Consider the following 54,831-nt stretch of genomic DNA (forward strand, 5'->3'; position numbering starts at 1 on the left):
CTGGGGCGCCTCCGGTCCCATGACCGCGACGGCCAAGGGCCTGCGCTTCGATCTCGACCAGCCGCACACCGCGCACGCCGTGCTCGCCCAGTTCGGCAAGCAGCTCCATGCCGTCGCGGTGCAGTTCGGCCTGGCGAGTTCGCTCGCCGAACACTACCAGGCGCTCGGCGGCGACGCCTACGACGTGATCGTCGACAACCGCCTCGCGGCGGTGGTCGACATGCGCGGCGACGTCGCGCTGTCGCCGCGTGCCGATTGCACGCGCTTCGGCGACGCGACGTGGCAGCGCCGCGGGCCGGGCGGTCTGCCGGGCGGCTACCACCACACGACGGTGTCCGAACTGATGTGGCTCTACGCCACGCGCACGACCCGCGACCTGCTGCCGCCCCACTACCGCACGCGCACGCTGTTCTATCGCCGCCCGCCTCGCGTGCCGCAGCGCCTGCTGGGCGACTCGCACCTGAAAGTGCTGCGCGAACTCTCGCTCGCGCCGACGACCTTCGACGAGCTGTCGGTTCGCACGAAGATCCCCGCTTCGGCACTGGCGCGGGCACTTGCCGCGCTGCATTTCGTGGGAGGTGTCACGTCGAATCCGCGCCGGGCTTGCCCGCCGCCGATGCGTCCGGCCGAGGATAGCTGCGACGCCGTGCCGGTGTCGATGAACCACTCCATGCCGTTCACCCGCCCGCCGCTCGACGCCACCGCGCCGGCTACGCTGTCGCGTTGACCTTTCCGAGCGCGTCCAGCAGCTTCGCGTGGATGCCGCCGAAGCCGCCGTTGCTCATGCAGACGATGTGATCGCCGGGACGCGCCGCGCGGACCACCTGGCCGATCAGCTCGTCGATCGAGGCCGCGACCATGGCACGGTCCCCCGCTGGCGCGAGCGCCGACTTCGCATCCCAGTCGAGCGCGCCCGTGTGGCAGAACGAGAGGTCGGCCGGCTCCAGGCTCCACGGCAGCTGCGAGCGCATGGTGCCCAGCTTCATCGTGTTGCTGCGCGGCTCGAAGACCGCGAGGATGCGCGCGTCTCCCACGCGCCGGCGCAGGCCGTCGAGCGTGGTGCGGATCGCTGTGGGATGGTGGGCGAAGTCGTCGTACACCGTCGCGCCGCCGCTCGTGCCCAGAAGCTCCATGCGCCGCTTCACGTTGCGGAAGCGCGAGAGCGCCTCGCACGCGACGCCGGGCGCCACGCCGGCGTGCTGCGCGGCCGCGATGGCGGCGAGCGCATTGAGCTGGTTGTGGACGCCGGAGAGTTCCCAGCGCACGCGGCCCACCGGGCTGCCGCGCTCGAGAACCTCGAAATCGTGCGGCTCGCCCTGCGCGGTGAAGTCGCTCACCGCCGCGCCGAAGGTGCGCACCTCGCTCCAGCAGCCTTTGTGCAGCACGCGCGCGAGGCTTTCCTCCAGTCCATTGACCACCACCCGCCCGTTCGAGGGCACCGTGCGAACGAGATGGTGGAACTGCCGCTCGATCGCCGCGAGGTCGTCGAAGATGTCCGCATGATCGAATTCGAGGTTGTTCAGCACCGCCGTGCGGGGCCGGTAGTGGACGAACTTGCTGCGCTTGTCGAAAAAGGCGGTGTCGTATTCGTCGGCCTCGATCACGAAATAGCCCCCACGCTCCCCGTTTCGCGCGGCTGAGCCGGAAGACGGAGCGCCGAGCCGCGCCGAAACGCCGAAGTCGACCGGCACGCCGCCCACGAGAAAGCCGGGCTCCAGCCCCGCGGCTTCCAGCACCGACGCCAGCATCGACGTCGTCGTCGTCTTGCCGTGCGTGCCCGCGACCGCCAGCACATGGCGGCCCTGCAGCACGTGCTCGCACAGCCATTGGGGACCGCTGGTGTAGGGCAGGCCCTGGTCGAGGATCGCCTCCATGAGCGGATAGCGCGCCTCGCCGGTGGCCGTGCGCGCCCGCGACACGACGTTGCCGACCACCCAGAGATCGGGCTTCAGCGCGAGCTGGTCGGCGCCGAAGCCCTCGATCAGGTCGATGCCCAGCGCGCGCAGCTGATCGCTCATCGGCGGATACACGCCGCTGTCGCAGCCGGTGACCTTGTGTCCCGCCTCGCGCGCGAGCGCGGCGAGGCCGCCCATGAAGGTGCCGCAGATGCCGAGGATGTGGAGGTGCATGGCGGTCATTATCCCGGCCGTGCGCCGCCCCGCCGGCGCGCGGATGCAGAATGACACGCTTGATGAATACCGAACCGGAAATCGCCGCCACCGCCGCGCGGCTCGTGGTGGAAGAGGGGCTGGAATACGGGCCCGCGAAGAAGCGCGCCGTGAAGCAGCTCGGCCTGCCCGCGCGCGCGGCGCTGCCGGACAACGACGCGCTCGAAGACGCGGTGCGCGAGTACATCGAACTCTTCTGCGCGGACACGCAGCCGGCCGAGCTCGCCGCGCTGCGTCGGCTGGCCTTCGTGTGGATGGAGCGACTGGCCGAGTTCCGGCCCTATCTCTGCGGCGCGGTCTGGCACGGGACGGCGACGAGGCTGTCCGACATCTACCTGCAGCTCTTCTGCGACGACCCGAAATCGGCCGAGATCATGCTGATCGACAAGGGCGTCGACTACGAGGTCCGCACCGTCAACGGCTTCAACGGTCAGCCGGTGGACGCGCTCAGCGTGAGCAGCATGAGCGAGGCGCTCGGTGAACACATCGGCGTGCATCTGATGATCCATGACCTCGACGACGTGCGCGGCGCACTGAAGCCGGATGCGAAGGGGCGAGCGCCGCGCGGCGATGCCGCGGCGGTCCGGGCCTTGCTGGAGGCGAACGAATGAGCACGGATGGAAAGTCCTCGATTTCCACCTCCGCGGGAATGACGCGGCGCGGGGTGCTGCTTTCTGTGGCGGGCGTTGCAGGATTGGCCGGTGGGCTGGGGTTCGCGCTGTACCGTCATTCCCGCGAAGGCGGGAATCCGGGGCTCCCGAATCAATCCTCGGGTGCGCCCTCGGACCCGGCAACCGCAAACCTCTGGACCGCGAGTTTCGACACGCCCCAGGGCCCACCCCTTGCGATGAGCGCTTTGCGAGGCAAACCGCTGCTCGTGAATTTCTGGGCCACGTGGTGCCCGCCGTGCGTGGAAGAGTTGCCGCTCATCGATGCCTTCTACCGTCAACACGTGGCGAACGGCTGGCAAGTCATCGGCCTGGCCATCGATCAGCCGAGCTCGGTGCGTCGCTTCCTCGAAAAGACGCCCGTGTCCTTTCCCATCGGATTCGCGGGACTCGAAGGCACCGAGCTTGCCAAGGCGCTCGGCAACCTGGCCGGGGGTCTGCCCTTCACGGTGGTTCTCGGCGCCGATGGGGGCGTCCGCCAGCGTAGAATGGGCCGCGTCACGGAAGCGGACCTCAAGCAGTGGTCCGGCCTGCGCTGACCCACTTCATCCACTGCCGTTCGGCGAAATTAACGTAAAAATCGCGGCAAAAGCCGTAAATAGCCGATTTTTGCTGTAAATTCGCGCTCCCACAACAACGCTGGAGATGGCATGGATCTTCGAAAGCTCAAGACCCTGATCGATCTCGTTTCCGAGTCCAACGTGTCGGAACTCGAGATCACCGAGGCGGAGGGCAAGGTCCGCATCGTGAAGGGCGGCGTCGGGATGGCGCACATGAACATGATGCAGCCGCAGGCGATGATGCAGCAGCCGATGCAGGCCGTCGCCGCTCCGGCGCCGGCCGCCGTGGCCGCCGCGCCCGAAGTGCCGGCCGGGCATACCGTCAAGTCCCCCATGGTCGGCACGTTCTACCGCGCTTCCTCGCCCGGCGCCAAGCCGTTCGTCGAGGTCGGCCAGGCGGTCAAGGAGGGCGACACGATCTGCATCATCGAAGCCATGAAGATCCTCAACGAGATCGAGGCGGACAAGTCCGGCACGGTCACGCAGATCCTGTGCGAGAACGGTCAGGCGGTCGAATACGGCCAAGCGCTCTTCATGATCGAATAAGTCGAACACCGTCCATGTTCAAGAAAATCCTCGTCGCCAACCGCGGCGAAATCGCGTTGCGCATCCAGCGCGCCTGCCGCGAGCTGGGCGTGAAGGCGGTGATGGTCTACTCCGAGGCAGACCGCGAAGCGAAGTACGTGAAGCTCGCGGAGGAGGCCGTGTGCATCGGCCCCGCGCCTTCCGCCCTGAGCTACCTGAACATGCCCGCCATCATCTCGGCCGCCGAGGTGACGGACGCGGAGGCGATCCATCCCGGCTACGGCTTCCTCTCCGAGAACGCCGACTTCGCCGAGCGCGTGGAAAAGAGCGGCTTCCAGTTCATCGGTCCCACGCCCGAGTCGATCCGCATCATGGGCGACAAGGTGTCGGCCAAGCAGGCGATGATCAAGGCGGGCGTCCCCTGCGTGCCCGGCTCCGAGGGCGAGCTGCCCGACAACCCCGCCGAGATCCGCCGCATCGCGAAGTCGGTCGGCTATCCCGTCATCATCAAGGCAGCGGGCGGCGGCGGCGGTCGCGGCATGCGCGTCGTGCATACCGAAGCGGCGCTCGTCAATGCGGTGCAGATGACGAAGTCCGAGGCGCTGGCGGCGTTCGGCAACGGCGCGGTCTACATGGAGAAATTCCTGCAGAACCCGCGCCACGTCGAGATCCAGATCCTCGCGGACAAGCACAAGAACGCGGTGTACCTCGGCGAGCGCGACTGCTCCATGCAGCGGCGCCACCAGAAGATCATCGAGGAGGCGCCGGCCCCGGGCATCCCGCGCAAGCTGATCGAGAAGATCGGCGACCGCTGCGCGACCGCGTGCAAGAAGATCGGCTACCGCGGCGCGGGCACCTTCGAATTCCTCTACGAGAACAACGAGTTCTACTTCATCGAGATGAACACCCGCGTGCAGGTGGAGCATCCGGTGACCGAACTCATCACCGGCATCGACATCGTGAGGACGCAGATCATGGTGGCGGCCGGCGAGAAGCTGCCCTTCAAGCAGGGCGACATCGAACTGCGCGGCCACGCCATCGAATGCCGCGTGAACGCCGAGGACCCGTACAACTTCGTGCCCTCGCCGGGGCGCATCACGCTGTGGCACCAGCCGGGCGGCCCGGGCGTGCGCGTGGACTCGCACGTCTACAACAACTACTTCGTGCCGCCGAACTACGACTCCATGATCGGCAAGATCATCGTGCACGGCGACACGCGGGAGCAGGCGCTCGCGCGCATGCGCACGGCGCTCGCCGAGACGGTGGTGGAGGGGATCAAGACCAACATCCCGCTGCACCGCGAGCTGATGGTCGATGCGAAGTTCATGGATGGCGGCACGAACATCCACTACCTCGAAGAGTGGCTCGGCCACCACAAGCGCTGAAGCCGGCGCCGGACCCAGCCCGCCCGCCATGTTCGAGCTGCGCCTGATGTGCCCGGAAGACCGGGTGGAAGCCGTGAGCGACGCGCTCGATGCGCTCGACGCATTGAGCGTCTCGGTCGAGGACGCCGACGCTCAGACGCCCGCCGAGCAGGCGCTCTTCGGCGAGCCCGGCATGCCGCCGCCCAAGGACGGATGGCTGCGTTCGCGCGTCATCGCGCTCTTCGACACCGAGGCGCAGGCGGACGAAGCCGCGGCGTTGCTGCAGCCCCAGGACTTCTTCGCCGGCTGCCGCATCGTGGGCGTGCAGCCCGTGCCCGACGAGGACTGGGTGCGTCTCACGCAATCGCAGTTCGCGCCCGTGGAGATCACGCCCGAGTTCTGGATCGTGCCGACCTGGCATGAGCCGCCCCCCGGCGCCACGCGCGTGATCCGTCTCGACCCGGGCCTCGCCTTCGGCACCGGCACGCATCCCACCACACGCATGTGCCTGCGCTGGCTCGCGGCGCATCCGCCCGCGGGCCGGCGCGTGCTCGACTACGGCTGCGGCTCCGGCATCCTCGCGATCGGCGCGGCGAAGCACGGCGCGAGCACGATCGATGCCGTGGACATCGATACCGCCGCGGTGCGCGCCACCGAAGAGAACGCGCAGGCCAACGGCGTTGTGCTGAATGCCGGCCTGCCCGACCTGGCGCAGGGGGCCTACGACACCGTGCTGGCCAATATCCTGGCCACGCCGCTGAAGGTGCTCGCGCCGCTGCTGTGCGCGCACGTCGCGGAAGGCGGGCATCTCGTGCTCGCGGGCATCCTGGAGCGGCAGGCCGACGAACTGAAGGCGGCCTATGCGCCGTACCTCGCGCTCGACGTGGCCGACACGCAGGACGGCTGGATCCTGATGACGGCGCGGCGCTGAGCAGCCGGGGCGCCTGCCTACAATGCGAGGCTCATGAGCCTGATCACCTGCTGTCCCGCGTGCGGGACGATGTTCAAGGTCGTTCCGGACCAGCTCAAGATCTCCGACGGCTGGGTGCGCTGCGGGCACTGCTCGAACGTGTTCGATGCGAGTGCGCAGATGGTGCGGGAGGCGGCGGTGACCTCGGTGCCCGTCCAGGCGCCACCCCCTCCGCCTGTCCCTGAGCCTGCGCCGGTCCCCACGTCGCCGCCTGCGCCGCCATTGCCCGGCCCCGGACCCGTTCGCGAAGTACGGTCCGAGCCCGCCACTACCTGGCAAGCCACACCGAAGTGGCCGCCCGCCGACGCGACCGACGTCGACAGCGACTTCGCCGCGGACCGCGCGATCGCGGCGGCGACGGGGGCCGACCGCGATCCCTCCGAATTCAGTTTTCCCGCGCTGGCGCGGCGCGAGCCGCTGCCCGAGCCCGAGGACGATTTCAGCGAGCGCATCTCCGAGGCGGCCGCGATCGAGCGCGACGCCGAGCCGCCGCTCGAGGAAGTCACGTTCGTGCGGCAGGCGCGCCGCCGCGAATTCTGGCGGCGTCCGCTCGTGCGCACGGTGCTCGTGCTGCTGCTGTTCGTGTTCGCCGCCACGCTCGCGCTTCAGTACGCCGTGCAGGAACGCAACCGGCTCGCCGCGCAGCAGCCCGCGCTGCGGCCCGTGCTCGAAACGCTGTGCGCCGTCTTGCGCTGCACCGTCGGGCCGCCGCGGCAGATCGAATCGATCGCCATCGACAGCTCGTCGTTCAACAGGATCCGCAGCGACACCTATCGGCTGAACTTCACGCTGAAGAATGCTGCCGCGCTGCCCGTGGCATTGCCGGCGGTGGAGCTCACGCTCACCGATGCGCAGGACCAGGCGCTGCTGCGCCGCGTGCTCCTGCCCTCCGAGCTCGGCGCGAGCTCGAGCCTCATCGCGCCGGGCGGGGAGTGGGCGGGTACGATCTCGCTCGCCCTCGCGGGCACGGCGGCGGGCACACGCATCGCGGGCTACCGCCTGCTCGCCTTCTATCCCTGATTCATTCCAAGAAAGAAAAACTCCATGGCTGCCCTGATCTGTGGCTCCCTCGCCTTCGACACCATCATGCGGTTCGAAGGCCGCTTCGCGGAGCAGATCATGCCCGAGCAACTGCACATCCTGAACGTGTCGTTCCTCGTGCCGTCGCTGCGCCGCGACTTCGGCGGCTGCGCCGGCAACATCGCGTACAGCCTCAAATTGCTCGGCGGCGAGCCGTTGCCGATGGCCACGCTCGGCACCGACGGCGCGGACTACCTCGCGCGCCTGCGGTCGCTGGGCATCTCGGGCGAGTTCGTGCGGCAGGTGGACGACACCTACACCGCGCAGGCGATGATCATGACCGACAGCGACAACAACCAGATCACCGCGTTCCATCCCGGCGCGATGATGCAGGCGCACGTCACGCGCATCGAGGCGCGACCGGACATCAAGCTCGGCATCATTTCGCCCGATGGACGCGACGCGATGCTCCAGCATGCCGACCAGTTCAAGGCGGCGGGCATCCCCTTCGTGTTCGACCCGGGCCAGGGCCTGCCGATGTTCGACGGCGCGGACCTGCGCGGCTTCATCGACAAGGCCACCTGGGTCACGGTGAACGACTACGAGGGAAAGATGCTTTCCGACCGCACGGGCTGGTCGAGCGCGGAGATCTCGAAGCGCACGCAAGGCCTGGTCGTGACGCTCGGCGCGGAGGGCTGCGAGGTGTGGACCGCCGGCGAGAAGACGATCGTGCCGCCGGTCAAGGCGCGCGAAGTCGTCGACCCCACGGGTTGCGGTGATGCATGGCGCGGTGCGCTGCTGCACGGGCTGGAGCAGGGCTGGCCGCTTGCGCGCTGCGCGGAGCTGGGCAACAAGGTGGGCGCGCTGAAGATCGCCAGTCGGGGGCCGCAGAACTGGGTGATGTAACGCGTTGTCCGATGATGTTCTGTGGATGTCTTTCGAGTACCATTGATGTATGCAGCTCGCAACCGGAACGGTAATCAACGGCAAGGTGGTTGTCGAAGGCTTGGCGCTGCCTGAGGGGACGGTCGTGACCGTCCTCACTCGCGAAGACGAGCAGACGGTGCGGCTTTCGGCGACGGAAGAAGCCGCGCTTCTGGATGCGCTCGATGAGGCGGACCGCGAAGAGGGGATTTCCGCCGACGAGCTTTTTTCGCGGATTCAGCGCTTCGGCTGAGTGTGACGCTGATCGTTCGGATCAAGCCGCGGGCGCAGCGGCAGATTGAACGTGCCGCACTGTGGTGGTCGGAGAACCGGATTGCGGCGCCCGGTGCGATTCGCAAGGACCTTGAGGGCGCTCTCGCGTTGCTGGTCGATGAGCCGGGAATCGGAACCCGGATTGAAATTGAGAGGCCCGAGGTCGTGCGCAGGCTTCACCTGGGTCGGGTCAGTTACTTCGTGTACTACCGTGTTCGCGGCAGGTTTCTCGAAGTGGTGGCGTTCTGGCATACGAGTCGCGGTGTACTTCCTCCGCTCTGACGTCGGGAAAGATGCTTTCCGACCGCACGGGCTGGTCGAGCGCGGAAATCTCGAAGCGCACGCAAGGCTTGGTCGTGACGCTCGGCGCGGAGGGCTGCGAGGTGTGGACCGCCGGCGAGAAGACGATCGTGCCGCCGGTCAAGGCGCGCGAAGTCGTCGACCCCACGGGTTGCGGCGATGCATGGCGCGGTGCGCTGCTGCCCGGGCTGGAACAGGGCTGGCCGCTCGCGCGCTGCGCGGAGCTGGGCAACAAGGTGGGCGCGCTGAAGATCGCCAGTCGGGGGCCGCAGAACTGGGTGATGTAAAGTGGTTGTCGACTGGCAGACATTGCCGGATGGAAAGGAGTGGGGATTGACATGAACCGACGCACCTTCCACCTCCAGACCGCAGCCGCGCTCGGCCTCTGGTGCGCATCCGCGCCCTCGCACGCCCAGACCTTCAGCCTCGCCGGCCTCAGCAACGCCGACGCCAGCCAGGGCCTCACCGCCGCGCTCCAGCAAGGGGCGCTCGCGGCGGTGGGCCTCCTTGGAAGGCCGGACGGATTCATGGGCAATCCCCAGGTCCGGATTCCCTTGCCGGGCTTCCTGGCGGACGCTTCGAAGTTTCTTCGTGCGCTGGGTCAGGGCCGGCAGATCGAGGAGCTGGAAGTCGCCATGAACCGCGCCGCGGAAGCCGCGGTTCCGCTGGCGAAGGATCTGCTGGTGAATGCCGTGAAGACGCTGTCGGTCACCGACGCCCGGAACATCCTCACCGGCGGCCCCACGTCCGTCACGGCGTTCTTCGCCGAACGCACGCGCGCGCCGCTTTCGGAGCGATTCCTGCCCGTGGTGAAGGGCGCAACGGACAAGGTGGGGCTCGCGGAAAAATACAACCGGGTCGCCGGCAAGGCCGCGGGCATGGGCCTGGCCAACAAGGAAGACGCAACCATCGAGCGCTACGTCACCCGCAAGTCCCTCGACGGCCTGTACTTCGTCATCGGCGAAGAAGAAAAGAAAATCCGCCAGAACCCGGCCGGCGCCGCCAGCGCCATCGTGCGAAAGGTATTCGGCGCGCTGAAGTAGCGAGTCACCCGCGCGCCAGCGTCACCCCGCCATCGACGACGAGGGTGCCGCCCACCACATAGTCTCCCGCGCGCGAAGCCAGATAGATCGCCGCGCCGGCCATGTCCTCGTCGACGCCCACGCGCCGCACCGGCACGCGCTTCGCGATGTTCTCGCCGTTGTCCCGCGCCTCCTTGTTCATTTCCGAGCCGAACGGTCCCGGCGCGATGCCGTTGACCACGATGTTGTCGTCGCACAGCCGCAGCGCCATCCGCTTCGTCAGGTGAATCAGCCCGGCCTTGCTGGCCGCGTACGAATACGTTTCCCACATGTTCACGGAGATCCCATCGATCGATGCGATGTTGATCACCTTCGCGGGCCGCTGCGCCGCGCCTTTCTTCAGCAAGCCATGCAATGCCTGCGTGAGGAAAAACGGCGCCTTCATGTTGAGGTCGACGACCTTGTCCCAGCCCTTTTCGGGAAACGTGTCGAAGGACTCGCCCCACGCCGCGCCGGCGTTGTTCACGAGGATGTCGAGCGCCGGCTCGCGCTCGGCCAGCGCCGCTGCGAGCGCGCGCGCGCCTTCGACGGTGGACACGTCCGCCGGCATCGAGATGCAAGTCCCGAGTGCGGACAACTCCTTCGCCGTCGCGTCGCAGGCTTCGGCCTTGCGCGCGGAGATGTAGACCTTCGCGCCGTGGTGAAGGAAGCCCGTGGCGATCATGCGGCCGATGCCGCGCGAGCCGCCGGTGACGAGGGCGACGCGGCCCTGCAGCGAAAACAGATCCTTCATTTCGGTTCCTTGTGCGGAGTACGGGCGGAGCGTAGCCGCCCGCGGGCCGCATGCCAATCACGTGCAGGACACCCCTCATGACAACGGCGGATTGCGCCGCTACGATCCGGCCCCACCCTTCCACGGAGACGCGAATGTATCGGTTCACCGGTGTGTCCAGGCTTTTGCTCGCGGCAGGCAGTGCCGCGTTCCTCGCGAGCTGCGCGGTCATGGGACCCGACCCCCAGGTGGCGCTGCGACAGGCCGACCAGGCCATGGGCGGCGCCAACCTCAAGACGTTGCGCTACGCCGCCACGGGCACGGGCGGGACGTTCGGGCAGGCGTGGGTGCCGGGCCAGGCGTGGCCGCGCCTGAACATCACCAGCTTCTCGCGCGTGCTCGACTACGAGAGCGGCGCGATGCGCGAGGACTCCGCGCGTGCGCGTTCCGAGCCGAACGGCGGCGGCGCCGTGCCGCTCATGGGGCAAGGGGAGCAGCGCGTCTCAGGGTTCGTGCGCGGCACGCACGCCTGGAACATGGTCGGCCCCGCGCCGGTGGCGGCGCCCGTGGCGCTCGATGCGCGAATCCACGATCTCTGGACCACTCCGCACGGCGTCGTGAAGGCGGCCATGAAAAATGCGGCCATGGCCCGCAGCGACGGCGGCAGGACCGTCGTGAGCTTCTCGCAGCCGGGCCGCTTCAAGGCGACGGCCTGGATCGGCAGCGACGGGCTCGTCGAGCGGGTGGACTCGGTCCATCCCCATCCCGTGAGCGGCGATACGGCGGTGACCACGTTCTACTCGGGCTATCGCGACTGGGGCAACGGCGTGCGCTTCCCGACGCGCATCCAGCAGACGCAGGGCGGCTCGCCCGTCTACGACCTCAACGTGAGCGAGGTGCAAGCCAACGTTCCGACGCCTGCGCCCGAGGTGCCGGCGCTGGTCTCGGGATTCGTCGAACGTCCCGTCTCGGAGAAGGTGGCCGACGGCGTCTGGCACATCGCGGGCGGCTCCCACAACAGCGTGCTGATCGAGATGGCGGACCACCTGATCCTCGTCGAGAGCCCGCTGTACGACGGCCGCGCGCTCGCGGTGATCGCCGAAGCACGCCGCCTCGTGCCCGGCAAGCCGATCCGCTACGCGATCAACTCGCATCATCACTTCGATCATTCGGGCGGCCTGCGCGCCGCGGCTTCGGAAGGCATCACGCTTGTCACGAGCGAGCTCGCGCGGCCCTATTTCGAGCGCACGCTCGCCAACCCGAACAGCATCAACCCGGACGCCTTGCAGCGCTCGGGACGCCGCGCGACGGTGATGGGCGTGGCCGGCATGCGCGAGTTCCGCGATGCCACGCGCCAGGTCGTCGTCTACCCGATCGACAACAGCGTGCATGCGCAGGGCTTCCAGATGGTGTGGCTGCCGAAGGAGCGCCTGCTGATCGAGGCCGACGCATTCACGCCGGGCGCGCCGAACGCGGCGCCCCCGAATCCGCCGAACGCGAACCACGTGAACCTGATCGAGAACATCCAGCGGCGCGGCCTGAACGTGGACCGCATCCTGCCGCTGCACGGGCGCGTGGTGCCGTATGCGGAGTTGCGGCGGACGGCGGGAATGCGTTAGAGGAAGAAGGGGGGCCGCGCGGTGCCCGCACCCCGGCCCTCTCCTTCAGCTGCGAACCTGGCGCCGCTCGCGCCACGCCAGCAGCTCGCCGACGATGCCCTTGCGGAAGGCAAGCACGCACAGCACGAAGATCGCGCCGATGATCACCGTGACCCACTCGCCGGCCTTGTCGGCGAGCAGGTTCTGCAGGCCGATCACGACGCCCGCGCCGAGCACCGGGCCGAAGAAGGTGCCGACGCCGCCCAGCAGCGACATCAGGATGACCTCGCCCGACATCGACCAGTGGACGTCGGACAGGGTGGCGAAGCCCATGATCACGGTCTTGAGCGAACCCGCCAGACCCGACAGGCCAGCCGAGAGCACGAAGGCGAGCAGCTTGTACTTGTCGACCTCGTAGCCGAGCGACACGGCGCGCGGCTCGTTCTCGCGGATCATCTTGAGCACCTGGCCGAAGGGCGAGCCGACGATGCGCAGGATGCCCAGGAAGCACGCCACGAAGATCGCGAGCACGACGTAGTACAGCGTGAGGTCGGAGGCGAGCGGCAGCACGCCGAACAGGCTGCCGCGCGGCACGCCCTGCAGGCCGTCCTCGCCACCCGTGAACTTCGCCTGCAGGCAGATGAAGAACACCATCTGCGCCAGCGCCAGCGTGATCATCGCGAAATAGATGCCCTGGCGGCGGATGGCCACCAGGCCGAAGACGAGGCCGAGCAGCGCGCCGCACAGCGTGCCGGCGAGCATGCCGAGTTCCGGCGTGAGGCCCTGCGCCTTGATCAGCCAGCCCGCGATGTAGGCGGAGAATCCGAAGAAGGCCGCGTGGCCGAACGACAGCAGTCCGGTGAAGCCGAGCAGCAGGTTGAATGCGCAGGCGAACAGCGCGAAGCACAGGAGCTTCATCGCGAACACCGGGTACACGCCGAGCATGGGCGCGGCCAGGCCGAGCACGAGCAGCGCGAGGTAGGTGTTGCGAACCGCGGGACTCAGCCTTGCCGACTTGGGCTCCGCTGCGGAAGGCGAACGCAGGCTGTCGCTGGCGGTCGTGGACGGGGAGGTCATGTTCATGCCTCCTTTCCGAACAGGCCGGCGGGGCGGACCATGAGCACGATCACCATGATCGCGAACACGACGACGTTCGACGCCTCGGGATAGAACACCTTGGTGAAGCCTTCGATGACGCCGAGGCCGAGGCCGGTCACGACGGAGCCGAGGATGGAGCCCATGCCGCCGATCACGACCACCGCGAACACGACGATGATGATGTTGGAACCCATGAGCGGCTGCACCTGGATCACGGGGGCGGCGAGCACGCCGGCCAGGCCCGCGAGCGCGGCGCCCGCGCCGTAGGTGAGCATCACCATCAGCGGCACGTTGATGCCGAAGGCCTGCACCAGCTTCGCGTTCTCGGTGCCGGCGCGAAGGTAGGCGCCCAGGCGCGTGCGCTCGATGGTGTACCAGGTGCCCACGCACACGGCGATGGAGGCGAACACGACCCACGCCCGGTAGTTGGGCAGGATCATGAAGCCGAGATTGGTGGCGCCGGCCAGCAGTTCCGGCACCGGGTACGACTGTCCGGAGACGCCGTAGAGCTTGCGGAAGACGCCTTCGAGGATCAGCGCGAGCCCGAAGGTGAGCAGCAGCCCGTACAAGGGGTCGAGCCCGTACAGGCGCTTGAGCATCGTGCGCTCGACGACCATGCCGAGCAGGCCGACGAGCAGCGGCGCGAGCACGAGCGCGAACCAGTAGTTGATGCCGGCCTGGTCCATCAGGATCCAGGCCGCGAACGCGCCCAGCATGTAGAGCGCGCCGTGCGCGAAGTTCACGACGTCGAGCAGCCCGAAGATCACGGCCAGCCCCAGGCTGAGCATGGCGTAGAAGGCGCCGTTGACCAGGCCCAGCATCAGCTGGCCGAGAAAGGCCTGGTGGGGAATGCCGAAGATCTCCATGGGCTGCTTATGTCGTGGCGGTCGCGCGGTTTACTTCCAGAGGGGGCACTTGGTGTCGGCCTTCGTGCCCCAGGGCTCCTCGCCCTTGAGCACCTGCACGACGTTGTAGTAGTCCCACGGCTCCTTCGACGCGTCGGGGGCCTTCACCTGCATCAGGTACATGTCGTGGACAACGCGGCCGTCGGCGCGCACGTAGCCGTTCTTCATGAAGACGTCGTTGAACTTCGTCTTCTTCATGTGGGCCAGCACCTTCTCGGGGTCGTCGCTGTTGACGGCCTTGACGGAGGTCAGGTACTGAAGCGCGGCGGAATAGTCAGCGGCCTGCACGGACGACGGCATGCGCTTGAACTTGTCGAAGAACTTGCGCGACCAGTTGCGCGTCTCGGCCGACTGGTTCCAGTACCAGCTGTCCGTGAGGTAGAGGCCCTGCGTGGCCTTGAGGCCGAGCGCGTGGATCTCGTTGATGAAGATCAGCATGCCCGCGAGCTTCATGGTCTTGTTCAGGCCGAACTCGTTGAAGCCCTTGATGGTGTTGACCGTGTCGCCGCCGGCGTTGGCCATGCCCAGGATCTGCGCCTTGCTCGCCTGCGCCTGCAGCAGGAACGACGAGAAGTCGCTCGCGTTCAGCGGGTGCCTGACGGAGCCGACCACCTGGCCGCCGGAGGCCTTGACGACCTTCTCGGTGTCCGACTGCAGCTGGTGGCCGAAGGCGTAGTCGGCGGTCAGGAAGTACCAGCTCTTGCCGCCGGACTTCACGACCGCGTTGCCGGTGCCCTTGGCGAGCGCCGTCGTGTCGTAGGCCCAGTGCAGCGTGTACGGGTTGCACTGGTCGTTGGTCAGGGCCGAGGTGGCCGCGCCGACGACGAGGAAGGGCTTCTTCTTCTCCGCGGCGACCTTGGCCATCGCGAGCGCGGTCCCGGAGTTCGTGCCGCCGATGAGCATGTCCACGCCCTGCGTGTCGAACCACTCGCGGGCCTTGGAGGCGGCGACGTCGGCCTTGTTCTGGTGTTCGGCGAAGAGCACTTCGATCTTCTTGCCGCCGATGGCGCCGCCCATTTCCTGGACCGCCATGCGGATGGTCTCGACGCCGCCCATGCCGTCGATGTCGCCGTAGACGCCGGACATGTCGGTGATGATGCCGATCTTGATGACGTCGCCCGAGAACTGGGCATGGGCGGGCAGGGCGGCGCCGAACAGGGCGGTGAGGGCCAGGCCGCAGGCCGCGGCGAGCTTCTTCAATTTCATTTCCATCTCCTTCTTCGTTGCATGAACGGCGATCAAACGCCCAAATACTCTTTCAACATCTCGGTGTTCGCGTGCAGCTCGTGCTGCGCGAACTCCCTGACGATCTTGCCGTGCTCCATGACGTAGAAGCGGTCGGCCAGCGGCGCGGCGAAGCGGAAGTTCTGCTCCACCAGCACCACCGTGTAGCCCTTGGCCTTGAGCGTGCGGATCATCTCGGCGAGCTTCTGCACGATGACCGGCGCCAGGCCCTCGGAGATCTCGTCGAGCAGGAGCAGCCGCGCGCCGGTGCGCAGGATGCGCGCGACCGCGAGCATCTGCTGCTCGCCGCCCGACAGGCGCGTGCCGGGGCTGGCCGCACGCTCCTTGAGGTTCGGGAACATGTCGTAGATCTCGGCGATGCTCATGCCGCCCGGGGCGATGGCGGGCGGCAGCATCAGGTTCTCCTCGGCCGACAGGCTCGCGAAGATGCCGCGCTCCTCCGGGCAGTAGCCGATGCCCAGCCGCGCGATGCGATGCGGCGGCAGGGCGATCGCTTCCTTGCCCGCGACGCGGATGGAGCCCGTGCGCTTGCCTGTGAGCCCGACGATCGCGCGCATGGTCGTCGTGCGACCCGCGCCGTTGCGCCCGAGCAGCGACACGACCTCGCCCTCGTTCACGCGCAGGTTGACGCCGTGCAGCACGTGCGACTCGCCATACCAGGCGTGGAGGTTGTTGATAGCGAGCATTTCGTTGCCGGCCATCAATGTGCCCCTTGCAGTTCGTTGTCGGCCGAGCCCATGTAGGCCTCGATCACCTGCGGATTGCGCGAGACTTCGGCGTACGGGCCATCCGCGATCACCGCGCCGCGCTGCAGCACCGTGATGCGGTCCGCGATCTTCGACACCACATTCATGTTGTGTTCGACCATCAGAATGGTGCGGCCGGCCGACACTTTCTTGATGAGCTGCGTCACGCGGTCCACGTCCTCGTGGCCCATGCCCTGCGTCGGCTCGTCGAGCAGCATCAGCTCGGGCTCGAGCGCCATGGTGGTCGCGAGCTCCAGCGCACGCTTGCGGCCGTAGGGCAGGTTCACGGTGAGCTCGTTCTCGAAGTCGTGCAGGTCGACGTCGCGCAGCAGCTGGCGCGCCCGCTCGTGCAGGCCGAAGAGCGAGGACTCCGGTTTCCAGAAGTGGAAGGAGGTGCCGAGGTTGCGCTGCAGCGCGGCGCGCACGTTCTCGATGACCGTCATGTGCGGGAACACCGCGGAGATCTGGAACGAGCGCACGATGCCGCGGCGCGCGGTCTGCGCGGGCTTCTCGTGCGTGATGTCCACGCCCCGGTAGGTGATCGTGCCGCGCGTGGGCGGCAGGAACTTGGTGAGCAGGTTGAAGAACGTGGTCTTGCCGGCGCCGTTCGGGCCGATGAGCGCATGGATGTCGCCGCGGCGAACCTTCAGGTCCACGTCGTTGACCGCCACGAAGCCCTTGAACTCCTTGGTCAGGCCCTTCGTCTCCAGGATCGTCTCAGCCGGCAAATTCTCGCTCCACATTCACGGAACCGCGACTGTAGGAGCGCCTGCTGCGGCCCAGTAAGGGGGGAAGCCCCTAGGTAGTTTTGCTTGACAGCGTAGCTGTCGAAATCCTGAATGCGGCTTACATGTTCCGCCGATACTGCCCGCCGACTTCGAACAGCGCATTCGTGATCTGTCCGAGCGAGCAGACCCGCACGGCGTCCATCAGCACCTCGAAGACGTTGCGGTTGTCGATCACCGCCTGCTGCAGGCGCTCGAGCATCGCCGGCGCGGCGTCGGCGTTGCGCGCATGGAAGTCGGCGAGCCGCTTCAGCTGGCTCTGTTTCTCCTCTTCCGTGGAGCGCGCGAGCTCGAGCTTTTCCATGACGGTGTCGCCATGGGGATTGCGGAAAGTATTCACGCCGACGATGGGCAGCTCGCCGGTGTGCTTGACCATCTCGTAGGCCATGCTCTCGTCCTGGATGCGGCCGCGCTGGTAGCCCGTTTCCATGGCGCCCAGCACGCCGCCGCGCTCGGAGATGCGCTCGAACTCCGCGAGCACCGCTTCCTCGACGAGCTCGGTCAGCTCCTCGATGATGAATGCGCCCTGGTTCGGGTTCTCGTTCTTCGCGAGGCCCCATTCGCGGTTGATGATGAGCTGGATCGCCATCGCGCGGCGCACCGAGTCCTCGGTCGGCGTGGTGATCGCCTCGTCGAACGCATTGGTGTGCAGCGAGTTGCAGTTGTCGTAGATCGCGATCAGCGCCTGCAGCGTCGTGCGGATGTCGTTGAACTGGATCTCCTGCGCGTGCAGGCTGCGCCCCGAAGTCTGGATGTGGTATTTCAGCTTCTGGCTGCGCTCGTTCGCGCCGTACTTCTCCTTCATCGCCACCGCCCAGATGCGGCGCGCCACGCGGCCCATGACCGTGTACTCCGGGTCCATGCCGTTGCTGAAGAAGAACGACAGGTTGGGCGCAAAGTCGTCGACGTGCATGCCGCGTGCGAGGTACGCCTCGACGAACGTGAATCCGTTCGACAGCGTGAAGGCGAGCTGGCTGATCGGGTTCGCGCCCGCCTCGGCGATGTGATAGCCGGAGATCGACACCGAGTAGAAATTGCGCACGTCGTGATGCACGAAGTACTGCGCGATGTCGCCCATCACCTTCAGCGAGAACTCGGTGGAGAAGATGCAGGTGTTCTGCCCCTGGTCCTCCTTCAGGATGTCGGCCTGCACGGTGCCGCGCACATTGGCGAGCGCCCATTCGCGGATCTTCGCGGCTTCGGTCTCGGTCGGATCGCGGCCGTTTTCCGCCGCGAACTTCTCGAGCTGCTGGTCGATGGCCGCGTTCATGAACATCGCGAGGATCGAGGGCGCGGGACCGTTGATCGTCATCGACACCGAGGTCGTCGGGTTGCACAGGTCGAAGCCCGAGTACAGCACCTTCAGGTCGTCGAGCGTGGCGATGGAGACGCCGGAGTTGCCCACCTTGCCGTAGATGTCCGGGCGCAGGTCGGGGTCGTTGCCGTACAACGTGACGGAATCGAACGCCGTCGACAGGCGCTTGGCGGGCATGCCCTCGGACACGAGCTTGAAGCGCCGGTTGGTGCGGAAGGCGTCGCCTTCGCCCGCGAACATGCGCGTCGGGTCCTCGTTCTCGCGCTTGAAGGCGAAGGTGCCGGCGGTGTAGGGATAGCTGCCCGGCACGTTGTCGAGCATGAGCCACTGCAGGATCTCGCCGTGGTCCTCGTACTGCGGCAGGCTCACCTTGCGGACCTTGGTGCCCGAGAGCGTCGTGGTCGTGAGCTTCGTGCGGATTTCCTTGTCGCGGATCTTCACCACGTACTCGTCGCCCGCGTAGGCCTTCTTCATGTCGGGCCACTGCTTCAGCAGGTGCAGCGCGTCCTTGTCCATGCGCGCGAGGCGCTTGCCCGCGAGGTCGAGCGCGGCTTCGGCGGCGGGCGCGCGGTCGGGCTTGTCGATCGTGAGCATCTCGGCCGCGGCCTTCAGCTGCTGGATCTCGCGCGCGAGCTTCGCCTGCGCGCGGGCGCGCTTCTTGTAGCCGCGCACGGTGTCGGAGATTTCGGCGAGGTAGCGCGTCCGGTTCGCCGGCACCACCGGCGCCTGGTTGGTGCTGTGGCGCACGTCGACCCGCGGCAGCGTGCCGTCGTTCAGGCGCAGGCCGAGCTCGGCCAGGCGCGGCTTCAGCGCCTGGAAGAGGGCCGTGACGCCATCGTCGTTGAAGCGCGCGGCCATGGTGCCGAACACCGGCATTTCCTCGGGCCGCTTGCCGAAGGCCTCGCGGTTGCGCTGCACCTGCTTCGCCACGTCCCGCAGCGCATCGGCCGCGCCCTTGCGGTCGAACTTGTTGATGGCCACGAACTCGGCGAAGTCGAGCATGTCGATCTTCTCGAGCTGCGAGGCCGCGCCGAACTCGGGCGTCATCACGTACATCGGGATGTCGACGAGGGGCACGATCGCCGCGTCGCCCTGGCCGATGCCGGAGGTCTCGACGATCACGAGGTCGAAGCCCGCCGCCTTGCAGGCGTTGACGACGTCGGGCAGGGCCGCGGAGATTTCGCTGCCGAAGTCCCGCGTGGCGAGCGAGCGCATGTAGACGCGGGCGCCTCGCTGCCAGGGACCGATGGCATTCATGCGGATGCGGTCGCCCAGAAGTGCGCCGCCGCTCTTGCGGCGCGACGGGTCGATGGACACGATGGCGATGCGCAGCGCGTCGCCCTGGTCGAGGCGCAGGCGGCGCACGAGTTCGTCGGTCAAGGACGACTTGCCTGCGCCGCCCGTGCCGGTGATGCCGAGGACGGGGGTCCTGTGCTTCGCTGCCTCGGTACGCAGCGCATCGACCAGGCCGGCCTCGGCCGTGCCCGCTTCGAGCGCGGTGATCAGCTGCGCGAGCGCCCGCCAGTGCTTTTCCTCGCCGCCCTGGATCGCGGCGATGTCGCGCGGCGCGTGCGGCGACAGGTCCTTGTCCGCCCGCATCACCATCTCGCCGATCATTCCCTGCAGGCCCATGCGCTGCCCGTCCTCCGGGCTGTAGATGCGCGCGACGCCGTAAGCGTGCAGCTCGCGGATCTCGGCCGGCACGATCACGCCGCCGCCGCCGCCGAAGACCTGGATGTGCTCGCCGCCACGCTGGCGCAGCAGGTCGACCATGTACTTGAAATACTCGACGTGGCCGCCCTGGTAGGAGCTGACGGCGATGCCCTGCACGTCCTCCTGCAGGGCGGCGGTCACCACTTCGTCCACGCTGCGGTTGTGGCCGAGGTGGATGACCTCCGCGCCCATCCCCTGCAGGATGCGGCGCATGATGTTGATGGCGGCGTCGTGGCCGTCGAAGAGACTGGCAGCGGTGACGAAGCGGACCTTGTGGGTCGGCTTATAGCTGGCGAGCGCCTTGAATTCGGCGGAAAGGTCGGTCATGGGGTCTCCGGGAAACCCCATGACCTTAATTGACGTTTACGTAAACGTCAACTCCGGCGGCCCGACTGGCCCGACTGGCCCGACCGGTGGAAGGCGCGCATCAGCGATACAGCACCTGCGGCAGCCACAGGCCGATCTCCGGGAAGATGTAGAGCATCACGATCGCGATCACCTGGATCCCCATGAAGGGCAGCATGCCCAGGAAGATCTGGTTGAGGGTCACGTGGGGCGGACTCACGCCCTTGAGGTAGAAGGCGGCCATCGCCACCGGCGGCGACAGGAACGCGGTCTGCAGGTTCAGCGCGACGAGCAGCCCGAAGAACAGCGGGTCGACGCCGAAATTGTCGAGCAGCGGAATGAAGATCGGCATGAAGATCACGATGATCTCGGTCCACTCCAGCGGCCAGCCCAGCACGAAGATGATCACCTGCGACAGCACCAGGAACTGCGTCTTGGTGAGGTTCATCGACAGCACCCAGCGCTCGACCAGTTCCTGGCCGCCCAGCAGGGCGAAGGCGGCCGAGAAGATGGCGGAGCCGACGAAGAGCCAGCACACCATCGCCGAGGTCTTGGCGGTGAGGAACACGCTCTCCTTCACCACGCCGAAGGTCAGCTGCCGATAGGCGATGGCCAGGATGAAGCCGCCGAGCGCTCCGACCGCCGCAGCCTCGCTCGGCGTCGCCAGCCCCAGCACGATGGAGCCGAGCACCGAGAGGATGAGCACCATCAGCGGAAAGAAGCTGGTGAGCAGCATCTTGAACACTTCGAGGCGCGTGAAACTCAGCAGCGCGTAGAACGCCGCGAGCATCGTGGCCAGCACGCCCATCGTGATCCACCAGCCGCGCGGCACCGGCAGGCGCTCCTGCGCCGTGGCTGCTCCCGCGGGGCCGGACGCATTGGCGGCGGGCGGAGTGGCGCCGGGCGGCTCCTGCACCCCTGCTGCAGGGGGGGCGGCAGCGGCCGTCGAGGACGCCGCCGCGGCGGCGTCCGCGGGCGGCTCCTTCAAGGCGCTCGCTTCCGCAGGCGGCTCTTTCAACGCGCTGTTGTCGGCGGGCGGCTCGGCCAGCCCGCCCGATGCGGCCGGCGGTTCGGCCAGCCCCCCGCTTGCCGGCGGCTCGGCCAGCCCGCCCGACGACGTGGAGACCGCGGCTCCGCCGCCGAGACGCTCCATCGCCACGGTTTCCACGACCTCGGGCGTCGTCACCGAACGATAGGTCCACAGCGCGAGCAGGACGAACAGCATGAGCGGCATGAAGACGACCACGAGCTGGCGCAGGATGTAGCCGGTCGGCACGTCCCGGTTGCGGCTGCCCTTGAGCGCGCCCAGCAGCACCGGCACGACGTTTTTCGCGTGGGACGGCGCCAGCCGCTCGAGCAGGGGCGGCAGCGGCACGTAGCGGTCCTGCGGCGACAGCGGCGGCGCGACCGAGGGCTTCAGCTTCGCGAGGATGATCACGTAAGCGATGTACAGCCCGGCCAGCATGAGGCCGGGAAAGAACGCGCCCGCGTAGAGCTGAACCACCGACACGCCGGCGGTCGCGCCGTACACGATCAGCAGCACCGACGGCGGGATGAGGATGCCCAGGCAACCGCCGGCCGTGATCGCGCCCGCCGACAGTTGCGTGTTGTAGCCGGCGCGCAGCATCGCGGGCAGCGCGAGCAGCCCCATGAGCGTCACCACCGCGCCGACGATGCCGGTCGCGGTCGCGAACACCGCGCAGGTGACGAGCGTCGCGACCGCGAGCGCGCCGGGCACGCGCGCGAGCGCCAGGTGGATGGAACGGAACAGCTTCTCGATCAGGTTCGCGCGCTCGACGAGGTAGCCCATGAACACGAAGAGCGGAATCGAGATGAGGACGTCGTTGCCCATCACCTTGTACGCGGCCTGCACCATCAGGTCGAGTGTCTTGTGCCAGTCGCGGTCGTACGCGAGCCAGGTGAAGATCATCCCCATGCCCATCAACGTGAAGGCGGTGGGGAAGCCGAGCATGATCGCCACCACCACGAGCGCGAGCATCAGCAGGCCGATGTGGCCGCGCTCGATGGTCTCCACGGAAACGAGCATGTACAGCGCGCCGGCGACGATGAGCGCCATCAGCGAGAAGCCGAACCAGAGTTCCTTGCGGATCGTCATCCCAAGCCTCCCTTTTCGGCGGGCGGGGCCGCGAGGGCGCCCCCGGGCTCGTCGGCATGCACCATCTTCTTGAGCTTGTCGACGTCGACTTCCTCGACGTCCTGCTCACGGGAGGGCCAGGCGCCTTCGCGCAGGCAGATGACGCAGCGGGCGATCTCGACGATTCCCTGCATCAGCAGCATGGCGCCGGCGAAGGGGATCACGAACTTGAAGGGGTAGACGGGCAGGGGCACGGCGTTGAACGTCTGCTCGCGGATCGCGAGCGCTTCGGTGAAGTAGGTCCATCCGGCCCAGGTCATCGCGAGGACGCCGGGCAGGAAGAACACGATGTAGAGGACGAGGTCGAGCGTGGCCTGCGTGCGCGGCCGGAAGAAGCCGTACAGCACGTCGCCGCGCACGTGCCCGTTCTTCGCGAGCGTGTAGGCGCCCGCCATCATGAACAGCACGCCGTACAGCATGATCTGGACATCCAGCATCCATGCGTGCGGCGAGCCGAGCACGTACCGGGAGAACACCTCCCAGGAGATCATGAAGGTCAGGAGGATGATGGACCAGGCGAAAGCCTGCCCGATCCACGTCGACATCCTGTCCACCGCGAGCAGCAGTTTCTGCATCGTTTTCCTTGTAGGAGCGCTGGAGCGAAAAAAGGCGGCCCGACGGCCGCCTTTGCGCCTGCCGGGGCGCGAATCAGCTCTTCTTCGTGGCGAAGTAGCGGTTGTACGCCATCTTGAAGTCGACCATGTAGTCGTTCTGCCACTGGCCGGCGCGCTGCGCGAAGGCCTTCTGGGAGTCGAGCACGCGCTTGAAGAACGGGTTCTCGCCGGCCTTCTTGGCGGTGACCTTGTCCCAGGACTCGAGCTGCGCGCGCAGGATCGAGTCGGGCGTCTTGTAGAAATTCACCTTGTGCTGGGTCTTCAGCTCGATGTAATCCTTCGAGTTGCGGTCGATCGCCTTCCAGCTGAAGTCGGCCGACGCGGCCTGAACCGCGTAGTCGATGATGTTCCTCAGGTCCTGCGGCAGCGCGGCGTACTTCGCGCGGTTGAACAGGATCTCGAACTGCTCGCCCGACTGGTGGAAGCTCTGCAGCATGCAGTTCTTCGCGACGTCGGGAAAGCCCAGCACGCGGTCGGACGACGCGTTGTTGAACTCCGCCGCGTCGATCAGGCCGCGGTCGAGCGCGGGAACGATGTCGCCGCCGGGCAGCGGGTTGACCGCGGCGCCGAGGTCGGTGAACACGTCCACGGCGAGGCCGACGGTGCGGAACTTCAGCCCCTTGATCTGGGAGACGTTCGACACCGGCTTCTTGAACCAGCCGAGGGGCTGCGTCGGCATGGGGCCGTACAGGTACGACACCACGTCCATGTTGATGGACTTGTAGATCTCGTCGAGCAGCGCCTTGCCGCCGCCGTAGTAGTGCCACGACAGCACCATGTTCGGGTCCATGCCGAACGCCGGGCCCGAGCCCCACAGGGCCAGCGCGGAGTTCTTGCCGTAGTGGTACGCCACCACGCCGTGGCCACCGTCGAGCGTGCCCTTGTTGACGGCTTCGAGCAGCTGGAAGGCGGGCACCACGGCGCCGGAGGGCAGCACCTCGATCTTGAGGCGGTTGCCCGCCATGTCGTTCACCTTCTTGGCGAAATCGTTGGCGAACTCGTGGAAGATGTCCTTGGCCGGCCAGGTGCTCTGGAAGCGGAAGCTCGTGGTCGACGGTGCCTGCGCGTAGGCGAGGGGGCCGGTCGCGGCGGCGGCCGTGGCGACGGCGGCGCCCTTGATCAGGCTGCGCCGGCGGGGGGTGGCGGATGCGGTCATTGTTGTCTCCTGGTTGCAGGCTGTTATTGGCGCGCTATCTTTGAAGTTCAGGCCACCGCGCGGCAAGGGTGTTTTCACCCATAACTTAGGTACCCGCGCCGCCGTGCGCCCGGGCGATTTGGCAGAATCGGCGGCATGACATCCGTGCCGCCCCCCGCTTTCGACCGCCTGCAGCCCCAACCCGCGCAGGGCTATGCGGGCGACGTGACGCCCGAACTCGCCTGGTCGTGGGTCGAGGCGGGCGACGCCGTGCTGGTCGACGTCCGCAGCGATGCCGAGCGCGAATGGGTCGGCATCGTGCCGGGCTCCGTCGGCGTCGTATGGAAGCAGTGGCCCGGCATGGCGATGAATCCGTCCTTCGATTCGAACCTGCGCGACGCCGTGCCGCCCGGCAAGAAGGCCGTGCTCCTGTGCCGCAGCGGCGTGCGTTCCATCCCCGCGGCGAAGCGCGCGACGGAGCTGGGCCTGGAGGCGTACAACATCCTCGAGGGCTTCGAGGGCAACGCGGACGAACAAGGCCACCGTGGTGCTCTGGGCGGCTGGCGTTTCCGCGGCCTCCCCTGGCGCCAGAACTGATCCGACAAAGGCTTCCCACCATGGCAGTGAATCTCGCCGCCCCGCAAGCGGGCGACCTCCACGCCGTTCCCGGCGTGCGCATCGGCGTCGCCGAGGCGGGCATCCGCAAGGCGAACCGCAAGGACCTGACGGTCGTGCTGCTCGACGAGGGCGCGTCCGTCGCGGGCGTGTTCACGAAGAACCGTTTCTGCGCGGCGCCCGTGCAGGTGTGCCGCGAGCATCTTGCAAGCGGCGACATCCGCGCGATCGTGGTCAACACCGGCAATGCGAACGCAGGCACGGGCGAGCCCGGGCTCGTGAATGCGCGCCGGACCTGCGTGGCGCTCGCGCGCCACCTGAACATCGCGCCCGAACAGGTGCTGCCGTTTTCCACCGGCGTCATCATGGAGCCGCTGCCGGTCGACCGCATCGAGCAGGGCCTGCCCGCCGCCATCGCCGATGCGCAGCCCGCCCACTGGCTGCGCGCGGCCGAAGGGATCATGACGACGGACACGCTGCCGAAGGCCGTGAGCCGGCAGGTCGTCGTCGATGGCGTGACCATCACCGTCACGGGCATCAGCAAGGGCGCCGGCATGATCCGGCCCAACATGGCGACGATGCTGGGCTTCATGGCGACCGATGCGGTCATCGACGCGAAGCTGATGAACGAACTCGCCTTCGAGCTGGCCGAGGGTTCGTTCAACCGCGTCACGGTCGACGGCGACACGTCGACCAACGATTCCTTCGTCGTGATCGCGACGAACAAGGCGAAGCTCGCGCCCATCGCGTCATGGGACGGCGCGGCGGCGCGCAAGGTCAAGGACACGATGCAGGAGGTCGCACGCCTGCTCGCGCAGGCCATCGTGCGCGACGGCGAAGGCGCGACCAAGTTCATCACCGTGCGGGTGGAAGGCGGCAAGGATGCCGAGGAGTGCCGCAAGGTGGCGTACGCGATCGGCCATTCGCCGCTGGTGAAGACCGCGTTCTTCGCGAGCGACCCGAATCTCGGCCGCATCCTCGCGGCCGTGGGTTATGCGGGTATCGACGACCTCGACCAGACGAAGATCGAACTGCATCTGGACGACGTGCATGTCGCGACGAAGGGCGGACGCCATCCTTCGTACCGCGAGGAAGATGGCCAGCGCGTGATGAAGCAAAGCGAGATCACGGTGCGCGTCGGACTTGGGCGCGGCGACGCCGTCGACCAGATCTGGACCTGCGACTTCAGCCACGACTACGTGACGATCAACGCGGACTACCGCTCCTGAATCCGCATATCCCATGAACGAGAAGTTCGAACAATTGATCGAGCGCGCGGGCGAATTGCTCTCGCGCATCGAATCCATCCTGCCCCAGCCGCTCTCCGCGCCCGACTGGAACGCGTCGGTCGCCTGGCGCTATCGCAAGCGGTCCTCGGGCCACGGTTCGCTGGAGCCGGTGAAGCACGTCGCCGTCATCCGCCTGGGCGACCTGAAGGAGATCGAGCCGCAGAAGGAAAAGATCGAGCGCAACACGCGGCAGTTCGTGGAGGGGCACCCGGCCAACAACGTGCTGCTGACGGGCGCGCGCGGCACCGGCAAGTCGTCGCTGATCAAGGCGTGCCTGAACGAGTACGCGCCGAGGGGCCTGCGCCTGATCGAAGTCGACAAGGCCGACCTCACCGATCTTCCCGACATCGTCGACGTCGTGGCCCCCCGGCCGGAGAAGTTCGTCGTGTTCTGCGACGACCTGAGCTTCGAGGAAGGCGAGCCCGGCTACAAGGCGCTGAAGTCGATCCTCGACGGCTCGGTCTCCGCCGCGTCGCCGAACGTCCTGATCTACGCGACCAGCAACCGCCGCCACCTGCTGCCCGAGTACATGAAGGAGAACCTCACGTACACGCACACCGAGGACGGCGAAGTCCATCCGGGCGAGGTGATCGAGGAGAAGATTTCCCTGTCCGAACGTTTCGGCCTGTGGGTGAGCTTCTACCCTTTCACGCAGGACGAGTACCTGGCCATCGTCGCGCAGTGGCTTTCGCACTTCGGCGTGCCGGCCGATGCGGTCGCGGCCGCGCGCCCGCAGGCGCTCGTGTGGGCGCTCGAGCGGGGTTCGCGCAGCGGACGTGTCGCGTATCAGTTCGCGCGCGACTACGCGGGACAGCACCAGTGAGTGTCCTGATCGCGGACGGAGATAGGCCGCGAGAAGGCGGGATCGATCGCAAGGAAGTCGAAGTCGCGGTCGGCGTGCTGATTCGCGAGGACGGCGCGTTCCTGCTCACGAGCCGTCCGCCGGGCAAGGTCTACGCCGGTTACTGGGAGTTCCCGGGCGGCAAGGTGGAGGCGGGCGAGACGATCGAGGAGGCGTTGCGACGCGAGCTGCAGGAGGAGATCGGCGTCACCATCGGCGCCGTGCATCCCTGGCGCATCGAGCGCGTCGACTATCCACACGCCCTGGTGCGCCTGAACTTCTGCAAGGTCCACGAATGGACCGGCGAGCTGCAGATGCACGAGGGACAGTCGTTCGCGTGGGAGCAGTTGCCGGTGCGGGCCGAGCCCCTTTTGCCGGGGACGATTCCGGTCATTCGCTGGTTCGAAGAGGAACGGCGCGCCTGAGATCAATGTTCCTTCGGATCGCCGAACGGAATGTCGTCCGGCGGCGTCGGGTCGGGCACCGTGAAGCGCTCGCTCGCCCAGTCGCCGAAGTCGATGCTCTTGCAGCGCTCGCTGCAGAACGGCCGGTACGGATTGTCCGGCCCGTAGACACTGTCGCCCCTGCAGGCGGGGCAACGGACGATCCGGGATTTCATGAACAGAGCGTGAGCTCGAACGTCGGGCTGTCCGTGCTCGCGAGCAGCTTTTCGTTGTCCTGCTTCATGAAGCGCACCGACACCATCAGCCGGTTGCCGCTGATCTCGGGCACGAGGCCCAGCGCCGGGTCGATGCGCAGGCGCAGCAGCTGGAAGGTGCGGCCCTGCGGCAGGTTCTGCTGCAGCTGGCCGCCCGTCGCCATCACCTTCTGCGGCGAGCCCGAGTCGCGCAGCATCTTCAGCAGCATGTGGACGGATTCCGCCAGCGGCCCCAGCGTCGACGCCCAGCGCTGCAGGTCCTGCTGCCGCGCGCCGGCGTCCCGGTGCTGCCATGCATAGTAGCCGGGGAGATCGAACTCGCACGTGCCGCCCGGAATGTTGACGCGGCTGCGGATGCTCATGAGCCAGTCGTTTTCGGTCAGCGCGCTGCCTGCCTTGCCGGGCTGCTTGTTCAACGCGCCGAAGCAGCCATCGAGCTGGGCGATCACGCCGTCGAGGACCTTCTCGGAAATCGCGGGGTTGCCGCGATAGCCGTTCAGGACCTGCTTTTGCCGGTCGAGGTCCTTCATCACGTCGGACTTGAGGTCGGCCCGCGCGCCGACGTCCATCACTTCGAAGAGGGTCGCGAGGGCGTAATGGTGGTCGATCGGATGCGTGCGCGGCACCAGCTCGCCGAGCCGCTGGAACAGGTGCTCCAGGCGAAGATACGTGCGGATGCGCTCGTTGAAAGGGTATTCGTAAAGGATCACGCTGGCGCCATCATAGCCCGAAGGACTTCGCGCACTGTGTCACTTCGGCCGTCAACTCGGCGAGCGACAACGCTTCGTTGCAAATGACGGCGTCGGCGGCGGCGAGCCGCAGCGCGCGCGGCGCCTGCGCCGCGATGATCGCGCGCACGGCCTCGGGCGCGAGCGCGCTGCGCGCGACGACGCGCGCGACCTGCGTGTCCTCGCTGCAGTCGATCACCAGCACGCGATGGACGCGCGAGCGCCAGCGGCCGGACTCGACCAGCAGCGGAATGTCGAACACGACGCAGCGCGCGCCGGCGTCCTCCGCGGCCTTCACCAGCCGCTCGGATTCGGCGCCCACGAGGGGATGCACGATCGCCTCGAGCTGCCTGCGCGCCGCCGGGTCCGCGTACACGCGCTCGCGCATGCGGTCGCGGTCGAGCGCGCCGTGCGCATCGACGAAGTCCGGCCCGAAGCGCTGCGCGATGAGGGGAATGGCCGCGCCGCCCGCGGCCGTGGTCGCGCGCGAAATCGCATCGGCATCGATCCCGACCGCGCCCAGCTTCACGAGCTCGTGCAGCACGGTGCTCTTGCCGCTGCCGATCCCGCCGGTGAGGCCGATTCTCAGCATCGTGCGTCGCGCGGCATCTAGAGGCCGATGGCCGAGAGGATGGCCGCGTGGCCGAACACCATCGCCGCGAGTCCGCCCGCCGCGAGGAACGGGCCGAATGGCACGTACTTGCCTTCGCGCAGTCCGGCCATCGCCTTCATCGCCAGGCCGACCACCGCGCCGACGACCGACGCGATGAGGATGATGGGGATCAGCGCCTCCCAGCCGAACCAGGCGCCTAGCGCGGCGAAGAGCTTGAAGTCGCCGTAGCCCATGCCCTCCTTGCCGGTGAGCAGCTTGAACGCCTGATAGATGGTCCACAGCGACATATAGCCCGCCACCGCGCCCCACAGCGCCTCGGGCAACCGCAGCCCCGACCAGCCGAGCGCCGCCGCGATCAGCCCCGCCCACACGAGCGGCAGCGTCATGTCGTCGGGCAGCAGCGTCGTGTCCCAGTCGATCAGGGCGAGTGCCAGGAGCATGGCCGCGAAGCCGGCCCACACCGCGGCCTTGGGCGTGATGCCGTACTTCGCGGCGCACCAGGCGAAGAGCGCGCCGGTGGCCAGCTCGACGACCGGATAGCGCAGGCCGATGGGCGCGGCGCAACTGGAGCACTTGCCGCGCAGCGCGACATAACTCACCACGGGGATGTTCTCGTACCAACGGATCGCATGCCCGCAATGCGGGCAGCGCGAGCGCGGGCGCACGAGATCGAAGCGTTCCTCCTCCTTCGCTGCCACGCCCTGCAGGTCCGCGCACTCGGCGGCCCATTGCCGCTCGAGCATCTTCGGCAGGCGATGGATCACGACGTTGAGGAAGCTGCCCACGAGCAGTCCCAGCACGCCGGCGATCGCGGCGTCGATACTCGGCGAAATCAGCATCAGACGACGGCGCCCAGCTTGAAGATCGGCAGGTACATGGCGATCACGATGCCGCCGATCAGGCCGCCGAGGAACACGATGATGATCGGCTCCATCAGGCTCGAGAGGCCGGCCACCATGTCGTCGACCTCCGACTCGTAGAAGTCGGCCGCCTTGCCCAGCATGTGGTCGATGGAGCCCGACTCCTCGCCGATCGCGCACATCTGCAGCACCATCGAGGGGAACACGTTGGCGTTGGTCATCGCCGCCGTCAGGCTGGTGCCGGTCGACACCTCCTGCTGGATCTTCTCGGTCGCGGCCGTGAAGACCGAGTTGCCCGAGGCGCCACCCACCGAGTCGAGTGCTTCGACGAGCGGGACACCGGCCGCGAACATGGTCGCGAGCGTGCGCGTCCAGCGCGCGATGACGGACTTGTAGACCAGCTGGCCGAACACGGGCATCTTCAGCATGACGCGGTCCATGAACATCTGCACCTTCTCGTTGCGCCGCCAGGCCTGCATGAAGAAGTAGAAACCGCCGCCGATCCCGCCGAAGATGATGTACCAGTACTTGATGAAGATCTCGCTCAGCGCGATGACGAAGAGCGTCGGCGCGGGGAGATCGGCGCCGAAGGAGGTGAACACGTCCTTGAACGCCGGAATGACGAAGATCATGATGACGGACGTCACGACGAACGCGACGACCACGACCGAGATGGGGTACATCAGCGCCGACTTGATCTTGGACTTGATCGCCTCGGTCTTCTCCATGTAGGTGGCCAGCCGGTCCAGCAGGCCTTCCAGGATACCGGCTGCCTCGCCGGCCTCGACCAGGTTGCAGTACAGGTTGTCGAAGTAGAGCGGGTACTTGCGGAATGCGGCCGAGAGGGACGTTCCGGTTTCGACGTCCGTGCGGACGTCATTGAGCAGCTTGGTCACGCTCGCGTTGGCGTTGCCGCGGCCCACGATGTCGAAGGCCTGCAGCAGCGGCACGCCGGCCTTCATCATCGTCGCGAGCTGCCGGGTGAAGATCGCGATGTCCTTCGGCTTGATCTTCTTGCCGCCGCGCATGCGCCGCTTCTTGATCTTGCCGGGCGTCACGCCCTGGCGGCGCAGCGCCGCCATGACCTGGTGCTCGCCGCCCGCGCGCGTCTCGCCCTTGACCTGCTTGCCGTGGCGGTCGCGCCCTTCCCATTCGAAGACGAATTCCTTGGTTGCGGTTCCGGTTGCCATAGCGTCTCTCTATTTATTCGTTGGTGCAGCCCAGCACTTCCTCCAGCGAGGTCACCCCCAGCCGCACCTTGTACAGCCCGGACTTGCGCAGCGAGTTCACGCCTTCGAGCTCGGCCTGCTTGGCGATTTCCAGCGCGCTGCCGTCGGCCAGGATGATGCGCTGGATCGCCTCGGAGATGGGCATCACCTGGTAGATGCCGACGCGGCCCTTATAGCCGTTGTTGCAGGCCGAGCAGCCCACCGGCTTGTACGGCGTCCAGGTGCCGTCGATGTCCTCTTCCTTGAAACCGGCCTCGACCAGCGTTTCGAACGGAATATCGACCGGCTGCTTGCACTGCGGGCACAACCGCCGCGCGAGGCGCTGCGCCGTGATGAGGATGACGCTCGAGGCGATGTTGAACGGCGCGATGCCCATGTTGCGCATGCGCGTGAGCGTGGTCGGCGCGTCGTTGGTGTGCAGCGTCGACAGCACCATGTGGCCGGTCTGCGCGGCCTTGATCGCGATGTCGGCGGTCTCGAGGTCGCGGATTTCGCCCACCATGATCACGTCCGGGTCCTGGCGCAGGAAGGACTTGAGCGCCGCCGCGAAGGTGAGGCCGGCCTTGTCGTTCACGTTGACCTGGTTCACGCCCGGCAGGTTGATTTCGGACGGATCCTCGGCCGTGGAGATGTTCACGCCCGGCTTGTTGAGGATGTTCAGGCAGGTGTAGAGCGACACCGTCTTGCCCGAGCCCGTGGGGCCCGTGACCAGGATCATCCCGTAGGGCCGCACGATGGCGTCCATGAGCCGCTTCTTTTCCTCGGGCTCGTAGCCCAGCGCGTCGATCCCCAGCTTGGCGGACGACGGGTCGAGGATACGGATGACGATCTTCTCGCCGAAGAGCGTGGGCAGGGTGCTGACGCGGAAGTCGATCACGCGGTCGGGGCCCACCTTCAGCTTCATCCGGCCGTCCTGCGGGACGCGCTTCTCGGAGATGTCCATGCGCGAGATCACCTTGATCCGCGATGCGAGCTTGTCCTTGATGGCGATCGGCGGCGAGGCGATCTCGCGCAACTCGCCGTCGATGCGGAACCGTACGCGGTAGGTGTGCTCGTAGGGCTCGAAGTGCAGGTCCGAAGCGCGCATGGAGAACGCGTCGAGCAGCATCTTGTGGAGGAACTTGACGACCGGCGCGTCGTCGACTTCGGAGACCGCCCCCTTGTCGTCGTCGTCGACGACGGCCTGGTCCATCGTCGATTCGTCGAATTCGAAGTCCTCGCCGATGATGCTGTCCATCGCCTGCGTGGCGGTGGTGGCCTGCTGCTCGACCAGCTTGCTGAGCTTGTCGTATTCGGCGATGACCCAGTCCACGCCCAGCTGGGTCGAGAACTTGATCTTCTCGGCGGCCTGCTGGTCGGACGGATCGGCGCAGGCGACGATGAGGCGGTTGTTGCGCTTGGACAGCGCGATCACCCGGTAGTCCTGCGAAATCTTGTTGTCGATCAGGCCCTTGGGCAGGCGGTTGACATCGATGGCGCTCAGGTCGAGCAGGGGCGCGCCGAAGGCGCTCGACATCGTGTGCGCGAGATCGAAGGCCGAGACGGCGCCGCTGCCGGTGAGCTCCGCGAGGAAGCTGGTGCGGCCGGCCTGGGCCTTCTTGTAGATTTCCTCGGCCGATTTCTGGCCGAGCTTGCCGGCCGAGACCAAGGCACGGGCAAGCCCGGGCAGGGCAACTTCAGCGGCGGGATCGACGGCGGCCATGCAGGAAATGTAATGCCAATACGCGGGCGGTCCCGCGGACGGCTGGGTCAGGGGGAATCATCGGGCAAAGCGCTGTGGCTGTAAACGCACGATCCGCACCGGCGGGAGGAGCCGTGGCGGGGCCGCCGTGGCGCCCGAACATTCCTGTTTTTTAGGATGATGACAGCGAGACAATCTGCTTTTCATGGGGCATTGTCGGCGCTACATTCCCCGGATCGCCATCCCTCCTCGACTGACGACTTTCATGCAAACCATCGGCTCCCCCCTCATGTGGTCCTTGTTCGCAGCCCTCGTGGTGGTTGCGCTGCTGATCGACTTTTTTGCGATGAGCAAGCAGGGCGCGCACCGCGTGAGCACGCGGGAAGCTGCCGTCTGGTCGCTGGTCTGGGTCGGCGTTTCCTTCGCCTTCATGGGCTGGCTGTGGTGGTACCTCGGTGGTACGGGCACGGAGGAGGCGGCTCGCTCCCTCGCCAACGCGAAGGCGCTGGAGTTCCTGACCGGCTACCTGATCGAGAAGGCGCTGGCGGTCGACAACATCTTCGTGTTCCTGATGTTGTTCACCTACTTCGCCGTGCCGGCACAGTTCCAGAAGCGAGTCCTGATGATCGGCATCCTGGGCGCGCTCGTGCTGCGTGCCGTGATGATCCTGGTGGGCGCCTGGCTGATCGCGCAGTTCCACTGGATCCTTTATGTGTTCGGCGCATTCCTCTTGTTCACGGGAATCAAGATGTGGTGGGCTGCCGGCCAGGAGCCCGACCTGGAAAACAACCCGGCCCTCAAGTGGATCCGCGGCCGCTTCAGGATTTCGCCGGACTACGACGGCGAGAGATTCTTCACCACGGTGGGCGGCGTCAGGATGGCAACGCCGTTGCTCGTCGTGATCCTGCTCATCGGCATCGTCGATCTCGTGTTCGCGGTCGACTCGATCCCGGCCATCTTCGCGATCACGACCGACCCCTTCATCGTGCTCACCTCCAACGTGTTCGCCATCCTCGGCCTGCGCGCGATGTACTTCCTGCTGGCCAACATGCACGAGCGCTTCCACCTTCTCAGCTACGGTCTCGCGATCGTCCTCGTGTTCATCGGCGCGAAGATGCTGCTGATCGACGTCTACAAGATCCCGGTGGTGTTTTCGCTGGGGTTCACCGCCGTCACGCTGGCCGTGACGATGATCCTGTCGCTCAAGATTCCGCCCAAGGGCACACCGGGTGGCGCCTATCCGTTCGGTTCGAAGTCGCGGGACGAGCGGGAATAGAGCCGGTGGCCCGGCAAACGACTCGCGAGACCAACACGGCCGTGCATCGAGAAACCCCTACGTAAAGGAGACAAGGAATGAGCACCGCACCTTTGCCGCGAGCCCTCGGCACGACGACGCTCCTTCTGCCCTGCGACGGAAGCCCGGATGCGCTGCTTGCGCTGCGGCATGCCATCGCCGCATTCCACCGCGGGGATGTGCAGACGATTCACCTGCTGAACGTGCAGCCGCCCTTCTCGGCCTACGTGGCGCGCCACGTCGACCGGCGCGTGCTCGATGACTTTCGCCGGGAACGCGCCCGCGAGGCACTCGCCGAGGCACGGCAGCTCCTCGACGACGCTGCTGTTTCCTACTGCTTACACACGGAGGTCGGCGACACGGCCCGCTGCATCGTCGACGCGGCCCGTCGACTGCGCTGCGACCGCATCGTCGTCGGTACGGGGCGCAAGAGCGCCCTGGTGCGCGCCTTCGAGAACTCCCTCACCAGCCGTCTGCTGGAGAGCTCCCCGATACCGGTCGAGGTGATCTGCGGTGCGCCGGCAAGCGCGCTGCAGCGTGTCGGCGTCCCGGCCGGCGTGGGCGTCGGCATGGCATGGCTGCTGGTGGGTGGAACATGACCGTGGCACGGATGTGGCACGGAACGCATCCGAGCCCCTGCAGCGAGGGCGGACCCTGCTGCAAGTCATCGTCGCGAAAGGAATTCCTGGTCGGGGTGAGAGGATTCGAACCTCCGGCCTCTACGTCCCGAACGTAGCGCTCTACCAGGCTAAGCTACACCCCGATTCGCCGCGAGGCGCCTGGTGCCGAAAAGCCTTTGCAGGGTTTTCAGTTGCGGCGCTGCAGCAGTGAAGCCGCCAATTGTAGCAGCCCCTCGGTGAACGCATTGGGCGGCAGTCGCCGCGCGGCTGCGATCGCGCGCTGCGCCTCGGCTGCCGCGGCATCGCGCGCCACGTCCAGCGAGCCGGTTTCGCGCACGATGCGCACGATCTGGTCGAGCTCGCCCACGGCGCCCGTCTCGATGGCGTGCCGCACCACCTCGCACTGCGCGGGCGTGCCGCGCCGCATGGCGGCGATCAGGGGCAGCGTGGACTTGCCCTCGCGCAGGTCGTCGCCCAGGTTCTTGCCCATCTCGTGCGCGTCGCCGGTGTAGTCGAGCACGTCGTCGATCACCTGGAAGGCCGTGCCCAGCGCCTGGCCGTAGTCGGCGCAGGCCTGCTCGATCTCCGGCGGCGACTTGGCAAGCACCGCGGCAAGCCGCGAGCTGGCCTCGAACAGCTTGGCTGTCTTGGAGCGGATGACGTGCAGATAGCCTTCCTCGTCGAGGGAAGGGTCGTGCATGTTCATCAGCTGCTGCACTTCGCCCTCCGCGATGACGTTGGTGGCTTCGGCCAGGATTTCCATCACGCGCATGTCGTGCGCGTCCAGCATCATCTGGAACGCGCGCGAATAGAGGAAGTCGCCGACGAGCACGCTCGCGGGGTTGCCGAAGTTCTGGTTGGCAGTGGCGCGGCCCCGGCGCAACGTGGACTCGTCCACCACGTCGTCGTGCAGGAGCGTGGCGGTGTGGATGAATTCGACCACGGCCGCGAGGTTGAGGCGCTGCTCGCCGCGAAAGCCGAGCGCGCCCGACATCAGCAGCAGCAGCGCGGGGCGCAGGCGCTTGCCGCCGGCCGAGATGATGTAGCGCGAGACCTGGCCCACGAGAGGAACGCCGGAGTCGAGGCGGCGGGCGATGACCTCGTCCATCCGTCTCATGTCGTCGGCGACCAGGGCCAGGGCGGAAGCGGCAGAGGTGTCGGTCAAGGCGTCGGGATCGGGGTTGAGGGATTATAGGAACGTGAGAGGAGCGCGAGAGCAACGCGACGGTACGCTTGCGCACCGCAGCGTGTTAGTAACCACAAACTATGCTATATTCGAGGGCTTCGCGGAAATCCGTCCGCGAAGAGATCACCCCAATGAGGTTCAACATGTACGCGGTCATAAAAACCGGTGGCAAGCAGTATCGCGTTGCCTCCGGCGACAAGATCAAAGTAGAACAGATTACTGCGGACATCGGCCAGGAACTCACGATCGATCAGGTACTCGCAGTCGGCAGCGGCGGCGACCTGAAGATCGGCGTCCCCCTGGTGTCCGGTGCCACGGTCAAGGCCACGGTCGTGGCGCACGGCAAGCACGACAAGGTTCGCATCTTCAAGATGCGCCGTCGCAAGCACTACCAGAAGCACCAGGGCCATCGCCAGCAGTACACCGAGCTGGAAATCGGCGCCATCGCCGTCTGATCCGGAGCACTTCGAAATGGCACAGAAAAAAGGCGGCGGCTCTACGCGAAACGGGCGGGACTCCCAGCCCAAGATGCTCGGCGTGAAGGCCTTCGGCGGCGAACTCATCAGCGCCGGCTCGATCATCGTGCGCCAGCGCGGCACTAAGTTCCACCCCGGCACCAACGTCGGCGTGGGCAAGGACCACACCCTGTTCGCGCTGGTCGAAGGCCACGTGAAGTTCGCGGTCAAGGGATCGATGAACAAGTCGACCGTGAGCGTGGTCCCGGCGTAACGCGCCAGGTCTCGCCACAAGCAAGGCCCTGCATCGACATGCAGGGCCTTTTTGTTTTAATCGGGGCAGCACATGAAATTCGTCGACGAAGCCTTCATCGACATCGCCGCGGGCGACGGGGGGAACGGCTGCGTGTCGTTCCGCCACGAGAAGTACAAGGAGTTCGGCGGCCCCAACGGCGGCGACGGCGGCCGGGGCGGGCATGTCTGGGCGGTGGCGGACGTCAGCCTGAACACCCTGGTCGACTTCCGCTTCTCGCGCCGCCACGAGGCCGGCCGCGGCGAGCACGGAATGGGCTCCGACATGTTCGGCGCCATGGGCCACGACGTCACGCTCAAGATGCCGGTGGGCACCATCATCACGGACGCCGAGACCGGCGATGTGATGTACGAGCTGCTCGTGCCCGGCGAAAAGATCATGATCGCCAAGGGCGGCGACGGCGGCTTCGGCAACATGCGCTTCAAGAGCGCGATCAACCGCGCGCCCCGGCAGAAGACGCCCGGCTGGCCCGGCGAGAAAAAGAGCCTGAAGCTCGAACTCAAGGTGCTGGCCGACGTGGGCCTGCTCGGCATGCCCAACGCGGGCAAGTCGACGCTGATCGCGGCCGTGTCGAACGCGCGGCCCAAGATCGCGGACTATCCGTTCACCACCCTCCACCCCAACCTGGGCGTCGTGCGCGTCGGGCCCGAGCAGAGCTTCGTGGTCGCCGACGTCCCCGGCCTGATCGAGGGCGCGTCCGAAGGCGCGGGGCTGGGCCACCAGTTCCTGCGCCACCTGCAGCGCACGCGCCTGCTGCTGCATCTCGTGGACATCGCGCCCTTCGACGAAGGCGTCGACCCGGTCGCGCAGGCGAAGGCCATCGTCAACGAGCTGAAGAAGTACGACAAGGCGCTCTACGACAAGCCGCGCTGGATCGTGCTCAACAAGCTCGACATGGTTCCGAAGGAAGAGCGCGAGGCGCGCGTGAAGGACTTCGTGAAGCGCATGCGCTACAAGGGCCCGATCTTCCAGATCTCCGCGCTCACGCGCGAGGGTTGCGAGCCGCTCGTGCAGGCCGTGTACCAGCACATCAAGGCGCAGCAGAAGGCCGAGCAGCCGGCGGAAGTCGACCCGCGCTTCGCTTCGGCAGCGCCCGAAACGTCAGGCCAAAAATGAGCGCCGGCACGATGGTCTCGCCCGTGCTGGGCGATGCGCGGCGCATCGTCGTCAAGGTCGGCTCCAGCCTCGTGACCAACGAGGGCCGCGGCCTCGACGAGGCCGCCATCGGCGAATGGTGCCGCCAGCTCGCCGCGCTCGCCGCCGATGGCCGCGAGGTCATCATGGTGTCGAGCGGCGCCATCGCCGAGGGCATGAAGCGACTGGGCTGGGCCACGCGCCCGCACGAGATCCACGAGCTGCAGGCCGCCGCCGCGGTGGGGCAGATGGGGCTCGCGCAGATGTACGAGACGAAGCTGCGCGAGAACCGGATGCAGTCCGCGCAGGTGCTGCTCACGCACGCCGACCTCGCGGACCGCGAGCGCTACCTCAATGCGCGCTCGACCCTGCTCACGCTGCTCGGGCTGCGCGTGCTGCCCGTCATCAACGAGAACGACACCGTCGTCAACGACGAGATCAAGTTCGGCGACAACGACACGCTCGGCGCGCTGGTCGCCAATCTCGTCGAGGCCGACCTGCTCGTGATCCTCACCGACCAGAAGGGGCTCTTCAGCGCCGACCCGCGCAAGGACCCCGCCGCGAAGTTCATTCACGAAGCGCGCGCGGGCGACCCCGCGCTGGAGGCGATGGCGGGCGGCGCCGGCTCCAGCATCGGACGGGGCGGCATGATCACGAAGGTGCTCGCCGCCAAACGCGCTGCGGGCTCCGGCGCATCGACGGTCATCGCCTGGGGCCGCGAGCCCGATTGCCTGCTGCGCGTCGCGAAGGGCGAGATCGTGGGCACGCTGCTCGTGGCGCCCACGCAGAAAAGCCAGGCGCGCAAGCGCTGGATGGCCGACCACCTGCAGCTGCGCGGCGCGGTGACGGTGGACGATGGCGCGGTGCCCAAGCTGCGCGACGAAGGCAAGAGCCTGCTGCCCATCGGCATGATCGGCGTGGAGGGCGATTTCTCGCGCGGCGACGTGATCGCGGTGCGCGATGCGGCGGGCGCCGAGATCGCGCGCGGCCTCGCGAACTATGCGGCGGCCGAGGCGCGGCTGCTGTGCCGCAAGCCGTCCGGCGACATCGAGCGGCTGCTCGGCTACGTCGCCGAGCGCGAGATGATCCACCGCACGAACCTGGTGGTCACGCGCTGAATTCGTCGGCGGATCAGCGGTCGCCGAAACGCTGGTCGACCGGCGCGCGCAGGTCCCGCAGGATCTTCGTCGGGTTCGCGTTCGGCGTGGTGCCGTGGCACACGCCGGCGCGCGCGATGGCCAGGCTGTGCGGCTGCAGCTTGGGCTCGTAGAGCGAGCGCCATTCGGGTGTGCCCACCGCACGCCAGCCGCCTTCGCCCGAGTGCCGCGCGTACACCTTCACGTCGGCCTTGCCGCAATGAACGCCTTCGTAGATCGCATTCACCGCGCCGCCTTCGCGGCTGCGGGCGACGACCACGTAGCGCACGACGCTGTCGCTGCCCACGCTGATCGACTCGGGATCGATGCCGAAGCGCAGCGTGCTGCGCGGGACTTCCACCGGTACCAGGCCATCGACGCGCAAGGCGGGTGGCGGGGGTGCCTCGATCTCCTGCCAGTTGCGGTCGCCGCCGAACAGCTGGGCGAGCGCGGCGGGAGCCGCCAACGAAGAAAGTGCCAGCGCGAGGGCGGGCGCGGCCAGTCGCCGATGCATGTCAGTCCTTGGGAACAGGCGAAGTCTCGCCGGCCGGGTTGGGGTCGAAGGTCGCGCCGGGCGGCAACTCCATGGCGGGCGGCACGCCCGGCATGCCGATGTGGTGCGGGGCGCCGTGCGGCCCGTGCGGATCGTGTTCGCGGGCGCGCATGCCGCTGCGCAGGTAGCGGTTGCGGTGGTCGTTGCGGGGCAGGTAGCGCGCGAGTTCGCGCAGCGCCATCTCGTACACGCCGCGCTTGAACTCGACGACGACGTCGAGCGGCACCCAGTAGTCGTTCCAGCGCCAGGCGTCGAACTCGGGGTGGTTGGTGGCGCGCAGGTTCAGGTCCCAGTCCTGTCCCATCAGCTGCAGCAGGTACCAGATCTGCTTCTGGCCCTTGTAGTGGCCGCGCGCGTCGCGGCGGATGTAGCGTTCGGGCACTTCGTAGCGCAGCCAGTCGCGCGTGCGGGCGACGATGCGCACATGCTCCGGCCTCAACCCGACTTCCTCGTGCAGTTCCCGGAACATGGCCTGTTCGGGCGTCTCGCCGCGGTCGATCCCGCCTTGCGGGAACTGCCAGCTGTGCGTCCGGATGCGCTTGCCCCAGAACACCTGGTTTTTCAGGTTGAGCAGGATGATGCCGACGTTGGGCCTGAAGCCGTCCCGGTCAAGCATAATCAAACCCCAAATCTTTAACTGAGTTCATTATGCACGGCGCATGTGCGCTGTGAAGAGCTCGGAACCCCGCTCCCGCGCACGATGAAAGCTTCGCAGTTCCTCATTTCCACCTTGAAGGAGGCGCCGGCGGACGCCGAGGTCGCGAGCCATCGGCTCATGATGCGCGCCGGCATGATCAAGCGGCTCGGCGCGGGCATCTACACCTACATGCCGATGGGCCTGCGCGTGATCCGCAAGGTCGAAGCCATCGTGCGCGAGGAAATGAACCGCGCGGGCGCCGTCGAATGCACCATGCCGGTCGTGCAGCCCGCGGAGCTGTGGCAGGAGACCGGCCGTTTCGAGAAGATGGGGCCGGAGCTGCTGCGCATCAAGGACCGTCACGAGCGCGACTTCGTCGTGCAGCCCACGAGCGAGGAAGTGGTGACGGACATCGCGCGGCAGGAGCTGCGCAGCTACAAGCAGTTGCCGAAGAACCTGTACCAGATCCAGACGAAGTTCCGCGACGAGCGCCGCCCGCGCTTCGGCCTGATGCGCGGGCGCGAGTTCATCATGAAGGACGCCTACAGCTTCGACCGCGACGTGGCATCGGCCAAGCGCAGCTACGAAGCGATGTCGACGGCCTACCGCGCGATCTTCGACCGTTTCGGCCTGCGCTACCGCGCGGTGGCGGCGGACAGCGGCGCCATCGGCGGCGACCTGTCTGAAGAGTTCCAGGTGATCGCGTCGACCGGCGAGGACGCCATCGTCTACTGCGCCGCGAGCGACTACGCGGCGAACATGGAAAAGGCCGAGGCGCTCGCGCCCCAGGGGCCGCGTGCGGCCGCCGCGCAGGACATGAAGAAGGTGCCGACCCCCGGCAAGAGCACCTGCGCCGACGTCGCGCAACTGCTCGGCGTGCCGCTGGCGGCCACGGTCAAGTCGCTCGTGCTCGCCACCGACGCATTGAACGAACGCGGCGAGATCGCGAACACCACGGTGTGGCTGCTGCTCGTGCGCGGCGACCACGACATGAACGAAATCAAGGTGAGCAAGGTCCCGGGGCTCGCCGACGGCTTCCGCTTCGCCACGGTGGCCGAGATCGAAGCGCATTTCGGCACGAAGCCCGGCTACCTCGGCCCGATCGGCACGAAGCTGCCGGTGAAGGTCGTCGCCGACCGCGAAGTCGCCGTCATGGCCGACTGGATCTGCGGCGCGAACGAAGAGGGCTTCCACATCGCCGGCGTGAACTGGGGCCGCGACCTGCCCGAGCCGGCGGCGGTGGCCGATATCCGCAACGTGGTCGAGGGCGATGCGTCGCCCGACGGCAAGGGCACGCTCGCCATCGAGCGCGGTATCGAGGTCGGCCATGTGTTCTATCTCGGCACCAAGTACAGCGAGCCGATGAAGGCGACCTTCCTCGACGAGGACGGCAAGCCCAAGCCGTTCGAGATGGGCTGCTACGGCATCGGCATCACGCGGCTGCCGGCCGCGGCCATCGAGCAGAACCACGACGAACGCGGCATCGTGTGGCCCGATGCGATCGCGCCCTTCACGGTCGTCGTCTGCCCCATCGGCATGGACCGCAGCGCGGACGTGAAGGCGGCCGCGCAGAAGCTGCACGACGACCTGCAGTCGGCCGGCGTCGACGTCATCCTCGACGACCGCGGCGAGCGTCCCGGCGCGATGTTCGCCGACTGGGAACTGATCGGCGTGCCGCACCGGGTGGTGATCTCCGACCGCGGGCTGAAGGAAGGCCAGCTGGAATACCAGCATCGGCGCGACGCGGCGGCAACGAAGGTGCCGGCGGGCGAAGTCTTCGGCTTCCTGAAGGGACGCCTGGCCCGGTGATCACCCGCCGCGCCTGCGTCGCGGGTTCCGCGAGCCTGATCCTCCTGCCGTCCGCACGCGCGGGCGGCCAGCTCGAAGAGCCCCTGGCCGACTCCGTGCGCACCGCGCTGAGCGCCGCCGTGCGCGAACCCGCGCCGCTCGAGCCCGTCTTCCGCACCAGCGAACGCTATTTCGATTACCTGCGGTGGCTGCGCGAAATGAACGACCGCCTGCGCAAGCGCAAGGCCACGCTGCAGGAGCGAACCGATTTCCTCAAGACGGTGTGGTACGAGGCGACGCGCGCCCGCCTCGACCCCGGCCTGGTGCTGGGCCTGATCCAGGTCGAAAGCGCCTTCCGCAAGTTCGCGGTGAGCCGCGTGGGCGCGCGCGGCTACATGCAGGTCATGCCGTTCTGGATGCGCCTGATCGGCGACGGCGACGTCGGCCGGCTCTTCCACATGCAGACCAACCTGCGCTTCGGCTGCGTCATCCTGCGGCACTACCTCGACCGCGAGCGCGAAGACCTCTTCATGGGGCTCGGGCGCTACAACGGCAGCCGCGGCAAGCCGGAGTACCCCAACGCGGTGTTCGCGGCCGCGAAGCAGTGGGTCTTCGCGGCCTGAAGGCGGCTGAAAGCCGCTGAGGACCCGCGGCTCAGGACTGGGGGGCGCCCAGGACCTGCTGCAGCTCGCCGCTCTGGTACATCTCCATCATGATGTCCGAGCCGCCGATGAACTCGCCCTTGACGTAGAGCTGCGGGATCGTCGGCCAGTTGCTGAATTCCTTGATGCCCTGGCGGATCTCGTCGTCCTCCAGCACGTTCACGGTGGCCAGCTGCTTCGGGTCGACGCCGCAGGCCTTGAGGATCTGGATGGCGCGGCCGGAAAAGCCGCACATGGGGAACGAGGCGTTGCCCTTCATGAAGAGCAGGACGTCGTTGCTCTGGACGAGCTGGGCTATGCGTTGCTGGGCGTCGGCCATGGGTGGTCTCCTTGGACGGGATTATCCCCGTTACGGCGCGCGGCCGCCGGTGCAGCGCTCGATGCCCGCGAGGTCCTTGCGGGTGGCGATGCCGGCGAAGCCGGCGGCGGCGAGCAGGCCGCGCACGGCGGCGGCCTGGTCCCAGCCATGCTCGAGCAGCAGCCAGCCGCCGGGTTCGAGGTGTTCGCGGGCGGCCGCCGCGATCCTGCGCAGGTCGTCCAGCCCGTCCGGCCCGGCGGCGAGCGCGCTGCGCGGCTCGTGCGCCAGGTCGTCGAGGTGCGGATCGTCGTCGCGCACATAGGGCGGGTTGGAGACGATGAGCTCGTAGCGTCCGGCGCCATCGAGCCACGAGGCGCGGCGAAAGCGCACGTCCAGCCGCAACGCCTCGGCGTTGGCGGCGGCGACGCACAGGGCGGCCTCGCTCGCATCGACGGCCTCGACGTCGGCCTGCGGCGCGCGGTGCTTGACGGCGAGGGCGATGGCGCCGCTGCCGGTGCCGAGGTCGAGGACGCGCGGCGTCGCGGGCGGGCGCGGCAGGAGTTCGAGCGCCCAGTCCACCAGGACTTCCGTGTCGGGCCGGGGCACGAGCACGCGCGCGTCCACCTTCAGGTCGAGCCCGTGGAATTCCTTGTGGCCCAGGAGATAGGCGACCGGCTCGCCGGCGGCGCGGCGGTGGGCGAGCGCGGTGAATCGCCCGGCGGCCGCGGGATCGAGCGCATCGTCGTCATGGGCGATGAGCCAGGCGCGGTCGGACGCATGGCGGTGCAGCGCATGGAGCAGCAGCAACTGCGCATCGAGCCGGGCGAGGCCGAGCGATGCGGCCGTGGCAAGTGCCTGGTGGATCAGCACGCCGTGCCCTCACCCCAGCCCTCTCCCAGAGGGAGAGGGAGAAATGCTCGGCTTGCCGTCACGCGGCGACTTTCCCCGTGGGCGAAAACCCGCTCAGCTCCAGCTCTTCGAGCTGCTCCGCGCGCCGCGCGAGCAGGAGGCCTTCGACCAGCTCGCCGAGCTCGCCTTCCATCACGAAGCCCAGCTTGTAGAGCGTGAGGTTGATGCGGTGGTCGGTGACGCGCCCCTGCGGGAAGTTGTAGGTGCGGATGCGGTCGGAGCGGTCGCCGCTGCCGATGAGGCCCTTGCGCGTGGCGGCCTCCTTCGCGGCGCGTTCGCTGCGCTCCTTTTCCTGGATGCGCGCCGAAAGCACCTGCAGCGCCTTCGCCTTGTTTCGGTGCTGCGACCGGTCGTCCTGGCATTCGGCGACGATGCCCGTCGGGATGTGCGTGATGCGCACCGCCGAATCGGTCTTGTTCACGTGCTGGCCGCCCGCGCCCGAGGCGCGGTAGGTGTCGATGCGCAGGTCGGCCGGATTGATCTTCACGGCCTGCGCCTCGTCGGGCTCGGCGAGCGCGGCGACGGTGCAGGCGCTCGTGTGGATGCGGCCCTGCGTCTCGGTCGCGGGCACGCGCTGCACGCGGTGGCCGCCCGACTCGAACTTGAGCTTGCCGTAGGCGCCCTCGCCGACGATGCGGACCACGACCTCCTTGAAGCCGCCGACCTCGCCCGCGCTCTCGCTCACGATCTCGGTGCGCCAGCCCTCGCGCTCGGCATAGCGCGTGTACATGCGCAGCAGGTCGCCCGCGAAAAGCGCCGACTCGTCGCCGCCGGTGCCCGCGCGGATCTCGAGGAAGGTGTTGCGCACGTCGTCCGGGTCCTTCGGCAGCAGCAGCGCCTGCAGGCTCGCCTCGAGTTCGGGAATGCGCGTGTCGAGCGACGCCAGTTCCTCGCGCGCCATCTCCGCCATCTCGGGGTCTTCGAGCATGTCGCGCGCCTGCGCCCGGTCGCGCTCGGCCGAGAGGTATTCCTCGAATCGGCCCGCGACCTCGCTCACCTCCGCATGTTCGCGGGAGAGTGCGCGGTACTTCTCCATGTCGTTCACCACGTCGGGCTGCGAGAGGAAGAAGTCGAGCTCCTTCAGGCGAAGCGGAAAGCGTTCGAGCTGCTGGCGGAGAAAGGGTTTCATCGGAGCGGAAGCGGTGTCGTTGCGGGCCGGACGCGCGAAAGGCGTCCCGGAAAAAAGGGCCGGACAGCGAACGCCGCTAACGCTCCTTGCGCAGGAAGAAATGCTCGATGGCCTGCGACGCGCGCTGGCGCGACTCGGTGTCGCCCGCATGCAGTTCGGCCATCGCGCCGTGCAGCATCTTCTGCGTGAGGCCACGCGCCAGGGCCTCGAGCACGGCGTCGACGTCGTCGCCGCGCGCGAGCATCTTGCGGGCCCGCGCGAGTTCGAGCGCGCGCCAGGCGTCGGTCTGCGCATGCAGCTGCCGGATCAGCGGCACGGCGCCGCGCTGGTCCATCCAGTGCACGAAGCTCTGCACGCCGGCATCGATGATCGCCTCGGCCTGCGCCACGGCCGCCTGCCGGTGCGCGTGGCCGGTCTGCACCACGTGCGCGAGATCGTCGACGGTGTAGAGGTACACGTCCTCCAGCGCCTTCACCTCGGGCTCGATGTCGCGCGGCACGGCCAGGTCGACCATGAACATCGGCCGGTGGCGGCGCGCCTTCAGCGCGCTTTCCACCGCGCCGAGGCCGATGATGGGCACCTGGCTCGCCGTGGAGCTCACGACCACGTCGAACTCGTGCAGGCGCGAGCTCAGGTCGGCCAGCCGCATCACCTCGCCGCCGAAGCGCGTGGCGAGCTTCTCGCCGCGTTCGAGCGTGCGGTTGGCGATGGCGATGGACTTCGGGTTCCTTGCCGCGAAATGCGTCGTCGCCAGCTCGATCATCTCGCCCGCGCCGACGAAGAGCACGCGCACCTTGCCGAGGTCTTCGAACAGCTGGGCCGCGAGGCGCACGGCCGCCGCGGCCATGCTGATCGAGTGCGCGCCGATGTCGGTGGACGTGCGCACCTCCTTGGCCACGGCGAAGGAGCGCTGGAAGAGCTGGTTGAGCGTGCTGCCCAACGCGCCGGCCTCGTCGGCCGCGCGCACCGCGTCCTTCATCTGGCCCAGGATCTGCGCCTCGCCCAGCACCATCGAATCGAGGCCGCTCGCCACGCGGAAGGCATGCCGCGCCGCGTGCGCATCCTGCAGCATGTAGGCGTGGTTGCGCACGAGCGTGGAGGGCACGCCGCCGGACTGCGCGAGCCACTCGATGGTGGAGCCGATCTCGTGCTCGGCCGAGGCGCAGTAGATTTCGGTGCGGTTGCAGGTCGAGAGGATCGCGGCCTCGGGCGGGCGGGCCAGCGAGGTGCGCAGGGACTGCAGCGTGGGGGCGATCTGGTCGACGGCGAACGCGAACCGCCCGCGCAGGTCGAGCGGAGCCGTCGTGTGGTTGATGCCCAATGCCCAGACTGCCATGACGGGAATTATAAAATTGCAACCTGTCCCCCGTCTATACAAGGATCAAGCAGACGCATGAACGCGCTCGCGCTCGCCGTACACCTTGCCGGCTTCGTGTTGCCGGCCGCGGCCGTCGCGGCGCTGGTGGCGCTGGCCGCTCGCTTCATCCTGCGCGGCGCGCGCGAGTCCCGCTGGTGGGTGGCGCCGGCCGTGAATTTCGCCTCCGGCGTCGCGGCGCTCGCGGCCGGGCTTGCGATGTTCGGCCGTGACGGCAAGATGGCCACGTATGCGGCCTTGGTCGTCGCCGTGGCGACAAGCCAGTGGATGGTCAGCCGCGGCTGGCGGACGCGATAATCCGTCCATGAGCAGTACACAGACCCGCCAGCAGATCACGCCCGAGCTGCGCCAGTGGATCGTCGACCAGGCCCAGGGGGGCCACACCGCCGAGTCGGTGCTGAAAGCCATGCTCGCTTCCGGCTGGAGCGAGGAGGTCGCCGTCGAGGCGATGGAGTCCACGCTGCGCGGCCACCTCGAGACGAAGGCCGCGGCGGATGGGCTGCCCCCCGCGGTGCCCGTGCCCGACCCGGACCTCGACGATTCGCCGCTCTACATCGACTGCGGGGACCGCCGCGTCGCGGTCCTGCAGGCCATGGGCAGCCCGCGCGTCGTCGTGTTCGGCGGCCTGCTGTCCGACGAGGAGTGCGACCAGCTGATGGACGCCGCGCGGCCGCGCCTCGCGCGCTCGCTCACCGTGCAGACCAAGACCGGCGGCGAGGAGGTCAATGCCGACCGCACGAGCAACGGCATGTTCTTCCAGCGCGGCGAAAACGAACTGGTGCGCCGCATCGAGGAGCGCATCGGCCGCCTCGTGAACTGGCCGGTGGAAAACGGCGAGGGCCTGCAGATCCTGCACTACACGCCCGGCACGGAGTACAAGCCGCACTACGACTACTTCGACCCCAAGGAGCCCGGCACGCCCACCATCCTCAAGCGGGGCGGCCAGCGGGTCGGTACGCTGATCATGTATCTCGGCGAGCCCGAGAAGGGCGGCGGCACGGTGTTTCCCGACGTGCATCTCGAAGTCGCGCCCAAGCGGGGCAATGCGGTGTTCTTCAGCTACGAACGCGCGCATCCGAGCACGAAGACCCTGCACGGCGGCTCGCCCGTGAACGCCGGCGAAAAATGGATCGCCACCAAGTGGCTGCGCGAACGCCGCTTCGAATGAAGGTCCAAGCCAACGGCATCGCCATCGAAGTCGAAGACACCGGCGAGACGGATCGCCCGGTCGTCCTGCTGGTCATGGGCCTCGGGCTGCAGCTGATCTCCTGGCCGCCGCCGTTCTTGCGGGCGTTGAACGACGCGGGCTTTCGCGTCGTGCGCTTCGACAACCGCGACGTCGGCCTCTCGCAGCATTTCGACGACAAGGGCCTGCCCAACCTGATGTGGGAAGGCTTCAAGCAGCGCGTGGGCCTGCCGGTGAAGGCACCCTACACGCTGGACGACATGGCGAGCGACACGCTCGGCGTGCTCGACGCGCTGGGCATCGCCCGCGCGCACATCGTCGGCGTGAGCATGGGCGGCATGATCGCGCAGCGCGTCGCGATCCGCGCGCCGGAGCGCGTGACGAGCCTGTCGAGCATCATGAGCTCCAGCGGCGCGCGTTTCCTGCCCGGGCCGAAGCCGCAGGTGCTGCAGGCGCTGTTCAGCCGTCCCGCCGGGACCGGCGAGGCGGGCATCGTCGACCACTTCGTGAAGGTCTTCCGCATCATCGGCAGCCCCGGCTTCCCGACGGACGAAGCGTCCCTGCGCGAAGGCATCCGTGCCGGCGTGCGCCGCAGCTACCACCCCGCCGGCACGATGCGGCAGATGGCCGCCGTCGCCGCCGACACGCGTCGCGCGCGCGAGCTCGCCCGCGTGAAATCGCCCACGCTCGTGATCCACGGGCGGGACGATCCGCTGGTGCCGCTCGCCTGCGGCCACGACACCGCGCGGCGCATCCGGGGCGCGCGCATGATGGCCGTCCACGGCATGGGGCACGACCTGCCCCCGGGCGTCTGCAAACACCTCGTCGCGGCGCTGGTGCCGCACCTGAGGCAGGCGGAGGGACCATGAACACACCCGAGAATTCCGGCCTCGGCAAGTCGGCTGCCTATACGGACCACTACGACGCGAGCCTGCTCTACCCGATGTCGCGCCTGCCCAAGCGCGAGGAGCTCGGCCTGCACGGCAAGCTGCCGTTCTTCGGCGCGGACCTGTGGACGGCCTTCGAGCTGAGCTGGCTCAACCGGCGCGGCAAGCCGCAGGTCGCCATCGCGCACCTCACCGTGCCCTGCGAGACGCCGAACATCGTGGAGAGCAAGTCGATGAAGCTGTATCTTGGCAGCTTCACCAACACGGCGTTCGGCTCGGCCGAGGAAGTGCGCGAGACGATCCGCCGCGACGTGAGCGACGCCGTGTGGCGCGGCGCGCCGGTGGCCGGAACGGTCGGCGTGAAGCTGCTGCTGCCGGACCTCTTCGACCGCGAACCCGTCGAGGAGCTCGACGGCCTCTCGCTCGACCGGCTCGACATCGACTGCACGCAGTACACGCCGCAGCCGGACCTGCTGGTGGCGGCGGCCGGCGAGCCGCCGGTGACGGAGACACTCGTCAGCAACCTGCTCAAGAGCAACTGCCTCGTGACCGGCCAGCCCGACTGGGGCAGCGTCCAGCTGCGCTACAGCGGCGCGCAGATCAACCAGGAGGGATTGCTGAAGTACCTGGTGAGCTTTCGCAACCACAACGAATTCCACGAGCAGTGCGTGGAGCGGATCTTCATGGACGTGTGGCAGCGCTGCAAGCCGGTGAAGCTGGCGGTGTACGCGCGCTACACGCGGCGCGGCGGCATCGACATCAATCCGTACCGCACGAGCCATCCGGGCCCGATGCCCGGCAACGCGCGCACCGCGCGACAGTAGTCCGGCGGGGGCGCGTTCAGCGCGCCCAGTCGCAGCGCAGCTTGCGCGCGCGATGCGCCTTCAGGCGCCCGGCGACGTAGAGGCTCGGCGCCGAGATCGCGGCGAGGCACAGGGGGAAAGCCCATTCGGCCTCGAGCACCCAGGCCGGAATGCACCCGACCCAGCCCGCGAGCCAGAGGGTCAGCATCGCATCCCACAGGTGGTACTCCACCGGATGATCGTTGCGGTGGCGTGCGTGCCACTGCCTGATGCGCTGCAGTTCGTCGAGGTCCATGATCCGTCTCCCGGCTGGGCGATCGGATCAATGTAAGACTCGCGTAAGTAAACGTCAATCGTCCGCCGTTCGACGGCCGCATCACCAGAGCTTTGCGCACGCGCCGCTGTAGAGGATGCGCGTGGGCGCCTGCGGCGTCGCCGACTTCTCCGCGCTCGCCACCAGCGTGCCCACCTTGGCGAGCAGCTTTTCGGCGGTCGCCGGCAGCCGCGTGGTGGTGGAGCCCTGCAGCGGCGCCTCGCCGAGAACGAAGGGAGGCGCGCCTTGCGGGACCGCCCACAGCAGCAGGCGTTCGCCGGGGGCCGGCGCGTCGACCGGCCCGATGGCCTTGACCGTCAGCACCGAGCCGTGCCGCAGGGAACTCACGACGTAACGGCCATTGCCCTGCGCATCGGCAAGCACGCCGACGAAGCCTTGCGGGAGCTTCTGGCCGCTTCGCATGGCGGCTTCGTCGGCGGTCAGGAAGATGGAGGGCGCGACCGAGAGCATGACGGTCGCCATGGCAAGGCCTGCCATGACGCCGCCGAGCACCCAGCGGGCGGGCCGCGACCAGCCATAGCCGGGCTCGGTGGCCGGCCTGTCGAGCGGCAGGATCGGTTCATCGGGCATGCGGCCCAGTATGGCCGCGCCACTCGTCCCGTGCAATCCCGCCGCGCGGCGCGCCCTCGGCGCACCGCGCTTTCACCGCATTACCGCACGATGATCGGAATGCCGCCGCCGTACGAGATCACCGGGCCGGGCGCGCCGACGTCGAAGCTCCAGGTCTTGTTCACCGCATTGCCGGCGCGGTCGACCGCGGTCACCTCGGCGAGGTGGCGGCCCGGCGGCAGGTTGATGCGGTAGCTGAAGTCCTGCGGCGTGACGCGCGCGACGCCGGTCACGTCGCGGCCCGAGATGAGGATGCGCACCGTCGAGGGATCGACACCGCGGCCGCCGGCGTCGTCGAAGGTGCCCGAGACGGCCGCTCCGTTGGGCACGATGTCACCGGGGCGCGGCAGCAGGTTGCCGAGCGTCGGCGCCTCCGTGTCGCCGCGCGCGAGCGGGCGCACGAGGCGCGCGGTCGCGACCTGCGAGCCCTGGCGCAGCGTGGCCGTCGCGCCGTTGAACGCATCGGGGTTGTCGCGCTGGCGGATGGTGTAGCTGCCCTCGTAGTGGCCGGGCCGCGTCTCGCGCATCGCGACGTTGCTCACGACGCCCGGAATGTCGAAACTGGCGCTCGCGCCCGGCGCGCCATTGATCCGGAAGTTCAGTTCGCGGCCGGGCTCGATCCGGCCCACGGGGCGTGCATGGAACTCCTCGATCTTCAGCACGGGCGGCGGCGCCACGGCGACGGGGGTCGCGGGTGCGACGCCCATCGCGAGCGCCTGGAACGAGGCCGGGTAGCTGAAGCTGTGGACTGCGCTGCGCTTGCCGGAGACGACCTTCGCCGCGATGGTCGCGGTCGGATCGATCCGGTCACGGCTGCGCACGGTGTAGGTTCCGCGGTACATGCCGGCCGACGTTTCCTTCAGCGCGACGACGATGTTCGTCTTGCCCAGGGTCACGGTGGCGGCCGAGCGCGGCGTCGCCTCCAGCGCGAACTGCAGGTCCGAGCCGGGACGCAGGCCCTCGTCCGCATTCACCTGCAGCGTGTGGATTTCGAGGGCGCGGGCCGCAGCGGCCGCCTTCGGTGCCGCCGCTGCGGGCGTGCCGATCAGTGCCGCTGCCGGGGCGAGCAGCATGAGGGCTGCGACGGTGCTTCTCAATTTCGCGTTCTTCATGGTGGATTGCCTCATGAGTCGATACATGAGTACAACTTAGTGTCGCGCTGCCGCGAGCGCTGTAGGCCTCGCCGGGCGGGTGGCGTAGGACGTACCGGCTCAGGCGCTCCCGCCCGGAAGATGGATTTCCACTTCCAGTCCGGGATCGGCGTTGCGCAGCGTGAGCGTGCCGCCATGCGCCTGCGCGATCAGCCTGCACAGGTACAGGCCCAGCCCCACGCCGCCGGTCGCGCGACCGCGCGATGCGTCCGGACGGTAGAACGGCTGCGCGAGCTGCGGCAGGGCATCAGGGGCCACGCCCGGCCCCCGGTCGCGCACGGTGAGCACCGCGCCGCCGGCGCCGTCGGCCGCGAGCCGCAGTTCGGCGGGGCCGGCGCCCGCGCCGTGGCGCGTCGCGTTGTCGACGAGATTGCGAAGCAAAAGGCGCATGCGCATGCGATCCACCGCGATTTCGGGCAGCGTCTCGACGGCCTGCGCGTTCGCGCCATGCGCAAGCGCGGCCTCGCGCACCAGCGCCGCGAGATCCGTGGGCTCGCGGTGCAGCGCCGCGTGACCCTGGCCGAGCCGCTCGCTTTCGAGCAGGTCCGTCACGAGGTGGCCCATGGCCTGCAGGTCGCGCATCAGCGCCTCGCGCCTCGGCGCGACGTCGCCGTCCTCCGGCAGCAGTTCGGCATTGAGCCGCGCCCGCGTGAGCGGGCTTCGCAACTCGTGGCTCATCGCCAGCAGCAGCGCGCGCTGCGCCTCCAGCATGTCGCGGATGCTGGCGGCCATGGCGTTGACGTCCCCCGCGAGTTCGCCGAGTTCGTCGCGCCGGCGCACGGGAATCGCCTGCGCGAACTCGCCGCGGCCGAAGCGCTGCGCACCGGCGCGGATGTCGTCGAGCGGCCGCAGCAGCCGCCGCGCATACGCATAGGCGAGGGCGGTCACGAGCAGGAGCACGGCCAGCGTGCCCCAGCCCCACAGGCGCGGCTTGTCGCGCCATGCCTGCAGGTTGAGGCCGAATTCGACGCGGTGCCCGTCGGCCGTGCGGCGCACGAGCAGGCCGGCGTCGCGTTCGTCCCGCAGGTCGCGCGCGCCGTGGCGGCGCGGATGGCTCTCCCACTGCGTCGCCGGCCCCGCGATGCGGATCGTCACCGGCAGGCGCTCGGTCAAGGCGCGCGCCTTCGCCGCATCCGGCGGCGTGCCGAGATCGACGACGAGCCGGTCCACGTAGTCGTACAACAGCGGCCGGGCCGCATCGCGCCAGCCGATGCCCAGCGCCTGCTGCATGCCCGCGAGGAACACCGCGCTGGTGGCGAGCGCGAGCACAAGGAAGAGCGCGACCAGCCGCGCCTTCAGCGAGTGCCGAAGAAGGTGGCCCGCGCGCCGGTGCCAGCGCTCAGCCACCGCGGGCGCCCTCGGCACGCAAGGCGAAGGCGTACCCCGCGTTGCGCAAGGTCTTCACGGCCTGCACCGGTTCCAGCTTCTTGCGCAGCCGGCTCACCACGATGTCGACGGCGCGCGTGTACAGCTCGGCCTCGTGGCCGCGCAGCTGGTTGAGGATGTCGTCGCGCGTGAACACCTTGCCCGGCGAACGCGCGAGCAGCAGGAGCAGCTCGAACTCCGTGCCGGTCAGCTCGACGGGCTGGCCCATGCAGGTCACGCTGCGCGAGACGGGATCGAGCGCGAGCCCCTCGAAGCGCAGCGTCGCGTCGGCCGGCGCGCTGCGCCCGCGACGCAGCACCGTCTGCAGCCGCGCCACCAGTTCGCGCGGCTCGAAGGGCTTGGGCAGGTAGTCGTCCGCGCCGAGTTCGAGCCCGACCACGCGGTCCGTCACTTCGCCGCGGGCGGTGAGCATGATGACGGGCAGGTCGCTCTCCGCGCGGATCGCGCGGCACACCGCGAAGCCGTCCTGCTCGGGCAGCATGACGTCGAGGATGGCGGCGTCGAAGCCGCCCTGCCGCAGCCGCGCGAGCCCTTCGCTGGGGCGCAGCGCCTGCTCCAGCCGCATGTCGAAGCGGGCGAAGTAGGCCGCGAGCGGCTCGCCGAGCCCGGCGTCGTCGTCGATCAGCAGGATGCGCGGCATGCGGCATTGTGGCGCGTCAGCCGCGGCCCCAGCCGCCGTGTCGGCGGCGCTGCATGAAGTCCCGCACGCGGGCCTGCTGCGTCGCGTTCAGGCTGTCGTAGAAGTCGCCGAGCGCCGCGATCACCTCCGGACTCGCGGTGGCGACCGCCGCCGTCTTCTGCGCGACGAGCGCCTGCGCCTTCGTGCGGTCGAACTTGTCGCCGGCGACGAGGCCCGTGACGTCGGCGCGCGTTCCCGCGAAGGCCGCGCGCTGCGCCGTCAGCCGGTCGGCCAGCACGTTCAGCTTCGCGCGCTGGTCCGTGTTTAGGTCGAGCCGGCTGCTCACGCGGTCGACGGCCTTCTCGCGCATCTTCGCGCGTTCCTCGGTGCTCATGTCCTGCCAGCCGGCATGGCCGGTGCGGTGGCCGCAGGCGGTGAGCGCGCCCAGGGCGAGGGTGGCGCCGAAGACGGCGAAGAGGCTGCGGCGGATCCAGTTGCGCATGATGGTTTCCTTGGTGCGTTGAACAGGGTTCCATCGTGCCGGCGCGTCGCCGCGCGGTCGTCTCCGCGCAGTCGCGGTTCTTTTCGTTTTGTTTCAGCCGTCATTCCCGCGAAGGTGGGAATCCAAGGCTTTCGAAAGGCGCTCAGGGGAGCCCTGGATCCCCGTCTTCGCGGGCATGACGAGCGTCGGCGAACAAGTCGACGATAGCCTCCGACACCTGACGCACATCGTCGTCGGGTGTCGCAAGATGCTCCTGCGAACCGGCCTTCGCCAGCTTGCCCACGCGCACACCCAGCAGTCGCAGGCGCCGCGACAGGTCCACGCGCTTCAGGCACAGCCCCGCCGTGCGCCGAATCAGCTTCGCATCGTCGGTGAACCGCTCCAGCGTCTGGTCGCGCGTCGCGATGCGGAAGTCGTCGTAGCGCAGCTTGATCCCGATCGTCTTGCCGACGTAGCCCTTGCGCTTCAGGTCGTCTGCCACGCGCTCGCACAGGTCGGTGAAGATCGCGCCCAGCTCGGCCCGGTCGCGAACCGCGTGCAGGTCGCGCTCGAAGGTCGTCTCCCGGCTCATGGACACGGGCTCGCTCTCGGTCACGACGGGCCGGTCGTCGCGGCCCCATGCCGCGTCGTGCATCCAGGCGCCCGTGCCGGGGCCGAAGTTGTCGATGAGCCACTCGCGCTCCGCCCGCGCGATGTCGCCGATCGTGAGCAGGTGCAGCTTGTGCAGCTTCGCCTCCGCCTTCGGCCCGATGCCGTTGATCTTGCGCACGGGCAGCGGCCAGATCCTCGGCTGGACGTCCGCCTCGTACACGATGGAGATGCCGTTGGGCTTGTTGAACTCGCTCGCCATCTTCGCGATGAGCTTGTTCGGCGCGACGCCGATCGAGCAGGTGAGCGCCGTCGCGTCGAAGATCGCCTTCTGGATCAGCCGCGCCAGCACGCGCCCGCCCTCGCGCTGGCCGCCGGGGACGTCGGTGAAATCGATGTAGACCTCGTCGACGCCGCGGTCCTCGACCACCGGCGCGATGTCGCGGATGATCGCCTTGAAGCCGCGCGAGAAGCGGCGCACTTCCTCGAAGTCGACCGGCAGCACGATGGCCTGCGGCGCGAGCTTCGCGGCCTTCATCATTC

59 protein-coding genes, 1 tRNA gene and 1 pseudogene (1 of these 61 only partly in view) are annotated in these 54,831 nt (G+C 68.0%); 29 read left to right on the plus strand and 32 right to left on the minus strand.

The genetic code is table 11. The features are described from left to right. A partial coding sequence (locus AB7E83_RS15915; RefSeq protein WP_428571124.1) for a hypothetical protein occupies positions 1–727 on the plus strand: 727 nt, incomplete at its 5' end. On the opposite strand, the gene mpl is transcribed toward AB7E83_RS15915, so the two are convergent. Next, on the minus strand, positions 711–2,129 hold the full coding sequence (mpl, locus tag AB7E83_RS15920; protein ID WP_428571125.1) for a UDP-N-acetylmuramate:L-alanyl-gamma-D-glutamyl-meso-diaminopimelate ligase: 1,419 nt from the start codon (positions 2,127–2,129) through the stop codon (positions 711–713). The two genes, AB7E83_RS15915 and mpl, sit on opposite strands and share 17 nt — an antisense overlap. 62 nt (positions 2,130–2,191) lie before the next feature. Here mpl and AB7E83_RS15925 point away from each other — a divergent pair, with 62 nt between their 5' ends. The 11 genes and pseudogenes from AB7E83_RS15925 to AB7E83_RS15975 all read left to right on the plus strand — a co-directional run bounded on the left by AB7E83_RS15925 (position 2,192) and on the right by AB7E83_RS15975 (position 9,815). Beyond that, a complete protein-coding gene (locus AB7E83_RS15925; protein ID WP_428571127.1) occupies positions 2,192–2,779 on the plus strand; it encodes a hypothetical protein in 588 nt (195 codons plus the stop codon). 38 nt (positions 2,780–2,817) lie between these two features. Next, complete coding sequence (locus tag AB7E83_RS15930) at positions 2,818–3,375, plus strand: TlpA family protein disulfide reductase (RefSeq protein ID WP_428571129.1); 558 nt, start codon at positions 2,818–2,820, stop codon at positions 3,373–3,375. 111 nt (positions 3,376–3,486) lie between these two features. Further along, complete coding sequence (gene accB / locus AB7E83_RS15935; RefSeq protein ID WP_428571131.1) at positions 3,487–3,942, plus strand: acetyl-CoA carboxylase biotin carboxyl carrier protein; 456 nt, start codon at positions 3,487–3,489, stop codon at positions 3,940–3,942. Positions 3,943–3,956: 14 nt separating this feature from the next. After that, positions 3,957–5,306 carry an acetyl-CoA carboxylase biotin carboxylase subunit gene (gene accC, locus AB7E83_RS15940; RefSeq protein ID WP_428571133.1) on the plus strand — a complete coding sequence of 450 codons (1,350 nt, stop codon included), beginning with the start codon at positions 3,957–3,959 and terminating at the stop codon, positions 5,304–5,306. 28 nt (positions 5,307–5,334) lie between these two features. Next, positions 5,335–6,216, plus strand: coding sequence for a 50S ribosomal protein L11 methyltransferase (gene prmA, locus AB7E83_RS15945; protein WP_428571135.1), 882 nt, complete (start codon positions 5,335–5,337; stop codon positions 6,214–6,216). Positions 6,217–6,249: 33 nt separating this feature from the next. Further along, positions 6,250–7,275, plus strand: coding sequence for a DUF3426 domain-containing protein (locus AB7E83_RS15950; protein ID WP_428571137.1), 1,026 nt, complete (start codon positions 6,250–6,252; stop codon positions 7,273–7,275). A gap of 24 nt (positions 7,276–7,299) precedes the next feature. Continuing rightward, positions 7,300–8,181: a carbohydrate kinase family protein gene (locus AB7E83_RS15955; RefSeq protein WP_428571139.1), complete on the plus strand. Its 882-nt coding sequence runs from the start codon at positions 7,300–7,302 to the stop codon at positions 8,179–8,181. A 49-nt stretch (positions 8,182–8,230) separates the two neighbouring features. Next, the gene (locus AB7E83_RS15960) at positions 8,231–8,452 is read left to right on the plus strand and encodes a hypothetical protein (protein WP_428571141.1); all 222 of its coding nucleotides are present in this window, start codon (positions 8,231–8,233) and stop codon (positions 8,450–8,452) included. Positions 8,453–8,454: 2 nt separating this feature from the next. After that, complete coding sequence (locus AB7E83_RS15965) at positions 8,455–8,754, plus strand: type II toxin-antitoxin system RelE/ParE family toxin (RefSeq protein ID WP_428571143.1); 300 nt, start codon at positions 8,455–8,457, stop codon at positions 8,752–8,754. A 5-nt stretch (positions 8,755–8,759) separates the two neighbouring features. Next, a pseudogene (locus AB7E83_RS15970) lies at positions 8,760–9,059 on the plus strand (PfkB family carbohydrate kinase); the annotation flags it as partial. Between the two features lie 51 nt (positions 9,060–9,110). Next, on the plus strand, positions 9,111–9,815 hold the full coding sequence (locus AB7E83_RS15975) for a DUF4197 domain-containing protein (RefSeq protein ID WP_428571145.1): 705 nt from the start codon (positions 9,111–9,113) through the stop codon (positions 9,813–9,815). A 4-nt stretch (positions 9,816–9,819) separates the two neighbouring features. On the opposite strand, the gene AB7E83_RS15980 is transcribed toward AB7E83_RS15975, so the two are convergent. Beyond that, complete coding sequence (locus AB7E83_RS15980; protein ID WP_428571147.1) at positions 9,820–10,587, minus strand: SDR family oxidoreductase; 768 nt, start codon at positions 10,585–10,587, stop codon at positions 9,820–9,822. Positions 10,588–10,721: 134 nt separating this feature from the next. Between AB7E83_RS15980 and AB7E83_RS15985 the strand changes: the two genes are divergently transcribed. Beyond that, positions 10,722–12,185, plus strand: a complete 1,464-nt coding sequence (locus AB7E83_RS15985; protein ID WP_428571149.1) for an MBL fold metallo-hydrolase — start codon at positions 10,722–10,724, stop codon at positions 12,183–12,185. 45 nt (positions 12,186–12,230) lie between these two features. Here the strand turns inward: AB7E83_RS15985 and AB7E83_RS15990 are convergent, their stop codons facing one another. From AB7E83_RS15990 to AB7E83_RS16030, 9 genes are all read right to left on the minus strand, one after another. Beyond that, positions 12,231–13,241 (minus strand): branched-chain amino acid ABC transporter permease, encoded by a 1,011-nt coding sequence (locus tag AB7E83_RS15990; RefSeq protein ID WP_428571151.1) that lies wholly within the window; start codon positions 13,239–13,241, stop codon positions 12,231–12,233. A 2-nt stretch (positions 13,242–13,243) separates the two neighbouring features. Then, positions 13,244–14,128 carry a branched-chain amino acid ABC transporter permease gene (locus AB7E83_RS15995; RefSeq protein WP_428571153.1) on the minus strand — a complete coding sequence of 295 codons (885 nt, stop codon included), beginning with the start codon at positions 14,126–14,128 and terminating at the stop codon, positions 13,244–13,246. Between the two features lie 30 nt (positions 14,129–14,158). After that, entirely contained in the window at positions 14,159–15,373 is a 1,215-nt protein-coding gene (locus AB7E83_RS16000) for an ABC transporter substrate-binding protein (RefSeq protein WP_428571155.1), read from the minus strand. Between the two features lie 32 nt (positions 15,374–15,405). Next, positions 15,406–16,113 carry an ABC transporter ATP-binding protein gene (locus AB7E83_RS16005; RefSeq protein ID WP_428571157.1) on the minus strand — a complete coding sequence of 236 codons (708 nt, stop codon included), beginning with the start codon at positions 16,111–16,113 and terminating at the stop codon, positions 15,406–15,408. After that, on the minus strand, positions 16,113–16,901 hold the full coding sequence (locus AB7E83_RS16010; RefSeq protein ID WP_428571159.1) for an ABC transporter ATP-binding protein: 789 nt from the start codon (positions 16,899–16,901) through the stop codon (positions 16,113–16,115). The genes AB7E83_RS16005 and AB7E83_RS16010 overlap by 1 nt, the downstream gene beginning before the upstream one ends. A gap of 103 nt (positions 16,902–17,004) precedes the next feature. Next, positions 17,005–20,298: a fused isobutyryl-CoA mutase/GTPase IcmF gene (icmF, locus tag AB7E83_RS16015; RefSeq protein ID WP_428571161.1), complete on the minus strand. Its 3,294-nt coding sequence runs from the start codon at positions 20,296–20,298 to the stop codon at positions 17,005–17,007. Between the two features lie 100 nt (positions 20,299–20,398). Next, on the minus strand, positions 20,399–22,432 hold the full coding sequence (locus tag AB7E83_RS16020; RefSeq protein WP_428571163.1) for a TRAP transporter large permease subunit: 2,034 nt from the start codon (positions 22,430–22,432) through the stop codon (positions 20,399–20,401). Then, positions 22,429–23,046: a TRAP transporter small permease subunit gene (locus AB7E83_RS16025; RefSeq protein ID WP_428571165.1), complete on the minus strand. Its 618-nt coding sequence runs from the start codon at positions 23,044–23,046 to the stop codon at positions 22,429–22,431. Before AB7E83_RS16025 ends, AB7E83_RS16020 begins: the two co-directional genes overlap by 4 nt. A gap of 73 nt (positions 23,047–23,119) precedes the next feature. Further along, positions 23,120–24,241, minus strand: a complete 1,122-nt coding sequence (locus tag AB7E83_RS16030; protein WP_428571167.1) for a TRAP transporter substrate-binding protein — start codon at positions 24,239–24,241, stop codon at positions 23,120–23,122. Positions 24,242–24,376: 135 nt separating this feature from the next. Here AB7E83_RS16030 and AB7E83_RS16035 point away from each other — a divergent pair, with 135 nt between their 5' ends. Genes AB7E83_RS16035 through AB7E83_RS16050 form a run of 4 tightly spaced genes read left to right on the plus strand, consistent with a single transcriptional unit; the run spans position 24,377 to position 27,390 of the window. Then, positions 24,377–24,817, plus strand: coding sequence for a rhodanese-like domain-containing protein (locus tag AB7E83_RS16035; protein ID WP_428571169.1), 441 nt, complete (start codon positions 24,377–24,379; stop codon positions 24,815–24,817). Between the two features lie 20 nt (positions 24,818–24,837). Next, complete coding sequence (gene argJ, locus AB7E83_RS16040; RefSeq protein ID WP_428571171.1) at positions 24,838–26,064, plus strand: bifunctional glutamate N-acetyltransferase/amino-acid acetyltransferase ArgJ; 1,227 nt, start codon at positions 24,838–24,840, stop codon at positions 26,062–26,064. A gap of 13 nt (positions 26,065–26,077) precedes the next feature. Further along, positions 26,078–26,947: an ATP-binding protein gene (locus AB7E83_RS16045; RefSeq protein WP_428571173.1), complete on the plus strand. Its 870-nt coding sequence runs from the start codon at positions 26,078–26,080 to the stop codon at positions 26,945–26,947. After that, positions 26,944–27,390 (plus strand): NUDIX domain-containing protein, encoded by a 447-nt coding sequence (locus AB7E83_RS16050; RefSeq protein WP_428571175.1) that lies wholly within the window; start codon positions 26,944–26,946, stop codon positions 27,388–27,390. Before AB7E83_RS16045 ends, AB7E83_RS16050 begins: the two co-directional genes overlap by 4 nt. A gap of 2 nt (positions 27,391–27,392) precedes the next feature. Here the strand turns inward: AB7E83_RS16050 and AB7E83_RS16055 are convergent, their stop codons facing one another. The 6 genes from AB7E83_RS16055 to pilB are packed head-to-tail and all read right to left on the minus strand — an operon-like array spanning position 27,393 to position 32,755. Then, a complete protein-coding gene (locus AB7E83_RS16055) occupies positions 27,393–27,584 on the minus strand; it encodes a DNA gyrase inhibitor YacG (protein WP_428571177.1) in 192 nt (63 codons plus the stop codon). Continuing rightward, entirely contained in the window at positions 27,581–28,333 is a 753-nt protein-coding gene (zapD, locus tag AB7E83_RS16060) for a cell division protein ZapD (RefSeq protein WP_428571179.1), read from the minus strand. Before zapD ends, AB7E83_RS16055 begins: the two co-directional genes overlap by 4 nt. A 10-nt stretch (positions 28,334–28,343) precedes the next feature. Next, positions 28,344–28,943 (minus strand): dephospho-CoA kinase, encoded by a 600-nt coding sequence (gene coaE, locus AB7E83_RS16065; protein WP_428571181.1) that lies wholly within the window; start codon positions 28,941–28,943, stop codon positions 28,344–28,346. 17 nt (positions 28,944–28,960) lie between these two features. Then, on the minus strand, positions 28,961–29,803 hold the full coding sequence (locus tag AB7E83_RS16070) for a prepilin peptidase (protein WP_428571183.1): 843 nt from the start codon (positions 29,801–29,803) through the stop codon (positions 28,961–28,963). Next, positions 29,803–31,014, minus strand: a complete 1,212-nt coding sequence (locus tag AB7E83_RS16075) for a type II secretion system F family protein (protein ID WP_428571185.1) — start codon at positions 31,012–31,014, stop codon at positions 29,803–29,805. Before AB7E83_RS16075 ends, AB7E83_RS16070 begins: the two co-directional genes overlap by 1 nt. A gap of 13 nt (positions 31,015–31,027) precedes the next feature. Further along, entirely contained in the window at positions 31,028–32,755 is a 1,728-nt protein-coding gene (gene pilB, locus AB7E83_RS16080) for a type IV-A pilus assembly ATPase PilB (protein ID WP_428571187.1), read from the minus strand. 244 nt (positions 32,756–32,999) lie between these two features. Between pilB and AB7E83_RS16085 the strand changes: the two genes are divergently transcribed. Beyond that, positions 33,000–34,010 (plus strand): TerC family protein, encoded by a 1,011-nt coding sequence (locus AB7E83_RS16085; RefSeq protein ID WP_428571189.1) that lies wholly within the window; start codon positions 33,000–33,002, stop codon positions 34,008–34,010. Positions 34,011–34,087: 77 nt separating this feature from the next. After that, the gene (locus AB7E83_RS16090; RefSeq protein ID WP_428571191.1) at positions 34,088–34,627 is read left to right on the plus strand and encodes a universal stress protein; all 540 of its coding nucleotides are present in this window, start codon (positions 34,088–34,090) and stop codon (positions 34,625–34,627) included. An 87-nt stretch (positions 34,628–34,714) separates the two neighbouring features. Here the strand turns inward: AB7E83_RS16090 and AB7E83_RS16095 are convergent. Both AB7E83_RS16095 and AB7E83_RS16100 read right to left on the minus strand, forming a co-directional pair. After that, positions 34,715–34,791, minus strand: a tRNA-Pro gene (locus AB7E83_RS16095). Positions 34,792–34,835: 44 nt separating this feature from the next. Beyond that, entirely contained in the window at positions 34,836–35,765 is a 930-nt protein-coding gene (locus AB7E83_RS16100; RefSeq protein ID WP_428571271.1) for a polyprenyl synthetase family protein, read from the minus strand. Between the two features lie 212 nt (positions 35,766–35,977). Here AB7E83_RS16100 and rplU point away from each other — a divergent pair, with 212 nt between their 5' ends. The 4 genes from rplU (at position 35,978) to proB (ending at position 38,854) form a co-directional block, all read left to right on the plus strand. Continuing rightward, positions 35,978–36,289 (plus strand): 50S ribosomal protein L21, encoded by a 312-nt coding sequence (gene rplU, locus AB7E83_RS16105; protein WP_428571273.1) that lies wholly within the window; start codon positions 35,978–35,980, stop codon positions 36,287–36,289. Positions 36,290–36,305: 16 nt separating this feature from the next. Further along, positions 36,306–36,563 (plus strand): 50S ribosomal protein L27, encoded by a 258-nt coding sequence (rpmA, locus tag AB7E83_RS16110; protein WP_428571193.1) that lies wholly within the window; start codon positions 36,306–36,308, stop codon positions 36,561–36,563. A 72-nt stretch (positions 36,564–36,635) separates the two neighbouring features. After that, complete coding sequence (gene cgtA, locus AB7E83_RS16115; RefSeq protein ID WP_428571195.1) at positions 36,636–37,718, plus strand: Obg family GTPase CgtA; 1,083 nt, start codon at positions 36,636–36,638, stop codon at positions 37,716–37,718. An 11-nt stretch (positions 37,719–37,729) separates the two neighbouring features. Further along, positions 37,730–38,854: a glutamate 5-kinase gene (gene proB / locus AB7E83_RS16120; protein ID WP_428571275.1), complete on the plus strand. Its 1,125-nt coding sequence runs from the start codon at positions 37,730–37,732 to the stop codon at positions 38,852–38,854. A 13-nt stretch (positions 38,855–38,867) separates the two neighbouring features. Here the strand turns inward: proB and AB7E83_RS16125 are convergent, their stop codons facing one another. After that, the gene (locus AB7E83_RS16125; protein WP_428571197.1) at positions 38,868–39,386 is read right to left on the minus strand and encodes a CNP1-like family protein; all 519 of its coding nucleotides are present in this window, start codon (positions 39,384–39,386) and stop codon (positions 38,868–38,870) included. Position 39,387: 1 nt separating this feature from the next. Beyond that, entirely contained in the window at positions 39,388–40,041 is a 654-nt protein-coding gene (locus AB7E83_RS16130) for an RNA pyrophosphohydrolase (protein ID WP_428571199.1), read from the minus strand. A gap of 84 nt (positions 40,042–40,125) precedes the next feature. Here AB7E83_RS16130 and AB7E83_RS16135 point away from each other — a divergent pair, with 84 nt between their 5' ends. Beyond that, positions 40,126–41,871: a proline--tRNA ligase gene (locus AB7E83_RS16135; protein WP_428571201.1), complete on the plus strand. Its 1,746-nt coding sequence runs from the start codon at positions 40,126–40,128 to the stop codon at positions 41,869–41,871. After that, on the plus strand, positions 41,868–42,473 hold the full coding sequence (locus tag AB7E83_RS16140; protein WP_428571203.1) for a lytic transglycosylase domain-containing protein: 606 nt from the start codon (positions 41,868–41,870) through the stop codon (positions 42,471–42,473). The genes AB7E83_RS16135 and AB7E83_RS16140 overlap by 4 nt, the downstream gene beginning before the upstream one ends. Before the next feature lie 31 nt (positions 42,474–42,504). Here the strand turns inward: AB7E83_RS16140 and grxD are convergent, their stop codons facing one another. The 4 genes from grxD to hemA all read right to left on the minus strand — a co-directional run bounded on the left by grxD (position 42,505) and on the right by hemA (position 46,184). After that, positions 42,505–42,831, minus strand: coding sequence for a Grx4 family monothiol glutaredoxin (gene grxD / locus AB7E83_RS16145; protein WP_428571205.1), 327 nt, complete (start codon positions 42,829–42,831; stop codon positions 42,505–42,507). Between the two features lie 30 nt (positions 42,832–42,861). Beyond that, entirely contained in the window at positions 42,862–43,680 is an 819-nt protein-coding gene (prmC, locus tag AB7E83_RS16150) for a peptide chain release factor N(5)-glutamine methyltransferase (protein WP_428571207.1), read from the minus strand. A gap of 58 nt (positions 43,681–43,738) precedes the next feature. After that, entirely contained in the window at positions 43,739–44,848 is a 1,110-nt protein-coding gene (gene prfA, locus AB7E83_RS16155; protein ID WP_428571209.1) for a peptide chain release factor 1, read from the minus strand. 76 nt (positions 44,849–44,924) lie between these two features. Then, on the minus strand, positions 44,925–46,184 hold the full coding sequence (gene hemA, locus AB7E83_RS16160; RefSeq protein WP_428571211.1) for a glutamyl-tRNA reductase: 1,260 nt from the start codon (positions 46,182–46,184) through the stop codon (positions 44,925–44,927). Positions 46,185–46,241: 57 nt separating this feature from the next. Here hemA and AB7E83_RS16165 point away from each other — a divergent pair, with 57 nt between their 5' ends. From AB7E83_RS16165 to queF, 4 genes are read left to right on the plus strand one after another with little or no spacing between them, the layout of a single operon-like run. Further along, complete coding sequence (locus AB7E83_RS16165) at positions 46,242–46,520, plus strand: hypothetical protein (protein WP_428571213.1); 279 nt, start codon at positions 46,242–46,244, stop codon at positions 46,518–46,520. A 7-nt stretch (positions 46,521–46,527) separates the two neighbouring features. Then, on the plus strand, positions 46,528–47,391 hold the full coding sequence (locus tag AB7E83_RS16170) for a 2OG-Fe(II) oxygenase (RefSeq protein WP_428571215.1): 864 nt from the start codon (positions 46,528–46,530) through the stop codon (positions 47,389–47,391). Further along, entirely contained in the window at positions 47,388–48,278 is an 891-nt protein-coding gene (locus AB7E83_RS16175) for an alpha/beta fold hydrolase (protein WP_428571217.1), read from the plus strand. The genes AB7E83_RS16170 and AB7E83_RS16175 overlap by 4 nt, the downstream gene beginning before the upstream one ends. Next, positions 48,275–49,120 (plus strand): NADPH-dependent 7-cyano-7-deazaguanine reductase QueF, encoded by an 846-nt coding sequence (queF, locus tag AB7E83_RS16180; protein WP_428571219.1) that lies wholly within the window; start codon positions 48,275–48,277, stop codon positions 49,118–49,120. Before AB7E83_RS16175 ends, queF begins: the two co-directional genes overlap by 4 nt. Positions 49,121–49,136: 16 nt before the next feature. Here the strand turns inward: queF and AB7E83_RS16185 are convergent, their stop codons facing one another. From AB7E83_RS16185 to AB7E83_RS16215, 7 genes are all read right to left on the minus strand, one after another. Continuing rightward, complete coding sequence (locus tag AB7E83_RS16185; RefSeq protein WP_428571221.1) at positions 49,137–49,394, minus strand: hypothetical protein; 258 nt, start codon at positions 49,392–49,394, stop codon at positions 49,137–49,139. Between the two features lie 81 nt (positions 49,395–49,475). Continuing rightward, positions 49,476–50,003: an anti-sigma factor domain-containing protein gene (locus AB7E83_RS16190; RefSeq protein WP_428571223.1), complete on the minus strand. Its 528-nt coding sequence runs from the start codon at positions 50,001–50,003 to the stop codon at positions 49,476–49,478. Between the two features lie 80 nt (positions 50,004–50,083). Then, entirely contained in the window at positions 50,084–51,154 is a 1,071-nt protein-coding gene (locus tag AB7E83_RS16195; protein ID WP_428571225.1) for a hypothetical protein, read from the minus strand. A gap of 99 nt (positions 51,155–51,253) precedes the next feature. Further along, on the minus strand, positions 51,254–52,540 hold the full coding sequence (locus tag AB7E83_RS16200) for a sensor histidine kinase (protein WP_428571227.1): 1,287 nt from the start codon (positions 52,538–52,540) through the stop codon (positions 51,254–51,256). Then, the gene (locus AB7E83_RS16205; protein ID WP_428571229.1) at positions 52,533–53,219 is read right to left on the minus strand and encodes a response regulator transcription factor; all 687 of its coding nucleotides are present in this window, start codon (positions 53,217–53,219) and stop codon (positions 52,533–52,535) included. The genes AB7E83_RS16200 and AB7E83_RS16205 overlap by 8 nt, the downstream gene beginning before the upstream one ends. Positions 53,220–53,235: 16 nt before the next feature. Next, a complete protein-coding gene (locus tag AB7E83_RS16210) occupies positions 53,236–53,700 on the minus strand; it encodes a Spy/CpxP family protein refolding chaperone (RefSeq protein WP_428571231.1) in 465 nt (154 codons plus the stop codon). A 142-nt stretch (positions 53,701–53,842) separates the two neighbouring features. Further along, positions 53,843–54,831, minus strand: the 3' portion of a protein-coding gene (locus AB7E83_RS16215; RefSeq protein ID WP_428571277.1) for a Y-family DNA polymerase. It continues 238 nt past the right edge of the window; 989 of the gene's 1,227 nt are visible here — the last part of the coding sequence; the start codon falls outside the window, past its right edge — the gene reads right to left on this strand; it ends in the stop codon at positions 53,843–53,845.

The sequence above is a fragment of the Ramlibacter sp. genome (assembly GCF_050250995.1).
Lineage (GTDB): Bacteria > Pseudomonadota > Gammaproteobacteria > Burkholderiales > Burkholderiaceae_C > Ramlibacter.

Coding starts and splice junctions, on each gene's coding strand:
- AB7E83_RS16165 (WP_428571213.1), top strand. CDS start 46,242: ATGAACGCGCTCGCGCTCGCCGTACACCTTGCCGGCTTCGTGTTGCCG.
- argJ (WP_428571171.1), top strand. CDS start 24,838: ATGGCAGTGAATCTCGCCGCCCCGCAAGCGGGCGACCTCCACGCCGTT.
- AB7E83_RS15960 (WP_428571141.1), top strand. CDS start 8,231: ATGCAGCTCGCAACCGGAACGGTAATCAACGGCAAGGTGGTTGTCGAA.
- AB7E83_RS16000 (WP_428571155.1), bottom strand. CDS start 15,373: ATGAAATTGAAGAAGCTCGCCGCGGCCTGCGGCCTGGCCCTCACCGCC.
- AB7E83_RS15985 (WP_428571149.1), top strand. CDS start 10,722: ATGTATCGGTTCACCGGTGTGTCCAGGCTTTTGCTCGCGGCAGGCAGT.
- AB7E83_RS16005 (WP_428571157.1), bottom strand. CDS start 16,113: ATGGCCGGCAACGAAATGCTCGCTATCAACAACCTCCACGCCTGGTAT.
- AB7E83_RS15995 (WP_428571153.1), bottom strand. CDS start 14,128: ATGGAGATCTTCGGCATTCCCCACCAGGCCTTTCTCGGCCAGCTGATG.
- rplU (WP_428571273.1), top strand. CDS start 35,978: ATGTACGCGGTCATAAAAACCGGTGGCAAGCAGTATCGCGTTGCCTCC.
- AB7E83_RS16170 (WP_428571215.1), top strand. CDS start 46,528: ATGAGCAGTACACAGACCCGCCAGCAGATCACGCCCGAGCTGCGCCAG.
- grxD (WP_428571205.1), bottom strand. CDS start 42,831: ATGGCCGACGCCCAGCAACGCATAGCCCAGCTCGTCCAGAGCAACGAC.
- accB (WP_428571131.1), top strand. CDS start 3,487: ATGGATCTTCGAAAGCTCAAGACCCTGATCGATCTCGTTTCCGAGTCC.
- coaE (WP_428571181.1), bottom strand. CDS start 28,943: ATGCTGAGAATCGGCCTCACCGGCGGGATCGGCAGCGGCAAGAGCACC.
- AB7E83_RS16130 (WP_428571199.1), bottom strand. CDS start 40,041: ATGCTTGACCGGGACGGCTTCAGGCCCAACGTCGGCATCATCCTGCTC.
- proB (WP_428571275.1), top strand. CDS start 37,730: ATGGTCTCGCCCGTGCTGGGCGATGCGCGGCGCATCGTCGTCAAGGTC.
- AB7E83_RS16035 (WP_428571169.1), top strand. CDS start 24,377: ATGACATCCGTGCCGCCCCCCGCTTTCGACCGCCTGCAGCCCCAACCC.
- AB7E83_RS16210 (WP_428571231.1), bottom strand. CDS start 53,700: ATGCGCAACTGGATCCGCCGCAGCCTCTTCGCCGTCTTCGGCGCCACC.
- AB7E83_RS15925 (WP_428571127.1), top strand. CDS start 2,192: ATGAATACCGAACCGGAAATCGCCGCCACCGCCGCGCGGCTCGTGGTG.
- mpl (WP_428571125.1), bottom strand. CDS start 2,129: ATGCACCTCCACATCCTCGGCATCTGCGGCACCTTCATGGGCGGCCTC.
- AB7E83_RS16125 (WP_428571197.1), bottom strand. CDS start 39,386: ATGCATCGGCGACTGGCCGCGCCCGCCCTCGCGCTGGCACTTTCTTCG.
- prfA (WP_428571209.1), bottom strand. CDS start 44,848: ATGAAACCCTTTCTCCGCCAGCAGCTCGAACGCTTTCCGCTTCGCCTG.
- AB7E83_RS16085 (WP_428571189.1), top strand. CDS start 33,000: ATGCAAACCATCGGCTCCCCCCTCATGTGGTCCTTGTTCGCAGCCCTC.
- queF (WP_428571219.1), top strand. CDS start 48,275: ATGAACACACCCGAGAATTCCGGCCTCGGCAAGTCGGCTGCCTATACG.
- AB7E83_RS15975 (WP_428571145.1), top strand. CDS start 9,111: ATGAACCGACGCACCTTCCACCTCCAGACCGCAGCCGCGCTCGGCCTC.
- AB7E83_RS16090 (WP_428571191.1), top strand. CDS start 34,088: ATGAGCACCGCACCTTTGCCGCGAGCCCTCGGCACGACGACGCTCCTT.
- AB7E83_RS16175 (WP_428571217.1), top strand. CDS start 47,388: ATGAAGGTCCAAGCCAACGGCATCGCCATCGAAGTCGAAGACACCGGC.
- AB7E83_RS16030 (WP_428571167.1), bottom strand. CDS start 24,241: ATGACCGCATCCGCCACCCCCCGCCGGCGCAGCCTGATCAAGGGCGCC.
- hemA (WP_428571211.1), bottom strand. CDS start 46,184: ATGGCAGTCTGGGCATTGGGCATCAACCACACGACGGCTCCGCTCGAC.
- AB7E83_RS16025 (WP_428571165.1), bottom strand. CDS start 23,046: ATGCAGAAACTGCTGCTCGCGGTGGACAGGATGTCGACGTGGATCGGG.
- AB7E83_RS16070 (WP_428571183.1), bottom strand. CDS start 29,803: ATGCTGATTTCGCCGAGTATCGACGCCGCGATCGCCGGCGTGCTGGGA.
- icmF (WP_428571161.1), bottom strand. CDS start 20,298: ATGACCGACCTTTCCGCCGAATTCAAGGCGCTCGCCAGCTATAAGCCG.
- AB7E83_RS16020 (WP_428571163.1), bottom strand. CDS start 22,432: ATGACGATCCGCAAGGAACTCTGGTTCGGCTTCTCGCTGATGGCGCTC.
- AB7E83_RS16100 (WP_428571271.1), bottom strand. CDS start 35,765: ATGAGACGGATGGACGAGGTCATCGCCCGCCGCCTCGACTCCGGCGTT.
- AB7E83_RS16185 (WP_428571221.1), bottom strand. CDS start 49,394: ATGGACCTCGACGAACTGCAGCGCATCAGGCAGTGGCACGCACGCCAC.
- AB7E83_RS15980 (WP_428571147.1), bottom strand. CDS start 10,587: ATGAAGGATCTGTTTTCGCTGCAGGGCCGCGTCGCCCTCGTCACCGGC.
- AB7E83_RS16190 (WP_428571223.1), bottom strand. CDS start 50,003: ATGCCCGATGAACCGATCCTGCCGCTCGACAGGCCGGCCACCGAGCCC.
- AB7E83_RS16135 (WP_428571201.1), top strand. CDS start 40,126: ATGAAAGCTTCGCAGTTCCTCATTTCCACCTTGAAGGAGGCGCCGGCG.
- accC (WP_428571133.1), top strand. CDS start 3,957: ATGTTCAAGAAAATCCTCGTCGCCAACCGCGGCGAAATCGCGTTGCGC.
- rpmA (WP_428571193.1), top strand. CDS start 36,306: ATGGCACAGAAAAAAGGCGGCGGCTCTACGCGAAACGGGCGGGACTCC.
- AB7E83_RS16075 (WP_428571185.1), bottom strand. CDS start 31,014: ATGGCAACCGGAACCGCAACCAAGGAATTCGTCTTCGAATGGGAAGGG.
- AB7E83_RS15955 (WP_428571139.1), top strand. CDS start 7,300: ATGGCTGCCCTGATCTGTGGCTCCCTCGCCTTCGACACCATCATGCGG.
- AB7E83_RS15930 (WP_428571129.1), top strand. CDS start 2,818: ATGACGCGGCGCGGGGTGCTGCTTTCTGTGGCGGGCGTTGCAGGATTG.
- AB7E83_RS15950 (WP_428571137.1), top strand. CDS start 6,250: ATGAGCCTGATCACCTGCTGTCCCGCGTGCGGGACGATGTTCAAGGTC.
- AB7E83_RS15990 (WP_428571151.1), bottom strand. CDS start 13,241: ATGACCTCCCCGTCCACGACCGCCAGCGACAGCCTGCGTTCGCCTTCC.
- AB7E83_RS16010 (WP_428571159.1), bottom strand. CDS start 16,901: ATGTGGAGCGAGAATTTGCCGGCTGAGACGATCCTGGAGACGAAGGGC.
- AB7E83_RS16205 (WP_428571229.1), bottom strand. CDS start 53,219: ATGCCGCGCATCCTGCTGATCGACGACGACGCCGGGCTCGGCGAGCCG.
- pilB (WP_428571187.1), bottom strand. CDS start 32,755: ATGGCCGCCGTCGATCCCGCCGCTGAAGTTGCCCTGCCCGGGCTTGCC.
- AB7E83_RS16045 (WP_428571173.1), top strand. CDS start 26,078: ATGAACGAGAAGTTCGAACAATTGATCGAGCGCGCGGGCGAATTGCTC.
- cgtA (WP_428571195.1), top strand. CDS start 36,636: ATGAAATTCGTCGACGAAGCCTTCATCGACATCGCCGCGGGCGACGGG.
- AB7E83_RS16195 (WP_428571225.1), bottom strand. CDS start 51,154: ATGAAGAACGCGAAATTGAGAAGCACCGTCGCAGCCCTCATGCTGCTC.
- prmA (WP_428571135.1), top strand. CDS start 5,335: ATGTTCGAGCTGCGCCTGATGTGCCCGGAAGACCGGGTGGAAGCCGTG.
- AB7E83_RS16055 (WP_428571177.1), bottom strand. CDS start 27,584: ATGAAATCCCGGATCGTCCGTTGCCCCGCCTGCAGGGGCGACAGTGTC.